Source organism: Arthrobacter sp. NPDC089319 (assembly GCF_040684925.1).
In the GTDB taxonomy this organism is placed as follows: Bacteria; Actinomycetota; Actinomycetes; order Actinomycetales; family Micrococcaceae; genus Crystallibacter.
Map to the genome: position 1 here is coordinate 396,976 of NZ_JBFBGZ010000002.1, position 56,753 is coordinate 453,728.

The window sequence follows — 56,753 nt, forward strand, 5'->3', positions numbered from 1 at the left end:
GATGGTTGCGCAGCAGTTCGTGCACCATCAGCCCCGACGCCGGGGCCATGTGCTGTTCGTGGTCGTTCCACGCGCCCTGGGAATGCAGCGTGGAATGGAAGCGGCCGCCGTCCAGGCGGACGTAGTACGCGTCCGGGACCGCACTTCCGTCGGCGCCCAGGTGCTCAACGGCGGCTGTGGCAGTGGAATCGACCATGCCACCACTCTAACTAAATCCGAACGGGCCCATGGGCGTGCGAACTCGGCGGGCGTAACGCTGTTCTTTAGCGCTGGTCTTTCGGGCGGGGATCGGCAGGGGTGGCCGGTGCGGTAGGTTCGGCCGGGGCCGCCCAGTTCAGGATGTTCGGCGGCTGGATCGCCGCGTCACAGTCCGCCTGCGCAGGCTTAGCGGGCGGCTCCGGCGGGTCCTCGTCCTCGTCTTCCGCTTCGTCCACGGCGTCCTGATAGTCCCGCTCCGCTTGGCGGTAGTCCTGCTCTGCTTCACGGTTGTCCGCTTGGCATTGGGCCAGGGCGTCGCGGTAATTGGCCTGGGCGTTGTCCCGGCGGGCGAAGAAGGTCGAGCGTTCTGCCAGTGCCTGCTGGTAGACGGCATAGTCCCTCCAGTAGTCGTCCCACTGTGCCGCGATCTTGTCCCAGGCCTTGTTCACCTTGGCCACGGCGGTGGCGTAGTCCTTGTACTCCTTCACCTCCGTTCGGTACTGGTCGTAGGCGGCCCAGTAGTCCAGCACGCTCTGCTGCCATTTTTCGACGCCGCCGGCCAGCTTCTCCTCCGCGGCACTGGTGCGTTCCCGGTTGGCTAGCGCAGCGTCTTCGGCGTCGAACGGCACCGGCGCCATCCCGGTGAAGCTCCAACCGCAACCCGGGCCGGCTGGGTCATCGGCCAGCACCCTGACCTTGGCCGAGGTAGCGGGTTCGTCCGCCGGACTCTTGGGCGGCTTGGGCGCCTTCCGGGCCTCCGGCATCAGCGGCCAGACGGGATAGCTCGGCTCAGCCGCCGGCTTGGCGGCCTTGACCTTCAGCGTGGGAGCCGGCATCGGCACCGCGCGCTCGCCGTCGCCGGCCGGTGTCTGCGGGGGTGAAACAGTGCGGATGGCCACCGTGCTGGTGCGGGTGAACGGCTTGTAGTCGTCCGTCGACCAGGGGGAGCGGGCGGCGTCGCCGGCGTTGGACTGCTGGTCGGCGCAGACGCCGTCCAGCGTGCCGGCCAGGTTCTTGTCGAGCTGCTTGGCCAACTTCCGCAGCTTAACGTCCGCCTTGCCCACCACGAACGTCAGCACGTCCCCGCGCCGGAAAGTCACCACCTGCATGCTGCGGCCGCTCTTGTTGGTGTAGTCCCGGTGCGCCTGGACACCGGGTGTGTCCAGATCCTCGCCGTCGACGTCGACCGAACTCCCGGCACAATCGGACGCGTTATCCAGCAGGTCATCCATTGCCTCGGCGCCAAGGCCGGCAGTGTAGGCAGCGCTGACCACCTGCACGCGCACCTTGCCCACCTTGAACGAACGCGCCAGCGCCACGGACGGGGCCGCCCCGACATCGCACGAGTACGGCACCGGCAGCGCCACTCCTTGCTGGATCGGTCCGTCCGGCTTCCACGTGGCGGGCGGTTCATCCAGCAGCGCGGTCAGCGACGTGGACGCCGGGCTGTCCGCGAGCACGGCGCTGATCGCCACCGGGGACGCGGCCTCGGCCACCGCCTGCGCCGGTTCGCGGGGGAGGACCATGGGCATGCCGGACAGCTGCAGCGCCGCCAGTCCGGAGGCGGTGATGGAAGCCAGGCAGAGCGCGCCGACGGCCAGTGCAACAGTCGGATGCTTCTCGAAGATGGACATCGGGACTCCTACGGCTGTCCGGGGACCGTGATGGCGGTGTTGCTGCCGGCACTGAGCGTGATCTTCACTTCCTGCCGGAAGGCCAGGCTGCTGCCCGGCGGGGCCGACTGTTTGGTCACCACGTTCTTGCCGATTCGCGGATCGGGCTTGGTGGTCTTCTGCGCGATCACCGGCACCAGGTTGTTGCGCAGCAGCACCGTAATGGCCTCGTTGACACCCAGTCCGCGGAGATCGGGCATCGACCGCGACGCGGCCACGCTGCTGCTCAGCGGATCCGCCTCCGGCATCGGCTCGGCCGGCAGGCCCTTGTGCAGGCCCTCCATGGTGTCCTTCCACACCGGGCCGGCCAATTCCGAGCCGGTGAGGTCGCGGAAGGTCTTCCCGTAGGCCTTCACCGTGGTCAACGGGTGCTGCGCGCCGCCGCGCGGATCACCCAGCCACACCGCCGTCGCATACTGCGGCGTGACGCCCACAATCCAGTTGGCGGCGAAGTCGTTGGTGGTACCGGTCTTGGCGCCGGCCTTGCGGCCCTTCGGCATGCCGAGCACGCCCAAGGTGCCGGCGGGGTTGAATGGTTCCTTGAGGGCGTCGGCTACGGTGGCCGCCACCGAGGGGTTGATGGCCTGGTGGCAGCCGGCCTCGGGAACCGGGATTTTCTCCCCGGTGTCGCTGCGGATGCCTTCGGTGATGGTGACCGGCCGGCAGAGCACCCCGCCACTGACGAACGTGGAGTAGGCGTTGGCCATTTGCAGCGGCGAAATCTCGTACGCGCCCAGAGCCAGCGAGGCCTCCTTGCCGTGCAGTTTCTTGGTGGGGATGGTGGTGATGCCCAGCTTCTCGGCGAGCTCGGCCACTTCCTTCACGCCGGTCCGCTCGATCAGCCGAATGAAGTAGACATTCACCGACGCGCGGACGGCCTGGTAGGCATCGATATTGCCGTAGTTCTTGTTGCCGTAGTTGTGGAAGCCGCCCGGCGGGTTGTCCAGGCGGGAGTAGTAGGGGCCGTTGGCCAGCAGCTTCGTCCGTGGCGAGATTCCCTGCGACAGCGCCGTGGCCAGCACGATCGGCTTCATTGCCGAACCCACTTGGAAGGGGCTGTCCGCGAAGACCACTTCGGTCTTGCCTTTGCCCTCGCCCCACGCACGGTTCTGCACCACTGCGGCAATATGCCCGGTGCCGGGTTCCACGACGGCGGTGCCCAGCGCCACGCGGTTCTTGTTGCCCATCGCTTTGCTCACCGCTTTTTGCGCCGCGGCCATCGCCTTGCGGTCCATCGCCGTGGTCAGGGTCATCCCGCCCCGGGAGAGCCGGTCGGCGCGTTCTTCCTGGGTCTTGCCGAAGGCCGGATCGGAAAGGATTTCGTCCCGGACCAGGTCGCAGTAGAACGGGTAGTCGGAGTCGGCGCAGCCGGACGGCATGGAGCCCGGGTCAAGGCCCAGCCCGCTCTGGCGTGCTGCTGCGGCTTCGTCTGGGGTGATTGACCCGCGGCCCTCCATCACGTTCAGCACGGTGTTGCGGCGGGCAAGCGCACGGTCCGGGTAGGTCATCGGATCGTAGTAGACCGGCCCCTTGAGCAGGCCCACCAGCAGGGCCGACTGCGGCAGGTTGAGTTTGTCCGCCGTCGTGTTGAAGTAGATCCGGGCCGCGGCCTGGACTCCGTACGCGCGGTGGCCGAAGTAGACGGCGTTGACGTACATGTTCAGGATCTGGTCCTTGTCCAGCCTGTTTTCCAGCTGGACGGCGTACTTGGCCTCGCGGATCTTGGCGTTGTAGGTCTCGCCCACCGCCACCGACTGCTCGGTTTCGTCCCGCGCGTTGTTGACCAGGATGTTCTGCACCAGTTGCTGGGTGATGGTGGAGCCGCCCTGGCGCTCGCCGCCCACGGAGTTGGTGACCATGGCCCGGGTGACCCCCATCGGGTCCACGCCGTGGTGTTCGTAGAACCGTGAATCCTCGGTGGACAGCAGGGTATCCCGGAACGTCTCCGAGACGTGGTCCAGGTCCACATCAATGCGGTTCTCGCTGTAGAAGCGGGCGAACTCCTTGCCGTCCCTGTCCAGCAGGACCGTGTGCTGCGGCAAGGCGGTGTCCAGCGGCAACTCGCCCGGCAGTTCCTCCCATAGATCCAGCACGGAGTCGGTGGCTGCCGAGAAGGCGATCGCCCCCGGCGCAACCAGGGAGCCGGCGCTGAGTGCCACCACGGCGACTGCCCCGGCCCAGGCGGCGAAACGCAACGCGGGGCCGTGCCGGCGGGCCGGTGGAACAGGCGCAAGCATCTCGTCCAGGCACACCGTGTCTTTCCGGCGGCGCCACCACGGTTTCCGAGTACTGCGCAACGGTGCGGGTTCCCGGTCAGGCGGCGCCGGTGCTTGCCCGGCAGCAGCCGTCCGTTCCTCCTGGTTGGCGTCGTCGTCCTCCGAAGCGGCAACTGTTTCGTCCACCTGCGGTCCTCCGTCCCCCTGAGCAGGCCCGGACGTCCCCCAACGTCACTTCCCAACCTGCCGACGAATTACCTCCAGGAAGCCGCTTGGTTCACGCCGCCGCAACCAGAGGTGGTCTTAGCGTACGGCTTATCCGCCGCGCCGCAACCCCTTTTCCGGGCGGTTTACGATCGCTGCCGAAATGTGACGCAAGCCGGTTTTTGTGACTGATGTGAGAGCGCCAAAATCCCCGAAAAGCATTGACAGGGCCGCTGCCCTCTACTAGACGCAGCGGCCCTGTCGGCGGGAGAAGCGGGCGCTAGCGGGGCTCCGCCGGGCGAAGCGACCTGGCCACGCGGTAGGCCTTGACCGTGGCCAGCTGGTCCCACACGGTCACCGCCCAGATGAGTACGACGGCGATGCCCTGGTACCAGCCCGGCTCACCTCCGGAGTCGGTGAAGAGGGCGGGGTCGAGCACCTCCTGGCTGAGGAAAGCCACGGTCAAGAAAACCGCGAAGGCAACGTCGGCCGCCATCATCGTGGCGAGCAGCGCCGTCGACCATCTGCCGGAGGTAAGCCGCCAGATCTCGATCAGCGCCAGCACCAGCAGGAAACCGAGGTAGGCCGGAATCCAGCCGTCCCACAGGGCCGGGTTCAGGAATCCGCCACCGTTGTTGAGGTGGCCTACGTAGAAGAAGGAGGTCGGCAGGAAGGGGAGCAACGCCATGACGGCAAGGACCACCAGCGAGGCGATCGGCTCCGGCCGGGCGATCTCCCGCACGGGCCGTTCCCGGACCAGGTCGGCAACGGTCCACTCGGACCGGGCCGCCGGTGCCGTCAGTTGGGCCTTGTCCTTCTCCGACAGCATGCGCTCGGCCAGTGCCAGCAGCACGGTGACCACGGCAATGCCAATCAGGACCGCCAGGATGCCGTTGCCGACCATCGCGCCGATCATGCCGCCGATCGCCGGCTCGGGAGTGGCCAGAAGGTAGACCAGGGCGTTCACGGCCAGGGCCGAGACCGCCACGATCGGCAGCAGCCACGCCATCAGCCGGGTGAAGACGGGGAAAAGTTCGGGCCCGATCACATAGCGCGGCGACTCGTTGTAGCGCAGGGCCAGACGCGAGGGGTCGCCGAGTTCTTCAAGGGCCGCCCGCTCGGCCGCTTCGGCGGAGGCCGGCGACGCGTAGCCATCCGCGGAAAGCCGGGCGTCGGCCATGTCGGACAGGGTGGCGGTGATCTCGCGGGCAATGTCCGCCCGGTTGCTTTCGGGCAGGCGGCGCACCACCTGGGCGACGTATTTTTCGGTCAGGGAGCTCATTCGGAATCGTCCTTCCACAGTGTGGTCAGGCTTCTGGTGAGGGCGGCCCATTCGTCGCGCAGTGAATCGGCCATCTGGCTGCCGAGGCCGGTCAGCGTGTAGTACTTGCGCGGCCGGGCCTCGTCGGTGTTCCACTCGGCCTTGAGCAGTCCTTGTTTCTCCAGGCGCCGCAGCAGCGGGTAGAGGGTGTTCGCCTCAATCTGGAAACCGGCGTCGGCGAGGGTGCTGAGCAATGCGTATCCGTACCGCGGCGTCCGGCAGGCCGCCAGACTCGCCAGGACGATGGTGCCGCGCCGCAGTTCCTGCTCATGCGTGGCCAGGGTGGCGGCATCATCAGTATCCATGCGCCACACCATAGTGTGTGACACACACTAATGCAATGGGTCTGCCCTGGGAGTCGTTCCCGATGGACAGAGCAGGTGCCACCCGGATCCGAGCAGTAAAAACCCCGCCGGCCGTGAGGGCTGGCGGGGTCTCTTGTTCGCTGCTGGTCGCTAGACCGCCCGCTGGTGAACGGATACGGACCCATCGGCCGGCACCTCGACGGGTTGACCCACTCCCTGCAGGTAAACCAGGAACCCCTTGCCGTCCTCGGTCCGGCGGAAAGCCGCCAGGGCACCTACGTACTCGTCCCCGTTGGCTTTAGTCACCGAAACGACGCGGCCGATAGTGGTCGGCTTCAAGGTCTTGCCTGGGTCGCCCACGTTCTTACCTCCTGTACCGCACGGACTGTGATGAACCAAGGCTACGCCCGCTGCGCGCGGTCTCCACCGATCATTCGTCGCGGAGTCACCCGATGGCCGGACAGGACGGGGCGTAGGGTGGAAGTCGGACGAAAGGAGCACTTCATGAAGAAAATCCTCATGGTTCTGACCAGCGTTTCCGAGATCGGCGATACCGGAGAGAAAACCGGGTACAACGTGGCCGAGGCAGCACGTCCCTGGAAAGTCTTCAAGGATTCCGGGCATTTCGTCGACTTCGCGTCCATCCAGGGAGGCCAGCCCCCGCAGGACGAGGTGGACTCGGATGATCCCATCCAAGTTGCCTTCACGAAGGACGAGGCCACGAGAGCCGGCCTCTACAACACTGCCCGCGTCGACGTCGTTAATCCCGACCAGTACGACGCCGTCTTCCTCGTCGGAGGCCACGGCACCATGTGGGACTTCCCGGACAGCGAGGGTCTGCAGAACCTGGTGGCCAGCATCTATGACGCCGGCGGCCTGGTGGGAGCGGTCTGCCACGGACCGGCCGGGCTTGTGAACGTAGAACTGGCCAACGGGCTCCGCCTCGTGGAGGGCCGAAAAGTGGCCGCCTTCACCAACGACGAGGAAGTCGCCGCAGGCAAGGACAAGGTCATCCCGTTCTTTTTGGCTGACCGACTAGAGGAACAGGGCGCTACCCACGTCTTTGCCGATGTCTTTGAGGAAAAGGTCGTGGTTGACGACCGCCTGGTGACCGGCCAGAACCCTGCCTCAGCTGCTGGCGTGGCCAAGGAGATGGAGAAGCTCTTCGCAAAGGTTATTCATCAGGAAAAGACCGAGGAACAACACGAGACGGAGGCCCTGCGCGCCGAGAAGAACGCCAAGAAGGCTGTTGCGGAAGGCACCGAGCACTAACACCCACCGTGCGCCAACTCGTGGACAGGTGTTTCTATGCGTAGAACTCGAAGCGCGGTTCGCCCTGGACGCCGGCTCGCTGGATAGCATCCTTTAGTTCCGGGAGTGTCGTGAAGGCGCGAGCCTGGTCGACTGAATCGAAGTAGTGGAGCACGAGTACGTTATTCGGGTCATCGACCATGCGGTGCACGGACTCCCTGGTTACTCCGGCGGATTTCTGCAGGTCTGCCACTGAATCGTAGACCTCTCGCCACGCGTCGTAGTTGGCAACGCGGTGCAGTATGAGTAAGAGTGCCATGGCGAACTCCAAAGATCAGATTGGATTGGTGCATGTGGTCCACGAGAGTGGACGTTGCTGGACAAGATCAAGCTACGCGCGTGCAGCCATTCCCGGAAGATGACTTCAGTTGCCTTCGGCAGAGACCGCGGTTTGGCCGTTGACAGCTGAACCACAGGTTGGACACAGCCTCTCGCAACGGAGCGACCCAATGATGGGTGCAGGCGCGCCGAGGGCCCTCGGCGGGTGACTTCGAGCCCACCGCAAAGGAATCAACCATGACTACAGACAAGCAGCCGGCGCCGGCCGCGTTCCGGCAACCCGAGCAGCGTCCGTGGTTCGTCCTGGCCACGGCCGTGGTAACCGTGGTGTAGGCCTCGCTGGTACTCCCGTGGGTGAAGCGGATAGCACCAAACGTCTTCCAGCGGCGGGGGCCGCTGTAACCATTCCGGCGCGGCTGCCGCGCAGGTACTATTCGAGACAGGCCGCAGGAGAACGACTGATTGTTTCGCAGCCGGGCCACGTCCTACCAGTTCACGACGACCTGTGAGAGAAACAGCCGATGCGGAATGTCAAGGTACCGCCCTTCCCGTCGACGGCTCCGCAGCTGCCCCCGACCGGGTCAGCCAAGATGGACTGGTCCTGGGCGGGAGCCAACACCGGCGGATCTGTGGCTGGATCCGGTGCAGCGCAGCGTAAGGGACGCGGCCCACACCGGGGCAGCCCGCTTAAGTCCTGGCCGCTGCGCGCCAAACTTCTGCTGGCCACGCTGACGCTGCTGGCCATCATGTCCGCGACGGTGGGTGTTGTCGGGTATGGGGTCATGAGCGTTTATCTGACAGGTCAGTTAAACCAGCAGCTCGAGGAAGCCTCGAACCGCGCCATCCGCTTCGGGATGCTATTTCGCGGAGCGCCCGAGGCGGACTCCCCAGACCTGCTGAACATTCCCGCACAGGGAGCCGGCACCCTTAACGCCCGTATCCGGGATGGTGAGGTCAGGCGCGCCGCGCTGCTCACGGCAGACGGCCGCAGGCAGAATCTGCCTGCGGGGGACGTTGCAGTCCTCACCACCTTGGCGATAAATGCGCCGCCGACTGACCACCTGCTCTCCGTGGGCAAATACCGTCTGGTTGCCGACAGGGACCCGGAAGACGGCAGCACCATCGTTACCGGACTGCCGCTGGCGGGCAAGGAGAACATCCTGGCTTCCCTGACGGCCACCACCATGATCGTGTCCGGCGCCGGGCTGATCGCCACGGGGCTGCTGGGCATGGTCATCATCCGGCGGACGCTGCGCCCCTTGGAGGACTTGTCCGCCGTCGCCACCCAAGTATCGGAGCTTCCTCTGGATAAGGGCGAAGTCGCCCTGGCCGTTCGAATTCCCCCGGACGCGGCCGTTCCGGAGACGGAGGTGGGCCGGGTGGGCAAGGCCTTCAACCTCATGCTTGACAATGTGGCCAGCGCCCTTGCGGCGCGTCAGCAGAGCGAAACCAATGTCCGGCAGTTTGTGGCTGACGCCAGCCACGAACTGAGGACGCCGCTGGCCTCGATCCGGGGGTATGCCGAGCTGCTCCGGCTCACGGAGACGCTCAGCCCGGACGGCCGGCTGTCCTTGGAGAGAGTCGAGTCCGAGTCCAGGCGGATGACGTCCCTGGTCGAGGACCTGCTGCTGCTGGCGCGACTGGATGAGGGCCATCGGCCGCAGGAAACCGAGGTCGATCTGACCCAGGTCGTGATCGAATCCGTCAGTGACGCCCAAGTCACCGCTCCCGCCCATTCCTGGCGGCTGGAACTGCCCGAAATGCCGGTGACCGTGCGCGGCGACGAGGGCCAGCTCCGGCAGGCGCTCATCAACCTGCTGACCAACGCGCACCGGCACACCGATCCGGGAACGTCGGTGGTCACCTCACTGTCCCAGGATCCGGGCGGCGGCGCCGTCGTCACCGTCGCCGACAATGGACGCGGCATCGAATCCGATTTCATCGACCGGATCTTTTCACGCTTTACCAGGCCGGATGCCGCCCGCTCGGGCGGCACGCACGGACTGGGTCTGTCGATCGCGGCGGCCATTGTCGCTGCGCACGGTGGTCGCCTTGGCGTGCGCAGCAGGCCGGGCGAAACCGAATTCACCATCCGCCTTCCCGGCCCCGAGCCGGGTCCCCGGCCCACAATCCTGACGGATACCCCCTGACCAGGCCGGCGCTCTTGGCTGGCATCCGGAACCACGACGGTGAAAGGCATGCACATGAACGAGAACCCCACACACTCCTTTGTGGACAGCCTCCCCCGGTTGCGGCACCCGGATGGAATGCCGATACGCGCACTCGTAGTGGATGATGAGGCAAGTCTCGCCGAGTTGGTCAGCCTGGGCCTGCGGATGATCGGCTGGGACGTGTCCGTGGCGGCCGACGGCGACGCGGCGATCCGCCTCGCCCGCGAACGCCGCCCCGATGTCCTAGTGCTCGACGTCATGATGCCCGGAATCGACGGAGTCGCGGCGCTTGGCCGGATCCGTGCCTTCGCGCCGGACGTGCCCGCGCTGTTCCTCACCGCAAGGGATGCAGTCCCTGACCGGATCGCAGGTCTGGCCGCCGGAGCTGACGACTACGTCACAAAGCCCTTCAGCCTGGAAGAGGTGATGCTCCGGCTGCACCGGCTCGTCCAGCGATCCGGCGCAGCCGCGGCGAATAGCTCGACGCTGGTGGTCGGAGATCTGACCCTGAATCTGGATACCCGGGAAGTCATCCGCGCCGGGGAAGATCTCCAGCTCACCGCCACCCAGTTCGAACTGCTCCGGTTCCTGATGGAGAATCCCCGCCGCGTGGTGAGCAAGGCGCAGATTCTGAACCGGGTCTGGGACTACGACTTCGGCGGCCAAGCCAACGTCGTGGAACTGTACATTTCCTACCTTCGCAAGAAGATCGACGTCGACCGTGAGCCGATGATTCACACCGTCCGCGGTGCCGGCTACGTCATCAAACCGGCAAACTGACTCCGGCATCGGCCCAGACAAATCAAGCCTCAGACCTTTCACAGCGGGTTCATAGTCAGCCTGCTTAAGGTCGGAATCAATAGGTCGCAAACACTCAGTGACTGACGTCGACTGATGGGGAGGGGTGTCAAAACGTGGCTAATGACGATCTTTTCGCGACAGCTACCGTCACCACATTGGTGATCCGTGTCTGGCATGAAGCGAACAACGACGGCTTTCGTGCCCGAATGATCACCACTTCACGTCGGGGCAAGAACTCGGTGATTGTAGCGACGTCAGAGCCTGGACGTGTATTGAGCGTGGCCGCTGAATGGCTCTCCGGCCTTCAGCCAGAGGCAACTGCAGCAGCCATTCCTGGACACAGCCTCACCTCGGACTCAGTTCGAAAATGACAACCTCTTAAGCAGGGCAAGCCTTCGATACGCAATCCGCGGTTCTAGGAGTGGATGTAGGGCAGGCAAGTCATTTAGTCCGCCTGCTTGCCAGCGCTGCCCAAGCTTGGAAACCGCCGATCAGGTCGGTCGCCCGGGTCAGCCCCAGCCGTTGCAGGGTGTGGGCAGCGAGGCTGGAACTGTAGCCCTCATTGCAGACGACCACGATCCGGCGAGCGGGGTCGTCAGCGATCGGGAGCCGGTGGGGGCTGGAAGGATCGAGCCGCCACTCGAGAACGTTTCGGTCAATGACGACCGCTCCCGGAAGGTCACCGTCGCGGTCTCGCTGATCGACCGGCCGTGTGTCAATAACGAGCGCGCCCGCTGCCATCTCCTGCTCAAGATCCGCAGCGTGAACACGCTCAAGCCCGCTGCGGCTCTCAAGTAGCAATTGGTCGATCGTCAGAGTCCTGGAGGAGCCGCTGGGGCCTGAACCGCGGGGGCAGGCCGCGGCGCCGTCGTCGGAGATATGACACTGCTCCACCGTTTTCCTCGCTTTGCCTGCTGAGCGGTCGGTCGATCCACTATGAAGCGAAATGATGGGCTACTTTGGGCGTCAATTTCAAGGGCATGGCGGGAGCCAGGTCAAAGGGAGACGCGATTGAGATTCCAGCAGGGAGACCCTCACCTATGAGCCTTCCCGCCGTCGTTGCCGGCCAGTTCCATAGCTTTTTCACAGTTTGGCCACAGTAGGGTCTTATGGCCCGGCCCGACAGTGGAGGTATTGCAAGCAACTTGTTAGGTCCCATCGTCCGCACCACGGTGGAACAACGGCTCCGCCCGCCGGTTCCGCTGCGGAGTCGACGGGGGCCGGGTCTGCCGGACAAGCGACCTGCGTCCAGGACGCAGGATTGGGGGAGTCGACATGCGACGTGCAGAATCCGTTCCGCGGCGTTTCCAGAATCATCCTGATCAACGCACCCGCCTACGGGCCGCTGCGCTGTGCGCGGCACTGATCGGCGGCGTTGCCGCCTGTGCGGACGAGCCGCGGACGCCGGTGCAGGTGGAGGCCCCGCCGGACCCTGCAGTCGTGCGCGAGGTGGTGGAGCCCAGCGGGTTGACGCGGCATCTGGAGGCGTTGCAGGCGGCGGCGGATGCGAACGGCGGGAACCGGGCCGATGCCACCGGGGGTTATGAGGCATCAGCGGCCTACGTCGAGGAGCAGTTGCGCGCGGCGGGGTACGAGCCTCGGCGGCAGGAGTTCAGCTATGGTCGGCGCAACCCCGTGGACGCATTCAACATCCTGGCCGATACAGGCAGCGGCTCGGGAGGCGTGTTGGTGCTCGGCGCGCACCTGGACTCGGTCGAGGAAGGACCCGGACTGAACGACAACGGCAGCGGGGTGGCCGCGGTGCTCGAGGTCGCGCTCAGGCTCGCGGAGCAGGGTGCTGTGTCGCGGGATCGGATCCGGTTCGCGTTCTGGGGCGGCGAAGAGGACGGAATGCACGGCTCGGAGCACTACGTCGAGGAGCTCTCGCGCGCGGAGTCCGCTGCGCACGTCGCGTACCTTAACGTGGACGTGGTCGGCTCACCGAACGCGGTGGCGTACGTCTACGACGGCGATGGCTCGGACACCGAGGAGGCCGGGCCCGAGGGATCGGGCGCCGTCGAACAAGTCTTAGTGGACATCCTGCGTGCCGATGGGGTCGAGGCGCTGCCGTTCGGGTTCATCGAGGACTCGGACTACGACGCTTTCGTGCAGGGCGGTATCCCGGCCGGGGGCCTGTTCACCGGCGACGCGGGGACCAAGAGCGAGGCAGAGGCGCTCACGTTCGGCGGGCAGGCCGGGGAACAGTACGACGAGTGCTACCACGAGGCCTGCGACACCATCGAGAACGTGGACATGACCGTGCTGGAACAGATGACCGAAACGCTCATGAGCGCGACGGTCTCGCTCGGCGGCATCGAGGACGGCCTCGCCCTGGGCACGGCAACCGAGGGCGCCGGCTGAGCCGCTTGCATGTGCGGGTCGGCGTGGCGAAGGATCCGTGAAACCTTCGCCCAAGAGACCAGCTGGACGGATCTCCGTTACAACTGTGCAGCTGCCATGGAGTTTGGAAGGCAAAGGCAAAGGCCCCGGTTCCCTTTGTTTACAAGGGAATCCGGGGCCTTCTTAGCTGGCGGTGACGGTGGGATTTGAACCCACGTTGGCTGTTACACCAAACAACATTTCGAGTGTTGCACCTTCGGCCGCTCGGACACGTCACCAACGCGTCAACTTTACCCGGTGTTGGGCCTGAGCCCCAAAACGGTGAGGCCGAGGGCCTTGTCAGAGGGGGAGATCGCCGCGGTGGCCCGCAAAGAAGGCCCGCAGCATGGCGGCGGACTCGTCGGCCCGGACCTCGGGGTAGACCTCCACCCAGTGGTTCAACCGCCGCTCCCGCAGGATGTCGAAGACGCTGCCGGCGGCGCCGGCCTTTTCGTCCCAGGCGCCGAAGACCACCGTAGGGATCCGGGCCAGCACAGTGGCACCGGCGCACATGGCGCATGGCTCCAGGGTGACCACCAGGGTGCAGCCGTCCAGCCGCCACGTTCCGAGCTTTCGGGCTGCTTCCCGAATGGCCACCATCTCGGCATGGCCGGTGGGGTCGTGGAGCGCCTCCCGTTCGTTGCGTCCGGAACCCAGCACCCCGCCGTCGGGCCCCACCACCACCGCGCCGATCGGGACATCGAAGGTTTCCAGCGCGAGGCGGGCCTGGTCCAGGGCAAGGCCCATCCAGTGGTGGTGCTGCGGATCAATCGGGCCCATGCCACCATTCTGGCAGGCCCGATGTTTGTCCCTGCTATCCGGCTGCCGGTAGTTTTATGTGATGCGCGTACTCGAAGTGGACCATCCTCTTGTTGCCCACAAACTCACCGTTCTCCGCGACAAGACCACTCCGTCGCCCGTCTTCCGCCAACTCACCGAAGAGTTGGTGACCCTGCTTGCCTACGAGGCAACCCGCGAGGTCCGCACCGAGCCGGTGGAGATCGAGACGCCGGTGACCCGGACCATCGGCACCGCGTTTACCAAGCCCACCCCGCTGGTGGTGCCGATCCTGCGCGCCGGCCTCGGCATGCTCGAGGGGATGACCAAGCTGGTGCCGACCGCCGAAGTCGGGTTCCTGGGCATGGCCCGCAACGAGGAAACCCTGGACGTGATCACCTACGCCGAGCGGCTGCCGGCCGACCTCACCGGACGCCAAGTGTTCGTGCTGGATCCGATGCTGGCCACCGGCGGTACGCTGCGCGAAGCCATCAAGTTCCTCTTTGCCCGGGGCGCCGCCGACGTGACCTGCATCTGCCTGCTCGCCGCTCCCGAAGGGCTGCAGGCGCTGCGCGACGAGCTGGAGGACACCAACGTCTCCATCGTGGTCGCCTCCATCGACGAGAGGCTGAATGAGAAGGCCTACATCGTGCCCGGACTCGGCGATGCCGGCGACCGGCTCTACGGCGTGGCCGGCTGACCACTGGCCGACTGGGCCGGGACTCTGGCCGGACGCCCCCGGCCGCCTGACCACCGGCCGCCTGGCTCTAGCCGGATGCCCCCTCCGGCCACCTGACCACCGGCTGACTGGCCTCTGGGCGGCTGCCCTGGACGAAAAGCGCGGGCCAGCGCTGCCGGTGCACATGCGGTTGCGGCCAGCGTCGCCGGTGCCCCAGCCTCCCACCTGCGCACTCGCGCACGATGTGTGTCCACATTTTGGACACCTTGCGAACGCAAGCGTTTTCGTCCTACTTCGCCCGCATTGCGCCCATTGGGCCTTACTCGTGAATATTTATGCGGCTAAAGCCTGAAGCATCCACTTTGGATTCATATTTATTCACCCCTCTTGCTGTGATCCCCCACACAAAACGGGCATTTCATCTCACTATGTGAGATAAGCAGGCTTATATTACTTGCACGTAAGCTTTGTTACGAGGAAACTCATGGTTGTGAACAACAACGCAACAGCATCTGCAGCCGCAGCCTTCAGTTACGGGGTGTCTCCCGGCGGACTGATGGACTGTTGCCGAATGCAGGCCTAACTCACCACCCCCAGAGTTATCCAGGCAATTCAACTGTCCAATGGCGGGCGCCAGAAACACATCCCGTGCGGGCATGCCATGCATTCGCGCCGCGATGACGGCCATTCACACATGAGGTTCTCAATGTCAGTTTCATCCGGATACGTCCACATCTCCGTCCGCAACGCACAGAACCGTGCGGCCGCCGCCCAGCGCCAGGCCTCCGGGGCGCACCAGCAGTTCGCCGGGCAGCCGCACCAAGGTGAGCAGCCCTACCGCGTGCTGCGTGCGGTTCCGGGCCAGTACGACGCCGGTGCCGCCAATCCGACCACGGCACCGACTCCCGTGGTCACCCCCAATGGAATTCCGGGCCCGCAGGCCGTCTCCAACGACACCGTTGCCCGCGGGTTTGTTCTCTACGTGGGCCTCGACGAGGAGGCCGCCGCTGCCCAGGGAACCACGCTGAGCAAGCTGGCCGCACAGGTCCGCGCTTATGTGCAGTCGCTTGCCGCAGATGCCCAGACCCACGGGGCGGTAGCCCTCGCCCCGGCCGACGCCCCGGGCGAGAACATCGACGTGGTCCGCCAAGCCCTCGGCGACCCCACCGTCAGCCGCCGTCCGCGCACCCCGGCCGTGGAGATCCAGCGCCAGCCGCAGCAGGCTTCGCATGCCAGCAGGCCCAGCGGCGTGCTGATCGATCTGTCCCGCCGCGAGGTGCACCTGGACGGCGAGACCCTGAACCTGACGTTCAAGGAATTCGAACTGCTCAACTACCTGGTGGAGAACGCCACCCGGACCGTGGGCCGCGAAGAGCTGCTCTCCGGACTGTGGAAGAACGCCGAGGAAGTTCCAAACGAGCGCACCATCGATGTGCACATCCGCCGGCTCCGGTCGAAGCTGGGGCGCTTGGCCAACACCGTCCGCACCGTACGCGGCCAGGGCTACCGGTTCTACGAGCACCCGGAAGTAGTCGTCTGGGCTGCGCCGGAGTACTCGATCTAGTTTTTCTCGCCTTTTGCACCCCGGCCCCCGAATTCCTCGGGAGCCGGGGTGCTTTGTTGTCTCTGCATCTCTACGCCGCTCCAGCAGTCGGGGCTACAGGCCGTATTTTTCGAGCAGGCGGAGCCAGACTTCGCTGATGGTGGGGTAGGAGGGGACGGCGTGCCAGAGTCGGTCCAGCGGGACTTGGCCGACCACGGCGATGGTGGCCGCGTGCAGCAGTTCGCCGACGCCGGGGCCCGCGAAGGTCATGCCCACGATCACCTTGCGCTCCTCGTCCACCACCATCTGCGCCCAGCCCTGGTAGCCGTCGGCGTAGAGCGAGGAGCCGGCGACGGCGATCGGCAGTTCGGTGGTCGAGATGTTCAGCCCGCGCTCCTTGGCTTGGGCTTCGGTCAGGCCGATGAAAGCGAGCTCCGGGTCGGTGAAAACCACTGAGGGCACCGCCGCGTCGTCGGCCGTGCTGGCATAGCGGCTCCACGGTTCCGGATCGCCGTCCAGCCCGCCGGCGGCGCGGGCCGAGATCGCCTCTCCGGTGGCGCGGGCCTGGTATTTGCCCTGGTGGGTCAGCTGCGCCTTGCCGGCCGCATCGCCCACCGCGTAGAGCCAGCCGCCGTCCACGCCGGCGACCCGGCCGCTGGCGTCCACGCCGAGGTGCTTCGGATCCAGACCCAGCCCCTCGAGGCCGAGCCCGGCCAGGGCCGGATGCCGTCCGCTGGAGACCAGCAGTTTGGCTCCGGTGACCGTGTCCGCCGTCCCTGTCTCCCCGTCCGAACCCGCCGCAGCCAGCGAAAGGGTGACTCCGCCGTCGTGCGCATCCGCACGGGAGGTGGCGGTGTGCAGGCAAACCCGCACCCCGTCGCGGCGCAAGCCGGCTTCCACCAGGCGCCGGGCCGGTTCGGGAAACTTCGCCAGCAAATCACCGCGGGCCACCAGCATGACGTCGGTGCCCAGCCGGGCGTAGGCCTGGGCCAACTCGCAGCCGGAGACGCCGCCGCCCAGCACCAGCAGGCTCTCCGGAACCTCCCGGGCGGAAGTGGCCTCGCGGGTTCCCCAGAACTCGATCCCATCCAAGCCCTCCACCCGCGGCACCGTGGGGACGGATCCGGTGGCCAGCACGACGGCGTGGCGCACGGCGATGCGGGTCTGCGTCCCGTCGTCGTCCGTCACTGTCACTTCCCGCGCACCGCTGAGTGTGGCGGTGCCGCGGATCAATTCGATGCCCGCCCCGTCCACCCACTTCACCTGGGAGGAGTCGTCCCAGTTGGAGGTGAACGAATCCCGGCGCGACAGCACCGCGGCTGCATCCAGGCCGCCGGTCACGGCCTGGGCGGCGCCCTGGACGCTGCGGGCGGCCTGCAGCAGCGTGCCGGGGCGAAGCAGCGCCTTGGAGGGCATGCAGGCCCAATAGGAGCATTCGCCGCCCACCAGTTCCGATTCCACCAGTATGGTTTTGAGTCCTCCATTGGCGGTGCGCTCCGCCGCGTTCTCGCCGACCGCGCCGGCACCAATCACCACAACGTCCGCTTCGAGTGTTTGCTCAGGCATGTGCCGAGCCTTGCACCGCGTCGTAGCGCTGGCAAGGGGGCTACTACACTCGTGGTGTGAACGACCACCACCTGAAGAAGCTGATGATCATGCGCCACGCCAAGGCCGCGTGGCCGCTGGGGGTGGAGGACCATGAGCGGCCGCTGGCCAAGCGCGGGCACGACGAGGCGCCGCTGATCGGGCGCTGGATGGTGGAGCACGGCTCCATTCCGGACTTCATCCTGTGCTCGTCGGCACTGCGGACCCGGCAGACCTGCACCTGGGTGTGCAATGAGCTGGGGGAGAAGGCGCCGACGCCCATGCTTTCCGACGAACTGTATGACTCGCCGGGGGCCCGCGTGCTGTCCGAGATCAACCAACTGCCGGACACGATCACCTCGCTGCTGGTAGTGGCGCACATGCCGGCGGTGCAGGATCTGGCGATGCGTCTGGCGTCGGTGGACTCGGACGAGGAGGCCGTGATGGATATGGCCACCCACTACCCGACGTCCGGGCTGACGGTGCTCCAGCATGCCAAGAGCTGGGCCGAACTGGACGGACGCGACGCAGCGGTCACCAACTTCGTGGTGTTGCGCTAACTCCGCTTCCGCCCGATCGACCGCTCAGAGGCGGGTTCATCCGCATCGGCTTGATGAGGGACTGCCACAGTCATTGAGGTGTGAACAGGTCTTCGATACTGCATTGGAAGACGGCCGCGATCCTGAACGCGACTGGTAACGATGGGTCGTACCGGCCCTTCTCGATGGAGATGATGGTCTGACGCGATACTCCAAGTTCATCGGCCAAACGCTGCTGCGACCAACCTAACTTTTGGCGGTGCTGTGGAAGCGTGTTCTGCATCAGGCAGCGGATTTCTTCAGCCACAGGTAGCGCGCTGCGAAGTCGAGCATGGCAAAAAGCACCACCGCGGAGAGAATCCAGCCGATTGGCGCTTCGAGTCCCGTGAAGGAGAACCCGGCGGCGCCCAGCCCGCCAACTACGAGGATGTCTCCGAACGCCCCGCTCGTAGCTTTCTGGTACCACGCGGATTCGATGGAATCGTCCGGCTTGTCGAGCGCTCCAGCAAGAGTTGAGCGGTCAACGAGGACTACCCATCCGAGTGTTGCCGAGACCGGCAGAGTACCGACTACTACGACGGCGAACGCAAGCGTCGGACGCCCTACATCACCCAGCAGCACGAAAAGCCCGCCTAAACCCGCGGAGATGAGTACACCGATCGCCAGCGATGCACTCAACAACGTCGCGGAACCGCCGCCAAAGCGTGCCTGTCCCCATCGACTCCGCGCAATTGTCCTGTCATTCAATGCAGGCTCCCTTTCTGTGGACTGAAGCGCTTTCCGTTGCAGCCCTTCATTGTCAAGGAAGCTTTACAGACAAGTCACCTTTACGTCAAGGTCGCTTTACTGTCGGGACCGCTCGGCTGAAAAGGGTGTTCTCTGGCGGCGGATCGTCCGTGGTTTGGGGCGGGTTGCTAGACGCGGATGTGGCGCAGCTTGTCTGGGTTCCGGACCAGGTAGATCTCCCGGACCAGCCCGCCGTCGATCCTGAAGCTCGCCACCGTATCCACTGCGCCGTCAGCATCGACGGCGACCAGGGCGGGCAGCCCGTTGACCTCGGCCACGTGCAGTTGGAACGGGGTGTCGGGCTTGCTGGTGACACCGAGCAGGAAGCGAAGCACCTTCTCCACCCCCAGAATGGGCCGCAGTGCGGCCGACTTCTGCCCGCCGCCGTCGCTGGTGAGGACGACGTCGGGCGCCAACAGTCCCAGCAGCGGCTCGACCACCCCGGTGCTGGCCGCGCGCAGGAACTGCTCGGTGATCCGCTTGTGCAGGGCCGGATCCACCTGGTTCCTGGCCTGCCGGCTGGCCACATGCGCGCGGGCACGGGACATCAGCTGCCGCACCGCGACCGGAGAGCGGTCCAGCGTGCTGGCGATCTCCGGCGCGGGATAACCGAAGACCTCGCCCAGGATGTAGGCGGCGCGCTCCAGCGGTGAAAGCTGTTCCAGGACCACCAGCATGGCCAGCGACACGTCGTCTGCCAGCACCGCGGCCTCGTCGGGGGCGGGGGCTGCCGAAGTATCCGGCAGGCTGCTGACCGGTTCGGGCAGCCACGGGCCCACGTAGTCTTCCCTGCGCCGCTGTTGCGTGCGGATCTGGTTCAGCGCCAGATTAGTCACCGTCCGCAGCAGGTAGGCACGAGGCTCCCGGACCTCCTCGAGGGGTACCTCGGCAAAGCGCAGCCAGGCCTCCTGGACTACGTCCTCGGCATCCGCCGCGCTGCCCAGCAGTCGGTAGGCCGCACCGAAGAGCAGCCCCCGGTACTGCTGGAACACATCAAGGTTCGACTCCGTCGTCACTTCAGCCTCCAATGCTGCACGTCTCCTTGAAGCCCTGGCTCGTCAGGCCCATGGCGGCATTCACCCTGGAGCGCTGGTTCTCCACGCCAATCAGGTACGTCAGTTCGGCCAGCTGCGCCGGGCCCAGGTTGCCCCAGCCTAACCACAAGTTCATCGGTAACGGACGGCGGCGTGGCCGTCATGGCCTCCGCATATTCCAGCACGTCGCGCTCCGCTTGGTTGTACACGGTGGCCGTGCGCCACTCGGGGACGGACCGAAGCTTGGCCGGATCAACGCCTTGGTGGTGGTACTCCCAGTAGCCAAAGTCCATGCACCAGCTGCACCCGACCGCCGCGGAGGCGCCCATCACCGCCAGTGCACTCAGCGTGGGGGGAACGGAGTGGAGCTTGCCGACGGCGGTTTCGTGGCGCAGCCAGGCGAACAGCACCCGGCGGTTGTGCATCATGGCCAGGCCGGGATCCAGCACCTTGCCGTACTTGCGCTTGCTGTAGCCGGTCATGATCCGCAAGAACAGGCTGGGTTCGTGGTTTAGGGGGATGCGTGCCATGTGGTCCTCCTTGTCGCTTCCCCGGAACCGGGGGGTTGCAAGGAAGACACCGCAGGGCGTCGCTGGTGTGACATGTCGCCAGAGGGCAGAAAAAATGCGGCCCGGTCGGTGACCGGGCCGCATCAGTTGGTGCGCCCAGAGGGATTCGAACCCCCGGCCTTCTGTTCCGTAGACAGACGCTCTATCCAGCTGAGCTATGGGCGCTTGGCCTCGCGGCCGGATACAACTGTAGCGTGTTTACCGGGCGGTCGCCAAATCGAGGGGCCTAGGCCCCGTTCCGGCCTGGAATTCCGCGCTTGTGGGCTGCTGGGGGCCGTCCCACTCGGCCACGACGCCATGTGAACTAGACCGGTCTATATGACCTTAATCACATATTTGACGGCGGTCACATCTAAAATCCCCGGAATCGCGGGGCTCATCCTACTCGACCCCGCCGAGACGGGTTGTCCGGCCCCCGACTGGTCTAGCCGGTGGCCCATAGCATCGATACACACCACTGGCCCAAGAAAGGGATGAGTCATGGGCGATACAACGCGTCAGCCGGTTCTTGAGGAAACACTTGGGGACGCCCCAACTACACATGCAAAGCTTTTGGCCTGGGTTGCCGAAGTTTCCGAGCTGACGCAGCCCGACTCTGTGTATTGGGTGGACGGCTCCGAAGCGGAATACGCACGTCTGACCGACCACCTGGTCGAGGCCGGAACGCTGCAGCGGTTGAACCCCGAGCTGTTCCCGAACTCCTTCGTCGGCTCCTCCGACCCTAAGGACGTCGCCCGCGTTGAAGAGCGGACCTTCATCTGCTCCGAGAAGGAAGCCGACGCCGGGTTCACCAATAACTGGATGGACCCCGCCGAGATGAAGGCGATCCTTACGGAACGCTTCGCCGGCAGCATGCGCGGACGCACCATGTATGTGATCCCGTTCGTCATGGGTCCGCTGGATGCTGAGCAGCCGCAGTTTGGCGTGGAGATCACAGACTCCGCCTACGTGGTCGCCTCCATGCGGATCATGGCCCGGATTGGCACCGATGTGCTGCGCAAGATGGAAGCCGAGGATGCGTTCTTCGTCCCCGCGCTGCATTCCGTCGGCGCCCCGCTGGAGCCCGGCGAGGCGGACGTCGCCTGGCCGTGCAACGAGGAGAAGTGGATTGTGCACTTCCCGGAAGAGCGGTCCATCTGGTCCTACGGCTCCGGCTACGGCGGCAACGCCCTGCTGGGCAAGAAGTGCTACGCCCTGCGCATCGCCTCGGTGATTGCCCGTGACGAAGGCTGGCTGGCCGAGCACATGCTCATCCTCAAGCTCACCAGTCCGGAAGGCAAGGCCTACAACGTCGCCGCCGCTTTCCCCTCTGCTTGCGGCAAGACCAACCTGGCGCTGCTGGATCCCACCGTCGAAGGCTGGAAGGCCGAGACCCTCGGCGATGACATCAACTGGATGCGCATCGGCAAGGAGGGCGAGCTGCGCGGCGTGAACCCGGAGTACGGCCTGTTCGGCGTAGCGCCGGGAACGGGCTGGGGCACCAACCCGAACGCCATGCGCGCCATCGCCAAGGGCAACTCCATCTTCACCAACGTGGCATTGACCGACGACGGCGGTGTCTGGTGGGAGGGCATGACCGAGGAAGTGCCGGCTCACCTCACCGACTGGGAGGGCAACGACTGGACGCCGGATTCCGGCCGTCCCGCCGCGCACCCGAACTCGCGCTTCTGCACGCCGATCTCGCAGATCGACATGCTGGCCCAGGAGTACTACAGCCCGGACGGCGTGGAGATCCACGCGATCCTCTTCGGCGGCCGCCGCAAGACCACCATCCCCCTGGTCACGCAGGCCCGCTCCTGGACCAATGGCATCTTCATGGGCTCCACGCTGTCGTCGGAGACCACCGCGGCTGCATCCGGCGCCGTCGGCGTGGTCCGCCGCGACCCGATGGCCATGCTTCCCTTCATCGGCTACAACGCCGGCGACTACCTCAAGCACTGGGGCACCATCGAGGCCAAGGCCAACCCGGAGCGACTGCCCAAGGTCTTCCTGGTCAACTGGTTCCGCCGCACGGCCGACGGCGGCTTCGCCTGGCCGGGCTTCGGCGAGAACTCCCGCGTGCTCAAGTGGGCCATCGAGCGCATCGAGGGCACCGCGGACGCCAAGGAGACCCCGATTGGGTACATCCCGACCGGCGAGTCGATCGACCTGACCGGACTGGACATGACTCCGGAGCAGGTGGAAGAAGCCGTCAAGGTGGATCCGGCCGAGTGGAAGGAAGAGCTCAAGGGCATCGAGGAGTGGTACGCCCGCTTCGGCGACGCGCTGCCCGACGAACTGGCCGCCGAACTGAAGCAGCTTCAGGCCCGCTTCGCCTGAGCGACTAAACAGCAGCCTCCCCGGAGGCTCAAGGGATGAGACCCCGCGCCAATGCGCCGGGGTCTCATCCCTTTTAACTCCTGTGCCCATCACCCGACCGGACCATGGCGGCGCCCCGGAGGCCCGTTGCCCCGGACCTTCGCGCGGCCCAAAGCTCCGCGGTCTAGACCACCGGGGCCAGATAGTACCCGGAGCGACATATGGCGGCCACAGCTCCCGGCCGCTTCCGGACACGAAAATGCCGGCGGCCGGTGACTTCCGCCGGGCCGCCGGCATGGTGCGGCATCTCAGCCGCTGCACCCCGGGAGGAAGGGGGACAGGGGACTCCTGGGATGCGCTGGAGGTGGCCGCCGGTTTGATCCGGCGGCAGTTGCCCTAGTTGGCCGACGCCAGCCACAGGTCCGGGCCGAAGACCTCGTAATGGACCTTGGTGGCAGGGATGCCGGCGTCGATCGCTTGGCTGCGGATCGACTTCATGAACGGCAGCGGGCCGCAGACGTAGACCGAGGCATCGGCCGGCAGTACCACATCCTGCAGGGTCATGAAGCCCGCATTGAAGCCCTCCGTCGGCTCTTCCAACCACAGCTGCAGGTTGGCGCCGTCCAGCTTTTCCACGTCCTCGGTCATCTGCTCGCGCAGGGCCCAGGCGTCCAGGCTCTTCTCCGCGTGCAGCACGATCACTTCGCGGTCCGAACCCTGCGCGGCCAGCAACCGCAGCGCGGAGGCCGACGGCGTGCAGCCGATGCCGGCGGTGGCGAAGACCAGCGGCCCGTCGCCGTCGTCCAAGGTGACGTCGCCGTAGGGGTTGGACAGCTCCAGCACGTCGCCCACTTGCACGTCGTTATGCAGCACCGGGGAGACCTCTCCGCCGTCGTCGCGCTTGGTGGTGAAGACCCGGCGGGTGGTGGATTCGACGTCCGAGCTGAGCGAGTACTGCCGGACCTGGCGCAGCCCGTCTGCGAGCGTGACCTTGACCGAGACGAACTGACCCGGGACGGCGACGGTGGCGGGGGTGTGGTCGGCCGGTTCCAGCACGAAGGTCATGCAGCCGGTGCCGGCCGGGTTCTTCTCCACCACCTTCCACGGGGTCCACATCTTGTCATTGGCCTGCCGCGCGTAAAGGCCCTTCTCCAGCTTGATCAGGGCGTCCGCCATCAGCCAGTAGACCTCGGTCCAGGCTTCGGCGATTTCTGCCGTGATCACGTCGGCCAACTCTTCGGCAATCGCTTCGAAGAGGTACTTGTAGACGATCTGGTACTGGTCCTCGGTGATGCCCAGCGAGGTGTGCTTGTTGGCGATCCGGCTGAGCATTTGCTCCGGCACCAGGTCGGGGTTGGCGACCAACGCGGAGGCGAAGGCGGCAATCGATCCGGCCAGAGCCTTCTGCTGCTCACCGTTGCGCTGGTTCGCGCGGCTGAACAGTCCGTCCAGCAGTTCCGGATGGGCTGCGAACATTCGCGAGTAGAAGTTGGGGGTGATGCTCCCGAGCCGCTCGCCGACGAGGGGCAGGGTGGCTTCGATGATGGGGCGGGATTTCTCCGAGAGCATTGCGACTCCTTGCTGGAAATGATCGTTACGGAATCAAAGTAGCACCGCAAATGCTGGTTTAAATCCAAACTTCTACGCCTCGTAGAAAAGATTGGCGGAACGGTGCGGATCAGGCCGGACGGCGGGTGAGCAAGGTCACAAACACGGGTTCCATTTGTGACTGATGCGGCAATGTGGAGACCACTACGGAGTCGAGTTCGCGGTAAAAAGCCTCGCGCGCCCGGCGCAATGCGCCGCGCAACCCGCAGTTGTTGTTCATGGGGCAATCGCCGTGGGCGGACTCGCAATCCACCAGGTCCTCGCGCGCATCCAGGGTGCGCAGCACGCCGCCCACCGTGGCAGCCCGTCCGGCAGGGCTGATCCGCACGCCGCCGGACCGGCCGCGAACCGCCTCGATGAGTCCCAGCCCGCGGAGCTTTAGCACCGCCTTGCTGACGTGGTTGTACGGCGTTCCGACGCCGTCGGCAATGGCCTGCGTGGTCATCAATTCCCCGTCCGGGGCCGCGGAGAGCAGCATCAGTGCCCGAAGGCACACATCGGAGAAGGCATTGATACGCATGCTTGCAATATTAGCGGTCAGCTCTTGACAAAAGCTGCCGCTGTGCCGCCAGTCACGGTGCGGGCGCGTTGGTACGGTGGCGCCAGCCGTTGGTTATGCCGACGACGGCGGGGCGCGGCAGCCTGCTCAGCCCTCCGCCGGGCCTGCTTCTTCGGCAGGTTCCTGATCGGGCCAGACGAGGCGTTCCTGCGGGTCCACGAAGGGGTCCGGGTAGCTCCACTTGCCGTCGTCGTCGTGATGGTAGGGCTGGATGGCGGAGACGGCGACGCCGGCAGAGTGCTCCACGGCTATCTGGATCGCGTCAGCGTCCTCTTCGGGCAGGAAGATGTCGCTGATCACCGCGACGGCGCGGAAGTCTCCGCGTTCCTGCCGCAGCGTGGCATAGAGATCCTCGATCATGCCGTCCACGTTGACCTCGGCCGCCTCGGTGGCCTCCGCGTCGAGGTCATCGGGCGAGACCACCACCAGGCGCAGTCCGCCGTCGAGTGTGGTGACCAGCGCCGCGGGCAGGAACGCTCCGTGGTCGGCCAACTGCTCCTGGGCCACGCCCAACCCGGTGCCGAACAGCGTATCGATGTCGGCAAGAACCTCGGACGGAATGCCGTCGCGCCAGGACGCACTCATGCGGCTTCCCGGACGCGGGCCAAGACGTGTTCGCGGAGGGTGTGGAGCAGTGCCGGGTTGGTGGCTTCGGCGTTCAGGCGCAGGAACGGTTCAGTGTTGGAGGGTCGCAGGTTGAACCACCAGGATCCGTCGTCGGCCACCACGGTGGTGCCGTCGAGGCGGTCCACGCTCACCCCGGTTCCCGCGTAGGCGGTGGGGCAGGTGGCGGCGGTGGCGGCGGTTCCGCCCGCGGCCGGATCAGCTGCCAGCGCAGGGGCGAAGTCGGCCAGCACCCGCGCGACGGCGGCGGCCTTGTCCTCCACCTGCGAGTTCAGTTCACCGGTGGCGTGGTAGGGATCGTATTCGGCGGCCAGCTCGGACAGCGGAGCCTGCTGTTCGCCGAGCGCGGCCAGCACATGCATGGCGGCGAGCATGCCGGTGTCGGCGTTGTAGAAGTCGCGGAAGTAATAGTGCGCGGAATGTTCGCCGCCGAACACGGCCTTTTCCTCCGCCATGTGCGCCTTGATGAACGAGTGGCCCACCCGCGTGCGCACGGCCCGGCCGCCGGCAGCGGAAATCGCTTCGGGCACGGCGCGCGAGGTGATCAGGTTGTGGATCACGGCCGGGTGCTCCTCGCCGGCGGCCTGGGCGCGGGCGATCTCCCGGCGGGCGACCAGCGCGGTGATAGCCGAGGGGGAGACCACGGCCCCGGTGTCGTCGATGACAAAGCAGCGGTCAGCGTCGCCGTCGAAGGCCAAGCCGATGTCCGCCCCGTGTTCGCGGACGGCGGCCTGCAGGTCCACCAGATTTTCGGGTTCCAGCGGGTTGGCCGGATGGTTGGGGAAGGTGCCGTCCAGCTCAAAGTACAGCGGCACAATCTCCAGTGGCAGCGGCGGCAGGAGGCCGTCGCCGAGCACGGCGGGAGTGGTCATGCCTGCCATGCCGTTGCCCGCGTCAACCACCACTTTCAGCGGGCGGATGCCGGTCAGGTCAACCAGGGAGCGCAGGTACCCGGCATAGCCGGAGAGCACGTTGGTCTCGGTGATGGCCCCCGTTTCGGTGCCGTCGGGAATGCCGGTCTCCAGGTATTTCTGCGCGCGGTCGCGGATCTCGAACATGCCGGTGTCGGAGGAAACCGGAACGGCGCCGGGCTTGGCCATCTTCATGCCGTTGTACTGGGCCGGGTTGTGGCTGGCGGTGAACACTACGCCGGCTGCGTCGAGGGAGCCGCAGGCATAGTAGAGCTCGTCGGTGGAGATCAGTCCCAGCATCAGGATGTTTGCGCCCCTGCCGGCTGCGCCGTGGGCGAACGCGGCAGCGAACTCCGGTGAGGACGGGCGCATGTCCCCGCCCACCAGCACCGTCTGCCCGGCCAGGGACAGCACGTCCACAAAGGCCGCCCCGGTCGCCTCGACGGTTGCGGCGGTAATGCTCTCGCCAACGATCCCACGGACGTCGTAGGCCTTGAATGACAGGCCAAGATCTATGCTGCTCACCCCAACAGCTTATAAGGGGCTCCTGTGGAAAAGGGACAGGTTGTCAGCTGCGGCTGGAATACTGGGCAGCATGGCTGAGCGGATCGACGGGACAACGGACATGGCGGCGGCGGACATCGCCACACTGGAAACGGCGGCGGCCGGGCCGGATGGCGGTGCGCTGCGCCAGGAGGCCACGGCGCTGTTGCGGGCCCTGGTGGGTCATGACGCGGCGGAGTTCCACGACGGCCAGTTCGAGGCGGTGGAGGCGCTCGTCTCCGGCGGACGCCGGGCCCTGGTGGTCCAGCGCACCGGCTGGGGCAAGTCGGCGGTCTACTTCGTGGCCAGCCTGCTGCTGCGCCGCCGGGGTGCCGGTCCCACGTTGATTGTCTCGCCGCTGCTGGCGCTGATGCGCGACCAGGTGGCCGCTGCAGAACGCGCCGGCGTGCGGGCCGCCGCCATCAACTCCGCCAATCAGCTGGAATGGGGTCAGATCCAGGAGCAGTTGGCCGCAAACACGGTGGACGTGCTGCTGGTCTCGCCCGAGCGGCTGAACAATCCGCGCTTCCGGGACGAGCAGATGCCGCAGTTGGTGGGCAGCTCCGGCCTGCTGGTGATCGACGAGGCGCACTGCATTTCCGACTGGGGCCATGACTTCCGTCCCGACTACCGGCGTATCCGGGACCTGATCGGCCAGCTCCCGGACCGGGTGCCGGTGCTGGCCACCACGGCCACCGCCAATTCGCGCGTGGTCCATGACATCGAGGAGCAGCTCGGCGTGCGTTCCGCGGGGGAGCACGACGGCGGGGTACTCACCATCCGGGGGCCGCTCGCCCGTGCCTCGCTGCGGCTGGGGGTGCTCCGGCTGGCCAGTCCGCGTGCCCGGCTCGGCTGGCTGCTCACCCATCTCAATGACCTGCCCGGCAGCGGGATCATCTACGCGCTCACGGTCTCCGCCGCCGAGGACACGGCCCGGCTGCTGCGCGAGGCCGGCCATGAGGTGGCCGCCTACACCGGCCGCACCGATCCCGCCGAGCGGGAACAGGCGGAGGCTGCGCTGAAGGAGAACCGGGTCAAGGCGCTGGTGGCCACCAGTGCGCTCGGTATGGGCTTCGACAAGCCGGACCTGGGCTTCGTGGTCCACCTGGGTGCACCGAGCTCCCCGGTGGCTTACTACCAGCAGGTGGGACGTGCCGGCCGCGGCACCCCCAACGCGGACGTATTGCTGCTGCCGGGCACCGAGGACCGGGACATTTGGGAGTACTTCGCCACCGCGTCGATGCCCAACGAGGGGACCGCCACCGCGGTGCTGCGCGAGCTCGCCGCGCCGGGCACGGCGCTGTCCACCGCGGCGCTGGAGACGCTGGTGAACCTGAAGCGGTCGCCGCTGGAACTGCTGCTCAAGGTCCTGTCCGTGGACGGCGCGGTGCGCAAGGTCAGCGGCGGCTGGGAGGGGACCGGCCAGCCCTGGGCTTATGACGCGGAGCGCTACGGGCGCATTGCGCAGGCCCGGGTGGCGGAACAGAACGCCATGCTGGACTACGAGAACACCTCCGGCTGCCGGATGGAATTCCTGGCCAGCGCGTTGGACGACCCGGCGGCCGCTCCGTGCGGCCGCTGCGACAACTGCGCCGGGCCGTGGTACTCGGACAGTGTCGCGGCCGAAGCCACCGAGAGCGCCGGAGCCGCCCTGCAGCGGGCCGGCGTCGAACTGGAGCCGCGGGCCATGTGGCCCAGCGGAATGGACAAACTGGGTGTACCGGTCAAGGGCAAGATCCCGCCGGCCGAGGCCAACGGCAGCGGCCGGGCGCTGGCCCGCCTGACGGATCTGGGCTGGGGCGGCCAGTTGCGGGAGGTCTTTGGCACCGATGCCCCGGACCGGGAGGTGCCCGCCGGCATGCTCAATGCCTGCGTGCAGGTGCTGGCCCAGTGGGGGTGGGCCCAGCGGCCGGTGGCCGTCGTGAATCTGCCGTCGCGGAGCCGTCCGCTGCTGGTGCAGTCGCTGGCCCGCGGGCTCTCGGACATTGGCCAGTTGCCGTACCTCGGCGAACTCGCTGTCCCGCACGGCGGCCCACGCAGCGGCCCCGGCGGCAACAGCGCCTTCCGGCTGGCCGATGTCTGGGACCAGTTCCAGGTCCCCGACGGCGGCGAAGAGTGGCTGGCGCAGAACCGAGGCCCGGTGCTGCTGGTCGATGACCTCGCCGACAGCCGCTGGACCCTCACGGTGGCGGGCCGCGTGCTCCTCCTGGCCGGGGCGGAATCGGTGCTGCCCTTCGTACTCGCGCTCAAGGGCTGATCCTTGTCTGGGCGTCCGCTGACGATGCCGCCACAACCCAAAGATCCAGCAAAGGCGGCGGCTCGTTGACGATTGGCCCCGCCGGGGCCACAATCGCAGTGTCAATGCGGACGAGATGCTGCAGGGCTGGGCGAAGGTGACCAGAGCCGGGCCAGGCGGCTCCCGAACGTTTCGGGGCCACTAGTGCTGGTCTGATGGTGGCGGTTCCTAGGATCAGGGGAGGTCGCCGAGCATGGCCGAGAAGAAGGTCGAGCATCCGAGCGTCGAGGAGCGTGCAGCCCAGGGCAAGGAATGCCGCCAAAAGACACCCGTCGCCAGCCACACGGGCTGGGTTCCCGCCGCCGACCGACCCGACCCGATAGCACTCCTGGAGAAACAGAACCAGACCAGGGAAAAGGACCTGGTTCCGGTGCGTCATGGCCGGATGCTGGTCTCACCGTTTGCGTTCTACCGGGGTGCGGCCAAGATCATGGCCGCCGATCTGAAGGACACACCGCGAGCCGGTCTCGACTCCCAGCTGTGCGGGGACGCCCACCTGTCCAACTTTGGCGTGTTCGCCTCGCCCGAGCGGAACCTGCTGTTCGACCTTAATGACTTCGACGAGACACTTCCGGGACCGTTCGAGTACGACGTCAAACGCATGTCAGCGAGCTTCACCATCGCGGCGCGGAACAACGCGTTCAGCAAGGACGACACATACGACGTGACCCTCACTGCGGTTCGCGCCTACCGCGAAGCGATGGCCCAGTTCGCGCAAATGCGCACGCTGGACATTTGGTACGCCCGCCTCTCCGAAGAGCAGTTGATGGAAGCCATCGACCTGGCCGTGGCAACGCAAAAGGGCAAGGCCCTCAAGAAGGCAGCCAAGCGCATGGGAAAAACGGCGCGGCAGGGCCTCGAAAAGGCCCACGCCCGGGACAGCCTGCACGCGCTCTCCAAGCTTGCCGAGCGCGTGGACGGGAGCTACCAAATTGTCAGCCAGCCGCCCATCATCATCCCCGCACGGGACCTGGCAGATGCGTATGGCATGTCTGGCGATGAGGTTGGCCACCTGATTCGGGAACAGCTCCGGTCGTACCGGGCCACGTTGCCGGAAGACCGGCGTTACCTGCTGGAACAATTCGAAGTCATCGACGTCGCCCGCAAGGTCGTGGGCGTCGGCAGCGTGGGAACGCGGGCGTTCATCGCCTTGCTCCAGGGGCGCGATCAACAGGATCCGCTGTTCCTCCAGGTCAAGGAGGCCACGCGGTCGGTGCTCGAGGACCACCTGCCGAAGAGCAAGTTCCGGCAGCCAGGCGAGCGCGTGGTGCAGGGTCAGCGGATGATGCAGGCCGCCAGCGACATCTTCCTGGGCTGGACCAAGGGCGCGCAGGACAACCGGTATCTGTACTGGCGCCAGCTACGGGACATGAAGGGTTCAGCCGTGGTGGAAGTGATGAAGCCGCGCGGCCTCACGTTCTATGCCAACGCCTGCGGCTGGACACTGGCACGCGCACACGCCCGATCGGGTGACCCGATCGCGATCGCCGCCTACCTGGGCAAGAGCGCCAAATTCGACGTCTCGATCACCGATTTCGCCGAGCGCTACGCGGACCAGAACGAGAAGGATTACCAGGCTTTTACCGAGGCGGTTCGGGCCGGCCGGCTCGAAGCAGTCGAAGGCGTCTAAGCGGCTCCGCCGACGGCGCGCCGCTGCTGGTCTCCGCACGTCGTCCCCGCCACTTCCAAGGTATCGCGCGGAAGGGGGCTTGCGGCAAGGCCCCCGTCGTGCCGCAAACTGGCCCGGATGTGCCCGGGAAGCGGCGCACGGAAAAGCGTTGAGAGGCGGTGCTTGCGATGGCCGATGTGATCGTTGCCGGAGGCGGCCCAACCGGAATGATGCTGGCCGCAGAGCTGACCCTGGCGGGCGTGGATGCGGTGATTGTGGAGCGCCGGGCCATCCCGGAGCTGGTGGGCTCGCGTGCGGGCGGTTTCCACTCCCGGACCATCGAAATCCTCGATCAGCGCGGGATCGCCGACCGGTTCCTCGCCGAGGGGCAGCGCGTCCAGGCAGCGATCTTCGGGACCACAAAGCTGGACGTGAGCGACTTTCCAACCAGGCACCCTTACACGCTGGGCCTGTGGCAGAACCATATTGAGCGGATCCTGGCCGGCTGGATCGAGGAACTGGGCGTGCAGGTCCGTCGAGGGCACGAGGTGGCGGGTTTCGATCAGGACCTCAGCGGGGTGGACGTGCGGTTCACCGACGGCGGGCGGGCGCACGCAAAATATCTGATCGGCGCCGACGGCGGACGCAGCGCGGTCCGGAAGGCAGCCGGCATCGAGTTCCTCGGCTGGGCCGCGACGAGGAGCAGCCTGATCGCGGAAGTGGAAGCCACAGAGGAAACACCGGCGGGCGCGCGCATTGACGAGGTGGGGATCCACGGACTGCAGCTGATGGAGGACGGGCGGACCACGCGGGTGATCGTGACCGAGAAGGAACTCGGACCGGCAACCGAGCCCACCCTGGCCGACCTGGCCAAGGCGCTGACCGAGATCTATGACACCGACTTCGGGGTCCACCATCCCAGATGGATTTCCCGGTTCACCGACGCCACACGGCAGGCCGCCGCCTACCGCAGCGACCGGGTGCTGTTGGCTGGCGACGCCGCGCACATCCACGCCCCATCGGGCGGGCAGGGGATCGGGCTGGGCATCCAGGATGCCGTGAACCTCGGCTGGAAGCTCGCCCAAGTCGTCAAGGGCGCGGCGCCGGACAGCCTGCTGGACACCTACCATGCGGAGCGGCACCCGGCCGGGGCCCGCGCACTAAAGCACACGATGGCACAGTCGCTCATGCAGCGGGCCGACCCACGCATCGGTGCGCTGGCCGACACGGTGGCCGGCCTGTTGACCATCGACGAGGCAAGGAAACAGGTGGCGGGGCTCATTTCCGGCCTGGACGTTCACTACGATCTCGGCGAGGGACACCCGCTGCTCGGGCGGCGGATGCCCGATCTCGACGTCGTCACCGGCAACGGCAGGCTGCGGGTGTTCACTCTCCTGCACCAAGCCCGTGCGGTGCTGCTCAACCTCGGCGCGCCGGGCAGCATCCACTTGGGGCCGTGGGCGGAGCCGGTGCAATTGGTGGATGCCACGTATGACGGCGAGTGGGAGCTTCCGGTGATCGGTCCGGTCAGTGCCCCCGCGGCAGTGCTGATCCGGCCCGACGGTTATGTGGCGTGGACCGGAGACGGGTCCCAGTCCGGGCTGCGGGAGGCGCTGGCCATGTGGTTCGGGCCCGCGCGGTGCTAACCGCTCCTCAAGACGCAAAAACTCCCCCGGTTTCCCGGGGGAGTTGACGCGGAGACGGGGGGATTTGAACCCCCGGTCGAGTTTAACCCCGACCCTTCATTAGCAGTGAAGTCCATTCGGCCGCTCTGGCACGTCTCCATACGCTATTGCTAGCCACACAAGACTACCCAGAACCAAGGGTCAAGAGCAAAACCGCCGAACGGCTTAGCCTGTCAGCGCCCGCCACAGGAACGTGTGCGAGAGCGACTGCAGCCGGGCGGTCTGCTTGTTGTCGCTGGCGCCGGCGTGTCCGCCCTCCAAGGCCTCGTGGAACCAGACGTTCTCAACGCCCTGCTCAAGCATCCGTGCGGCCATTTTCCGCGCCTGCACCGGGCCCACCCGGTCGTCCGAGGTGGCGGTCCAGATCAGCGCGTCGGGGTACTCGGTGCCCGGCTGGAGCAGGTGGTAGGGCGAGAAGGTGCGGATGAACTCCCACTGTGCCGGATCCTCCGGGTCCCCGTACTCGGCTATCCAGGAGTAGCCGGCGGAGAGTTTGGTGTAGCGGGCCATGTCCAGCAGCGGCACTCCGCAGGACACTGCGCCGAACAGGTGCGGGTAGCTGGTCAGCATGTTGCCCACCAGCAGGCCACCGTTCGATCCGCCCGCACAGCCGAGCCGCTCCCGCCGGGTGACACCGCGGTCCGTCAGGTCCTGGGCCACCGCGGCGAAGTCCTCATACGCCCGGTGCCGGTTGGCCTGCAGCGCCGCCCGGTGCCATCCCGGACCGTACTCGCCGCCGCCGCGGATATTGGCCACCACGTAGACCCCGCCGCGGCCGTCTGCGGTGCGCTGTTCCAGCCACGCCCGGCCCACGGTGCCGCTGTAGCCAGGTGTCCTGGCGATCTCGAACCCGCCGTAACCCGAGAGCAGCACGGGATTGCCGCCGTCGTGCTTGAGGTCTTTGGGCGACACCTGGAAGTAGGGCACCTGGGTGCCGTCCTTGGACGTGGCGAAGTGCTGCTGGACCTCGTTTTCCGCCGCATCAAAGTACGACGGCGACGCCTTGACTTCCGCCGCCGGCCCGCCGATGGTGCCGCGCGAGAGGGTGGAGGGGGTGAGGTAGCCGGTGGACACCAGCCAGTAGTCGTCGGACTCTTCGTCATCCACCGCCGAGGCATCCACGGCGTGCAGCGGCGGGCAATCCCGCAGCTCCGAGGCGGACCAGCCCGCCGCCGGATCCAGCACCCGCACCTGGGAAGACACATCGTGCAGCAGGTTCAGCAGCAGGTAGTTCTTCGTCCAGCTCCAGGACTGCAGCGAGGTTGCCGTATCCGGGGCGAACAACACCTGTACGGCGGTCTCGCCGGATAGAAAGGCCTCCAGGTCAGCGGCCAGCAGCGAGCCGGCGGGGTGGACGGTGCCGCCGATTTCCCAGTCGCCCTGCGGCCTCATCAGCAGCCACTGGCGGTGGAGGTCCACGTTCACGTCGGTGGGTACGTCGATGGGCAGCCAACCGCCGTCGCGCCGGAGGTAGGTGCGGTAGTTGAAGAAGTCGATCACGTCCACCGCGACGTCGCGTTCAAAGCCGGGGGTGGAGTCGTGGCCCACCTGGGCCAGCATGTGGTCCTCGGGGACGTCGAAGTACTCTTCCGCCGCAGCCGGATCCTGGCCGCGCTGCAGGATGCGGCTGGTCCGCGGGTAGGAGGACGTGGTCAGCGAGCCGGGGCCGAAGTCGGTGCCCAGCAGGATCCGGTCCTGGTCCAGCCAGGAAACGTAGCTCTTGGCCACCGGGATGTCGAAGCCGCCGGTGACGAAGGCCCGGTCCTCGACGTCGAACTCGCGCAGCCTTACGGCATCGCCGCCGTCGGGCGACAGCCGCAGCACGGTCCGCCGGTAGCTGACGCCGTCGGCCGGCCGCAGGAAGGCGGAACCGGCGTAGACCCACTCGATGCCCTCGGCCGCTGCCAGCGCGTCCACATCCAGCAGGATCTCCCACTCGGGGGAGGCGGTCAGGTAGCTTTCCCAGCTGGTGCGCCGGAGCAGGCCTCGGGGGTTCGCCTTGTCCCGCCAGAAGTTGTAGTAGTAGGCGCCGCGCTTGGTGACGCCGGGAATCCGGTCCTCGGCGTCGAGGACCTCCAGGATGCCGGTCTCAAGGGCAGTGAACTGCTCGTCCACCAGTTTGTCCTCGGTGCGCCGGTTCTGTCCCTTCACCCACTCCAGCGGCTCCTCGCCGTAGATATCCTCCAGCCAGATGAACTCGTCCTGGGGCAAATGCGTGCTGTCCTGCGCGGGGTCCTGGGCCATGCCTCCATCCTAGGCATGCCGCCCGCGGGCGCCCGGAGCGCTCGCGGTTGCCAGCAGGGTCATGACCTGCGGCCGGCGCCCGTTGCCTCCGGCCGGGGCCACGTTGTCTTTCGGGGCGGGGCGCTCACGGGGTGTTTGCCCGCGGGGCTCGTGACCGCTCCGCGGACGGTATGCGCCACATTGCCCTCCACTGGTAAGCAAAGCTGGCGCTGCTCCGCCCCCGTGGTCCGGGGCGCGGGGGTCCTCCAGGCGAGCAGGAGGAATGCTGGCCCTTCCCCGGCGAATGTGGCGTCCACTGTACAGGCGGGGAGTTTTGGCAGGCCGGGGGAAGTGGGACCGTCCGATAGCCAGTCCGCGGAAGGCCCGCGGCCGCTCGGCGCGCCCGCCCATGGCCCCGCCCGGCGCGCTCGCCGTTTGGCCCCGCCCGTCCAAGCGCCGCTCGGCAGGCCGTAGGCTAGAAAGCGTGGATCATCCGGGCTTTTTTCGTGTAGCGATCGTGGGCGCCGGCCCGCGGGGCACCTCCGTGCTGGAACGATTGCTGTCCAACCAGCACGCACGCGGTGGAGCCCGGCTGCGGATCCATCTGGTGGATCCGTTCCCGCCCGGGCCCGGCCATGTCTGGCAGCCCGGCCAGTCCCGCTTGTTCCTGATGAACACGCCCTGCCTGTTCCCCACGGTGGTGCCGGCACCCGGGACCGAGCACGTGGGACCCGAGCCTTTGGCCGGGATGACTTTCGAGGCCTGGCGCTCCGCGGTAGCCGCCGGCAGCATCCCGGACGTGCCGCCGGACGATGCCGAGGAGGCGGCGGCGCTGGGGCCGGCCGACTTCCCCAGCCGTGCGCTGTACGGACGCTACCTGGCCTGGACCTTCGCGCATCTGGCCGCGCGCACCGGAGCCGATGCCTCGCTGACCGTCCATGCGGCCGAAGCCACCGGCCTGGCCCGGCACGACAGCGGGTGGCAGCTTGAGCTGAATGACGGCACCAACCTGCCCGCTGACGCCGTGGTACTGGCGCTGGGGCATGTGCCTGCGGCGCTGAACCCGGAGCAGCAGCAGCTCCAGGACGCGGCGGCGCGGCACGGCCTGCACTACCTGGCGCCCAATCTGCCGGCAGACGTGGACTGGGGCAGACTTCCGCCCGGTCGCACGGTGCTGGTACGCGGAATGGGCCTGAACTTCTTCGACCTGATGATCCAGGTGACCGAGGGCCGCGGCGGCCGTTTTGTGCCAGCGACGGACAGCGAGCCGTTGACCTACCTGCCGTCGGGCAAGGAGCCGCGGCTGGTGGCGGGTTCCCGGCGTGGCACCCCCTACCGTGCGAAGGCCAGGATCAAGAGCTACATCCCGGCCGGTGTGGAGCTGCGGCACTTCACCACGCACGCGGCCCGCCTGTTCGCCGAGGCCGGCGTGCAGCCGGGCTTCGACCACGATTTGTGGCCCATGCTGCACCGCGACGTCTATTGGACCTATTACTCCACTCTGGCGCGGGTGGAACCGGACTGCCTGAAGGTGGCGCCGCAGGAGCTGCTGGCAGGGCTGGACCAATTACTGGCGGAGAAATGGGAGCCAGGGAACCGCACGTTGCTGACCCGGGTCCGGGCGTACCTGGCCGAGCGGGTCAGCGAGGACAGGCTGCTGGACGTGGAAGGCCTGGCCAAGCCCTTCAGCGGCCATAAATTCGCGTCCGCGGCGGAGCATCAGCAGGCGGTGCTGGACTATCTGGACGCCGACGCGGAGGGTTCAGCGCGCGGCACCGATGATCCGCTCAAGATGGCCGTCGGGACCCTGAACGCCGGCCGCTCGCTGTTGAAGAAGATTGTGGCCGACGGCGGGATCACCGAGGAATCCTGGCTGGCCGAGCTGCGCGGCTGGTTCGAACCGCTGGTCGAGGGGCTGGCCAGCGGCCCGCCGGCCCAGCGCATCGAGCAGTTGGCCGCCCTGGCGCGGGCCGGCATCGTCGAGTTTGCGGGCCCCGAACCGGTCTACCAAGTGGATCCGGACACCGGCCGCTTCCGGGTCACCTCGCCGTGGGTCGACGGCGCCGAACACAGCGCCGCCTACTTGGTGGAGGCCATGATGCCGGCCAACCGGGTGGCGCACAACCGGTCCTCGCTGCTGCGCCGGATGCTGGAAGACGGCCTGGCCCGGCCCAAGCTGATGATTGGACCCAACGGGGCGCCGGCGACAGGTTCCGGCCTGGACGTCACGCAGCCGCCGTACCGGCCGCTGGACCGGAACGGGCAGCCGGTGCAGAACCTGTACGTGATCGGACTGCAGCTGTCCTCGGTGCAGTGGGGCACGTCGATTGCCGCCGAGGCCGGGGCATCCGGGGAGACCGGCGGCCGGACGTTGCAGGACGCCGACCGGATAGCCGGCGCCATCCTGGACGCAGCCGAGACCAGAAGCCTGGCTGACGCCGCGCAGGCGGGCATCGCCGTCGTTGGCAGCGGAGGCAAGGGCCGCTGACGCCGCCCCTGCCCGGAAACACAACAGGCCCTCCCGGGTGGGAGGGCCGGTCGGTCGAGCTGGGTGTTAGCGCTTGTTCCCGCCGTTGCCGCGGTCCTTCTCCATGTCCAGGCCCACGATGATTGGATCGTGGTCGCTGGCCCGGAAGGGATCCGGGGCGTAGAAGTTGGTGGCGTTGTAGTTGTACCGGCTGTATTCCAGCGCGATCGATTCCACCGAGTTGATGTTCCAGATGTCGGCGCCCTTGACCTTCGCGTCCGCTGCGGGCGAGGCGAAGATGTAGTCCAGCGAGCCGACCATGCCGCCGAAGCTGTAGCTGTGCTCGCCGGTCTTGCCGCCCTGGTCCACGTAGCCTGCCTCGGTGAGGACCTTGATCGGGTCCTCCTTCGCGTAGGAATTGAAGTCGCCGGTCAGCAGAACCTTGCCGGTCCGGAACTTCTCCTGCATCTGCTCCGCGAAGTCCACCAGCGAATGTGCCTGCGCGGTGCGGGCTGCATTCCAGGCGCCCTGGCCGTGGTCGGCGTTCTCACCCGAGTTCGGGCCGGAGCCCTTGGACTTGAAGTGGTTGGCGATCACCACGAAGGTATCCGAGGGGCCGTTCTTGGCCTTGAACGCCTGGGCCAGCGGCTTGCGCGCGTTGGCGAAGGCCTCGGTGTCGTTGTGGATCACCGACTCCTGGACCGTCTTCACCTCGTCCTTCTTGTAGATGAAGGCCGTGCGGATGAAGTCCTCATCTGCCAGCGCCGGCAGCTCCTCCGGCGACCGGACGTAGTCCCAGCCGCCGTGCTGGGGTCCCTTGCCCGAGTGCTTTCCGTTGTGGCGGGTGTCGCCCAGATCAGCATTCAGTGCCTTGGTCAGCGCGGCCAGGGCGGAATCGCGGTCCTTGCCGAACTGGGCGGAGTTCTCGATCTCTTCCAGCGCCACAATGTCCGCGTCCAGCGCGTTGATGGCTGCCACGATCTTGGCCTGCTGGCGTTCCAGGTTCTCCGCGTCCCAGGCACCCCGGGCATCGCAGTTGCGGGCCGTGACCGGGTTTCCGTCGCGGTCCGTGAAGGAACCGCAGCCCGCCACCTGGTCACCGGTGGTGCTGAAGTAGTTCAGCACGTTGAACGAGGCCAGCTTCACGCCGCCGACCTGCTCCGGAGCATCGGTGCGGGTGTTCTGGAACGACGCCGGCTGGACGCTTTCCGCGTTCTCCACCGTCAGGTGGTTCAGCGGCTGGAAACGCCAGAGATCGAACCGGTAATCCAGCACCACGTTGGTGGCGAAGCTGGCCGGGGAACCCACCCGGACCGGATCCTCTGCGGACAGGTAGGGCAGCGGGATGTCCTTATTGGCGTCCGCGCCCAGGTAGTTGACGCTCGAGCCGTCGTCCAGCGTGACGGCCAGGGCGGCGTTCTTCTCCGTCTCAGCCCAGAACTCGTCCGAACCGTAGGCTCCGACGGCGGTGGGCTGTACCAGCGCGGAGTCGCCGGCGGCAAGGCCGATCTCGCCGTACTGATTCAGGGAGAAGTTGTCGGTGACGGTGAAGCCGCCCTGGGGCGCCAGCAGCATCCCCTCGAACTTCTCGCGCTCCGCCTCCGTGGCCGGCCAGCCGATGGCCGCTGCCTTCGGCGCCTCCGCGGCCTCCTTCAGGACGGTCAGTCCCTCGGCGGCGACGGTGACCTCGGTCAGGCCGTTGAACTCGCTGACCTTGCCGGTGACCTCCACGAAGTCGCCGGCCTGCACGTCGCCGACCGTTTCGGGGGAGTAGACGAACACCGCGTCCGACGCGGTCCGGTCGGTGGTGTTGGTGTCGCCGCCGGTCCCTTCGGTCTGCAGATAGTAGCCGTCGAAACCGCCGGTGGCGTAGGCGGCGGTCACCACGCCGCGGGTGCTCACCGACTTGCCGGCCAGCGGGGACTGCGTGCCGGTGCCCTGGATTTCGGCGATGCTGGCTGCCTCCGGTTCCGGATCGCCGCCGCCGTTGCCCCCGCCGGATCCCTGCGGGGAGATATCTTCGCTGAGGCTGAAGTCGGCCGCGTTGTTGTTGGTATCGGCACCGTCCGCGCGGTTCATCGACCGAACGTCCGTGTTGCTCTTCGGCGACTGGGCCGCTTCGGTCTCGAAGGTGTTCGAGGTGCCGTAGCCCAGCAGGTCCACCACAGTGCCGCGGTCCACCACCGAACCGGTGCCCAGGTCGGCCACCGCGCCGGTCTGGTTGGCCAGCAGCAGGGTGCCGTTGGTCCCGGACGGGGCCAGGCCGGTCACCAGATCCGGCTCCGGCAGCTCCTCGCCGTTGTTACCGTTGGAGTTTGCCTGCACCAGGTAGTAGCCGCCGGCCTCAATGCTGCCGGACAGGGCTGCCACTCCGGTGGGGTTTCCGGTTCCGCCGGCCGAGCGGTACTGCAGCGACCAGCCGTCCAGGCTGACCTCGGCGTCGGTGGGGTTGTACAACTCGATGAACTTGTTGACGTAGGCCGCGCCGGCGCTGCCGCCGGACAGGTAGGCCTCGTTGATCACCACATGGTCACCGCCGCTGCTGCCGCCGGCCTCGATGGCGGACGGCAGCCGGACGGTGGTTCCCGAGGCGGCCGCGCTCAGTTCGAAGTAGCCGCCGTCCAGCGCGGACGGAGCGGTGAACTCGATGGAGGCACCGCCGTCGGCCACCGGGAAGGTCCCCAGATCGGAACGGGTGCCGGCCGCGTCGACATACGCCAGCGACACCTCGGTGTTAACCGGAGCACCGAGCGACGTCAAGTCCAGCTTGGCGAGCTGCACGCTGACCTGCTGGCCGGGTCCGATGGATTCCGGTGCCCCGGTAACCTGCACGGTGCGGCGGGCGAAGTCCGGGGAGAGCGGGCTGTTGTCCTGGATGTAGTCGATCCAGGCGTCGCGGTCCACCAGACCGGAGTCGCGGGTGTCGGCACCCTCGTTGAAGACGTGGAAGTTGTCGCCGCCTTGGGCTAGGAAGCTGAACGTGCCCACCCGGTAGCCCCGCTCCGGATCCAGCGGTTCGCCGTTGACCCAGACGCCGGTGATGCGCCCGCCTTCGGGCAGCGCCGCGTCGTAGGTGTAGTTGACGTTCTTGCTCAGGCCCAGCTGCAGGTAGGCGCGGCTGGGCACCTCGCCGGCTGCGGTGCGCTGCCACTGCTGCTCCAGCAGGGTCTTGACCTGCGCGCCGGTCAGCGTGGTGGTCCACAGGTTGTTCAGGAAGGGCAGCACCCCGTTGGCCTCGGCGTAGGTGACCGTGCCGTCGGGCGCGTAGTAGAGCTCGTTGCGCAGCCCGCCGGGATTTACCACACCGATTTCCGCACCGCCTCGTTCGGCGGAGGCGAGCGATGCCAGCAGCGAATCGGCCACCAGGTTGCCCAGCGTCGATTCGGAACCGCGGTCGTCCCGGTCCGGCTCCGTATCCGCGTCCGGACCGTCGGGAAGGAAGGCGGTGGTGATGTCACCGGTGACCGAGCCAACCGGCTGGGCGCCGACTTCCTCGGCGTTGTCCAGCGCGGCTTGGACAATCGAAGAAACTTCGGCCACCCGCGGGTAGGCGGACACCAGTTCGGCATCGGCGGTGCCGGTCCGCGGCACGACGGCGGCGGTGTGCGCCAGCACCTCGTCGGTTTCGGCGTCATAGCTCAGCTGGACCTGGCCGATATTCGCGCCATAGGAACCGGTCTGCACCACCGGCCGGGTCTTGCCGTCCGCGCCCGGAACCGGGGCATCGAAGCTGTAGGCCTGATGGGTGTGGCCGTTGAAAATGACGTCTACGTCCGCGCTGGTCTCGTTGACAATCCGGTTGAACACGGCGCTCGCCGCCACGGCGCTGGCTAGGTCCGTGTTCGTGTTGGCGCCCTCGTGATAGGACGCCATGATGACGTCGGCTTCGTCGCCGGCGCCGTCGGTCAGCTGGGCAGCCACCCGGTTGACGGCGTCCACCGGGTCGCCGAACTCCAGGTCAGCGATCCCGCCCGGGGACACCAGCGAGGCGGTCTCCTCGGTGACCACGCCGACCACGCCGACGGTCACGCCGTTGACCGGGACCAGCTCATATTCGGGCAGCGCCGGGTCGGTAGTGCCGGCCCGGTACACGTTGGCGCCCAGCTGCGGGTACTTGGACGCGGGGGTTACACGGTCGGTCAGGTCCGCGAAGCCGCGGTCGAACTCGTGGTTGCCCACCGCCGTCGTCGCCAATTCCAAGGCGTTGAGCACATCGATGGTCGGCTGGTCCTGCTGCGTGGAAGACGCGAAGACCGAGGCACCGATGTTGTCGCCGGCGGAAGTGAACAGCGTCCCCTCGGGGTTCTGCGCCCGGAGCTGTTCCACGGTGCCCGCGAACTTGACCGTGTTCGCGTCGATCCGCCCGTGGAAATCGTTGATGCTCAGGAGGTTGAGGTCGACCGGATCGGCCGCATGCGCGGGCAACGCCGCGAACGGCGCCGCCACCAGGCCTGCGGTCAGGACCGCGGCCAGCGCGGTCTTCGGTGATGAAGTAGCCATTTGGCCCTATCTCTCAAGGTGTAAGTGATGATCCGCGCACCCAGGGAACGGCTGCGGCACGGCTGCACGGTGCAAGCACCGCTCCCCAGTTCAACTGGAAGGGATGAACGGGAGGTTACCCGAGGGCCAGAAGCAGCGGAACACTTCTATGAAAGAAGAGCTTCAAAGAGGGTGAAACGTTCGCCAAGCCTTGACAGAAGGGCCGAGGCCGTTGCGCTAGCGGCGGCTGTCCTTGAGCGTGCCGGTGGTCGGCTCGTCCTTGGCGCCCACCAGGCAGAGCAGTTCACGGTCCTGCTCGCCGCTCCAGCTTTCCTCGGTGGGGTTCAGATGGATCAGCTCCAGCGCGGAGTCGTCGTAGGGGATGCCGGCGAAGGCCTTGAACTCGGCCAGACAGAACTCTTCGGCCTTGGCCGCCACTTCTGCGTCGCCGGGATAGTCGCCGTCGGGCAAATTGCTGGCCGCAAACGCTTCCAGCTCGTGGGGCTGATCGCACGGCACAAACTCCACCTCGGTGAGGCGTTCGGCGTGCGGGTTGTTCAGGCAGTCGCCCACCTTGATGGCGTACGCGCCGGCGGAAGCGGCCTCGGTCACGGCACCGGATTCATCCCGCGGCGGTTCCTGGGCGTCGCCCAATCCGCAACCGCTCAGCGCTGCCAAGAGAACGACGACGGCGGCCGCCTTGAGTGGGTGGCGGCGGACTGGCGCGGACTGGCTGGGCACGGGGTCTCCTCGGGCTTTTGGTGCAACGGCTCCTAGCCGAGGTTATACCGGGGGTGCGGGGGAGGCAGAATGCGCGCCCGTCTTCTCCGGCGGGTCGCCGCGTCTTCATGTGGTGGAAAAGCAGCAGGTGCCCGGGCCTCACGGCCAGGACACCTGCTGTTGAAGCGGAAGGTATGGGATTTGAACCCATGAGACGGGGTTACCGCCTACTGGTTTTCAAGACCAGCTCCTTCGGCCGCTCGGACAACCTTCCTCACCTTGTAGTCTGACACGGAGGAGCGTACCCGGGCAAAGCGCGCACCCTCAAGGTTTTTGCGTCCCGGACTAGGTGAGCGAGGCAGGCATGAGAGCGGTTTTTTACGAGGGAGCAGGCGGGCCCGAGGTCCTGAGGCTGCGGGAGACGGAAGCCCCGCAGCCGGCGGCGGGCGAGGTAGTGATCGATGTGGCTGCCGCCGGGGTCAACCGCGCGGATGTCCAGCAGCGCAACGGCGTGTACCCGCCGCCGCCGGGCGCGTCCGAGATTCCGGGTCTGGAAGTGTCCGGTCGGGTGTCCACGGTGGGGGCCGGCGTCACCGCGCCGCGGGTCGGCGACGAGGTCTGTGCGCTCCTGGCCGGCGGCGGCTATGCCGAACAGGTGGCGGTCTCTGCGGGCCAAGTGCTGCCGGTACCTCGGGGTGTGGACCTGGTGACCGCCGCGGCGCTGCCGGAAGTGGCGGCCACGGTCTTCTCCAACCTGTTCATGACCGCCGGCGTGCAGGCCGGCGAAACCGTACTGATTCACGGCGGGGCCGGCGGCATCGGCACCATGGCCATCCAGTTGGTCGATGCTTTCGGAGCTGTCCCGGCGGTCACGGCCGGCAGCCAGGCAAAGCTCGACGTCGCGCGTGAACTGGGTGCCGAGGTGCTGATCAACTACCGCGAGGAAGACTTCGTGGAGCGCATCAAGGAGGCTACCGGGGGCCGCGGCGCGGACGTCATCCTGGACGTAGTGGGTGCCAAGTATCTGCAGCGGAACGTGGATGCCTTGGCCATCTCGGGCCGGCTGGTGGTGATCGGCCTGCAGGGCGGGGCCAAAGCGGAACTGAACCTGGGCCAGCTGATGGCCAAACGCGGAGCGGTCATCGGCACCACGCTGCGGGCCCGCCCGGCGGCGGAAAAGGCCGCCATCATGCACGCGGTTGCCGAGCATGTCTGGCCGCTGGTGGTGTCCGGGAACGTCAAACCGCAGGTGCACCGCACCTTTGCGTTGGCGGATGCTGCGGCGGCCCACGAGTACTTCGATTCGGGCGCTCACACCGGCAAGATCCTGCTCACTACCCCCTGAAAAGGGCGGCTCCGTTCCCTGTAGACGGCGGCGCTGCTACGGTGCATCGTTAATAGCAACGGCGTTCCACGAAGGGGAGCATCATGAGTGAGAAACCCACCGGCGCCCTGCCCGGGCAAGCCGGAAATGACCCGGATTCCGACCTGCTGGTCCAGAACCCGAACCTGCCGCCGGTAGCGCTTGATCCGGCGGCCGAAGCCGAGCAATACAAGTGGACGCCCACCAAGATCGTTGTTTGGGTGGCGATCGCGCTGCTGGGCGCTGTGAGCTGGAGCTTTCTCGCCTTTTCTCGCGGTGAAACGATCAACGCGATCTGGTTCGTCTTCGCCGCCGTCTGCACGTATTTCATCGCCTACCGCTTCTATTCCAAGTACATCGAGAACAAGCTGACCCGCCCCAATGATCGGCGTGCAACGCCGGCCGAGTACAACGCGGACGGCAAGGATTATGTAGTCACGGACCGGCGCGTGCTCTACGGCCACCACTTCGCCGCCATCGCCGGCGCCGGTCCGCTGGTCGGCCCCATCCTGGCCGCGCAGATGGGCTACCTGCCCGGCACCTTGTGGATCATCGTCGGCGTCGTCCTGGCCGGCGCCGTGCAGGACTACCTGGTGCTGTTCTTCTCGATGCGCCGCGGCGGCCGGTCGGTGGGCCAGATGGCCCGTGAGGAACTCGGCGTCGTCGGCGGCATCGCGGCCCTGATTGCCACGCTGGCCATCATGGTCATCATCGTGGCGATCCTCGCCCTGGTCGTCGTCAACGCCTTGGGCGAGTCGCCCTGGGGCGTCTTCTCGGTTTCGATGACCATCCCGATCGCCCTCTTCATGGGCATCTACCTGCGCTTCCTCCGGCCGGGCAAGGTCAGCGAAGTCTCCATCATCGGTTTCGCGCTGCTCATTGCCGCCATCATCGGCGGCGGGGCGATCGCTGAAACCGGGTGGGGCGCGGCAATCTTCACGCTGGACCGAACCACCATCGCCTGGGGCATCATCATCTACGGCTTCATCGCGGCTGTGCTGCCGGTCTGGCTGTTGCTCGCCCCGCGCGATTACCTCTCCACCTTCATGAAGATCGGCACCATCCTGATGCTGGCGCTCGCCATTGTGCTGGTCCGGCCCGAGATCAACGTCCCGGCCTTCAGCGAGTTCGCCGGCCGGTCCGACGGGCCAGTGGTCCCCGGTTCGCTGTTCCCGTTCCTCTTCGTCACCATCGCCTGCGGCGCGATCTCCGGGTTCCACGCGCTGATTTCATCCGGCACCACGCCGAAGATGCTGCATAAGGAGAAGCAGAGCCGCTTCATTGGCTACGGCGGAATGTTGATGGAGTCGTTTGTGGCCATTATGGCGCTGGTCGCGGCCCTCTCGATCGACCGCGGCATCTACTTCGCGATGAACTCTGCGGCGGGGGCGACCGGAGGCACGGTGGAAGGCGCGGTGGCCTTCGTCAACGGCCTGGGGTTGACCAACGTGAACCTGACGCCGGACATGCTGACCGAACTGGCCCGCAACGTCGGCGAGGAATCTGTGGTCTCGCGGACCGGCGGTGCGCCCACCCTCGCCGTCGGCCTCTCGCAGATCATGCATGGGCTCATCGGCGGCGTGGCGATGATGGGCTTCTGGTACCACTTCGCCATCATGTTCGAGGCGCTGTTCATCCTCACCGCGGTCGATGCCGGAACCCGTGTGGCGCGCTTCATGCTGCAGGACACCATTGGCAATGTCCTGCCGAAGTTCAAGAACATGTCTTGGCGGCCCGGTGTCTGGATCTGCACGGCCATCATGGTGGCCGGCTGGGGGTACATCCTCATCCTGGGCGTTACCGATCCCTTGGGCGGCATCAATACGTTCTTCCCGCTCTTCGGCATTGCCAACCAATTGCTGGCTGCCATCGCGCTCGCAGTCTGCCTGGCGATCGCGGCCAAGCGCGGGGCGTTCAAGTACCTGTGGATCATCGCGCTGCCGCTGGCCTTCGTAACTGTGATCACCGTCTGGGCCTCGATCCTGAAGATCTTCAGCCCCGATGTGAAGGTGGGCTACTGGGCCAACAACATCGCCAACCGCAATGCCCTGGCTGCCGGAGAGACCAGTCTGGGGAACGCGAATTCGGTGGCTGACATGGAGGCGGTGGTCCGCAACACCGCGGTGCAGGGAACACTGTCCATCATCTTCGTGGTCCTGACCATCATCGTCATCACCACCGCCCTGATGGCCACCTACAAGTCCTGGCGGCTGGGCGGGGAACCCTCGCACGAGGACCCGGCGGTCGTCTCCTCCACGTACGGGCCGGCGAGCCTCTTTGCCACCCGGCCGGAGAAGGAACTGGAGAAGCAATGGAACGCGCTGCCCGCCGCGAGCAGCCGGCAAGGACGTGGACATGATGTCGAGCATTAACTGGCCGCAGGCGCGGCGCGGCTGGCGGAGCTTCGCGTGGTACTTCAAAGGAGTGATGGGCGAGCACGCCTATCAGGACTATCTGGAACACCACCGGCTGGCCCACCCGGGCACGGAACCGATGAGCGAGCGCGAGTTCTGGCGGGACAAGACGGACCGGCAGGAGAACAACCCGCAGGGCCGCTGCTGCTGACTCGAGAATAACGACGGTGGTGCCCGCACCGGAGCGTGGGCCAAAACGTTCCGGTGCGGGCACCGTTGCGCCCGGAACACGACGCCATCTGCTCTGCGCCGGATGGCTCTCTCTGGCAAGATAAAAACATGAGCGAAGAGCAGACGCCGCAGCCCGAAGAACCGGTCATCGTCGGCGCACTGTCCGGCCGGCGCCGGGAAGCAGACGAGCAGGAGCCCGAGGCTGTCGGCACCGACGCTCCGCGGTCTGGCCGCGGCGGATCCAAACTCGCCGACCTAGTGGACGAACCGGCCAAGGTGATGCGGATCGGCACCATGGTTCGCCAGCTGTTGGAAGAGGTGCGCAGCGCCCCGCTCGATGACGCCGCACGCAACCGGTTGGCCGAGATCCACGAGCGGTCCGTCAAGGAACTCGAGGACGGGCTGGCACCGGAGCTGGTCGAGGAACTGCACCGCATCAACCTGCCCTTCACCGACGATTCCACGCCCTCGGACGCCGAGTTGCGGATTGCCCAGGCACAGCTCGTCGGCTGGCTGGAAGGCCTGTTCCACGGAATCCAGACCGCCATAGCGGCCCAGCAGGCGATGAATCAGCAAATGGCGGCGCGGATGCAAATGCGGCAGCTGCCACCGGGCACCATGATTGCGCCGGGCGTCGTGATTGGCGACGACGGTGAACCGCGCCGCGCTCCCGGCGCCGAGGGGGAGAACGCCGGCCAGGACGGCGAACGCCACGTCGGTCCCGGGCAGTACCTCTAGGACCGTGGCGCTCTTCGGCGCTGCCCGGCAGGCCCGCCGGGACGACAAGGACCTCGGCAAGGGCATCTGGCGCCGCGCGCACGACCGCTTCCGGCGCGCCCTGGAGCGCTACCATCAGGTCCTTGAGGGCGTGCAGGACGACGGGCTCTACGGCGAGCTGCTGCCGATCGCCAATCAGGTGGCCGGGCTCCTTCCCCGGGTGCGCAGCTGCTGTGTGGCAGCGCAAGCCCTGCACCCCACCGACGGCTTGGACATCCCGGGCGGTCCCTTGGCCGAGGTGCACCGAAGCCTCTCCAAGGCCGGCAATTCGCTGGCGGCCACCGCACAGGCAGCGGCCATGGCCAGGCTCGGCGGCACCCGGGGCTATCAAACCGGGGTCGAGAACGTGCGGCGCCACGCCGCCGTCGTCGTTTCAGATCTCGCTGAGGCGGAGCGCCTGCTGGCCGGCCTGGAGCGTGGCGGCTCAGGGCAGCGTTAGCGGACGCCAGCCTTCCGCCACCATGGCCTCTTGGGATCGCGCGTGCCATGATGTTGGCAATCAGGTGCCAGGGTAGACGGCCCGGTTCCGGGCGGAATGGACGCACGCTCATGACCTACATCAGCCATTTCGACGATGTGGGGGAAGCGGATCTCGGCGCGCTCGGGGGCAAGGGCGTCGGTCTGGGCGGCCTCCTTCGGACCGGGGTGCCGGTGCCGGCCGGATTCGTGTTGAACACTGCGGCCTACACGGCCTTTGTCGATGCCAATGACCTGGCGGCGGACATCCAGGAGTTGGCGGCGCTGGGACCGCAGGCGGCAAGGCAGGACTACCAGCAGGCCTCCGAGCGGATCCGCACTCTGTTCGCCGGCGGCACCATGCCGGATGAGGTCGTCGCCGAACTCGGCGCCGCCTACCAGAGTCTCGGTCACGGACAGACGCCGGTGGCGGTGCGCTCTTCCGCCACCGCGGAGGACCTCGCCTCGGCCAGCTTCGCCGGACAGCAGGACAGCTACCTCAATGTGCGCGGGGCGGAGGGCCTGGCCGCGGCCGTGACCGGCTGCTGGGCATCGCTGTGGACGGCCCGCGCCATGGCCTACCGTGCGCGTGAAGGCATCGGACCCGCGTCCGTGCGCCTGGCGGTGGTGGTCCAGCGGATGGTGGGCGCGGACGCGGCCGGGGTCATGTTTACCGCTAATCCGGCCAACGGGCGCCGCGACCAGGTGGTGATCAGCGCCGCCTGGGGGCTGGGCGAATCCGTGGTCAGCGGAACGGTCACCCCCGACAACATCGTCGTCGATGCGGCGACGGGTCGAGTGCTCACCCGACGGACAGCGGACAAGGACGTGATGACCGTCTACGCGGAGCACGGCACCCGGGAGCAGCCGGTGCCGCAGGAGCGCCGCCGCCAGCAGGTACTGGATGATCCGTCGGCGGCGGAACTGGCCCGCTTTGGAGCACGGATCGCGGAACACTTCGAGGCGCCGCAGGACATCGAGTGGTCACGAACCCGCGACGGCTTCTTCTTCCTGCAGTCCCGGGCCATTACGGCGCTGCCCGAACCGGCGGCCGACCCGCCGGACAACTGGCCCGTGCCCTACCGGAACGGGCTCTACTTCCGCGCGAGCATCGTGGAACAGTTGCCCGACCCGCTCTCGCCGCTGTTCGCCGACCTGATTGACGGCTCCGTATCGCGGTCGCTCAGAGTCCTGATGCACGAAGCGTTGGGCAAGAACGTCATTCACGAGGACGATGTGGGGCTGCCCACCGTCAACGGCTACGCCTACTACTACTACCGCAATCGGGCGATGCTGCGGATGCTGGGCCGGACACCGGCCGCGATGGCGGCACTGGTTCGCGGCAAAGCACACATGGGGGTGGCCGGGTGGCGGGACTTCTCCCACCCCCGCTATGAGCGGATCGTTGCGGACTGGTCGGCGAAGCCGGTTGGGGAACTGTCGGGAGAGGAACTGCTGGAGGGCGTGCAGTCCCTGGTGGATGCTTGCGCGGTCTACTACACGGCGGTGCAGTCCATCATTCCCATCGCCGCGACCAGCGAAATCTCCTTCCGGGCGTATTACAACAAGGCCGTCCGCCGCAAGGAAGATCCTCCCGCCGTGGCCTTCCTGCTGGGCTATGACAGCGAACCCATCCGGGCGGAAAAGTCCCTCTACGACCTCTCAGCCTGGGCCCGTGGAGTACCGGGGCTGGCCGCGGCGCTCCTCGCTACGCCGGCAAAAGAACTCGCCGACTCGCAGCGCACGGATTCCCCTCCAGCCGGGGTGGACCCTGCGCTGTGGCGGCAGTGGCAGCCGCGGCTGCAGGCCCACCTCGACCGGTTCGGCCACACGGTCTACAACCTCGACTTCATCCATCCGGTGCCGGCCGACGATCCTTCGCCGCTGCTGGAAACGGTGAAGTTCTACCTGCGCGGCCAGGGCCAAGACCCGCATGAACGGCAACGGATGGCGGCCGCCCGCAGGGAGGACCACACCCACCGCATCGGTACCCGGCTCGGACGGACCCGCAGGGCCGCCGCGTTCTTCCGGTTGCTGCGGTGGGCACAGAATGCCGCCCCCATCCGCGAGGACGCCCTGGCCGACGTCGGCCTGGCCTGGCCGCTGGTCCGCCGGATGTTGCTGGAGCTCGGACAGCGGCTGGTCAATGCTGCAGTGATTGCAGAGCCCGCCGACGTGTTCTGGCTGCGTCATCGGGAACTGGCCAGCGCCGTCGACTTCGGCCTGGCCGCGCCACGGACCCGGGTAGCCCCGGGAAACCAGGGAATCATTCCGGACCAGCACGGCACACCGGCGGTGGCCATTACCGGAGCAGACCATCCTGTGCGGGCGGACGCAGTCGAGGAGCGCAAGATGCTGTGGCGGGGCCAGTTGAAAGCCGCCGCCCCGCAGATGCTGCCAGAGAGCAGGCTGATGGAGCGGGCCTTCGGGTCAATGATGCCCGCGCGGTCCCGGCAGGCCGACGGAATCATCAAGGGGATCGGGGCCAGTCCCGGCCGGGTCAGCGCTCCCGCCCGGGTCCTGAACGGGCCGGAGGACTTCGGCCGGATGGAACCTGGCGACGTCCTCATCGCCCGCATCACCACTCCCGCCTGGACGCCGTTGTTCGCGATGGCCTCGGCGGTGGTCACCGACGTCGGCGGCCCGCTGAGCCACAGCTCCATCGTGGCCCGGGAATACGGCATCCCCGCCGTGCTCGGCACCGGAGTGGCCACGCAACGCCTCACCAGCGGCCAGCGGATCCACGTCGACGGCGACGCCGGCACCGTCAGGACGGAGCAGCCGCCGGCCGGCTAGAGCAGGTGCTCTAGCGGCTAATTTCCAGCGGCTGCTGCAGGTGTTGGAAGGTCTCCACGATCAGTTCGACGCTCAGCGCTTCGGGAACGTCCGGGTCGCCGGCTTCGAACTCGGCCAGTTCCACCCCGCGGATGGACTCGGTGGGCAGCGCCGAGAAGATCGCCGCGACCTGACGGGGCAGCAGCCCGGAAGGAATTTTGTAAGCGGCGGGGATATAGCCGGGCTCGAGCACGTCCCAGTCCACATGGATCCAGACGGGGCGGCCGGCAACGAGCTCCAGCACCGCCTCGGGCGTGGCATCTTCCGGTGACAGGATGGTGACTCCGGCGTGCTGAAGCAGGTCCATCTCGGCGGAGTCGATGTCTCGTGCTCCGACCAGGATCACCTGCCGCGGGTTTACGGTGCCGCCGTGGCCGCTGTCCCACAGTCCGCAGGCGCCGGCCAACGCCATGCCGCCCAGATAACCGGATTCGGTGGTGTCCGGGGTGTTGAAGTCCCCGTGGGCATCGATCCACAGGAACACTGCGCCAGGGTGCCTTTCCGCTGCCACCGGCAGGGTGGCCAGGCTGGCCGCGCAGGTGTTGGTGACCAACAGCGGTATGTCGCCGGCGTCTAGGGAGGAGCCGACGGCCTCGGCGAGCCCGCGCAGAGTGTCAGCTGCCTGCTCAAGGGCCGGCCGCCAGTCATCCTGGACCGCCGGCGACGGCTGTCCCACAATGGTCGCCTCGACCGACAGATGGTCGGCCAGTGCACGTCCGGCCTTCCGTGCCCCGACCAGGGCACCTTCGGTGCGATCGGCGACCCTCCCCTGGTTGATGATCAGGCGGTAATCCACGGTTGTCCTTCTTTCCATACACACGGCATCGGGCCGGGCATGCAGCGGCGGCCTGTCCCATTCTTCCCGAAGCTGCGGCGGCCCCCGAAACACACGGACCTCCGGCCGGACATCACCCGTCGGCGGCCGGGGTGTGCGTTCGGCGCATTTCCTGGGCGAGGGACGGGTTGCCCTCCTCCAGATGGGCGATCACGTTCTCTACGATGTGGGGTTTTTTGTTCTGGCTGAGCTTGGCTCTCGCATCAAAGCGTTCCACCAGCATCCGCAGCCCGACGGTGCCCTTGGCAATGCGGCGGGTTCCCTGCTCGTCTTCGCCGAGCTGCCGGCCGCCGGGCTGATGCTGCTCGAAGTGCTCGGTGAGACGGGTGAGCATCCCATAGTTCTCGTCCTCGGTGAGGATCTCCGGAGTTCCGTAAAGATGCGCGGTGACGTGGTTCCAAGTGGGTACCAGGTCGCCGGGTGCGTACCAACTGGGCGAAACGTAGTCATGCGGACCTTGGATAATGACCAGAATTTCGTGGCTGCCAAGCTCGTGCAACGTCTCGTCGGGGCGGCCGAAGTGGCTGACGATGGTGATCTCGTCACGGTCTTCCTCGAGCAACACGGGGTAGTGGGAGGCAACCAGGCCGTTGCTTGTCGCGGACACGAAGGTGGCCCAAGGGTTGTTCCTGATCAGCCGCTTCACCTCGTCGGGGTCCGTCATCAGGTAGGCGGGGGTGTGCCGCATCAGGGAGTTCCTTTCGTGGATGCACCAAGGCAGGCCATGGGCCTACCGGGCTAGCATGCCACCTTGCTCCGGGGTGGTGCCACGCCTGAGGCATAGAGAAACCCCGCCACATCGCTGATGTGACGGGGTTTTCGCTGGAGCCCCCTGCCAGAATCGAACTGGCGACCTTTTCATTACGAGTGAAACGCTCTACCGACTGAGCTAAGGAGGCGGGAAGCTGCACCGTTGCCGGGCTGAATCCACGAAGAACAACTATATGGGAGCCGTGGCGGGCCGGTCAAAACGGGACGGCCCGCCACGGCCTAGGAACAGACGGTGCCTTCGGCAGGCATGCTCCCGTCGGCGAAGTAGTTGTCGACGGCCTCGCGGATGCACGTGTTTCCGCGCCCGTAGGCCGTGTGTCCCTCGCCTTGGTAGGTCAGCAGTGTGGCAGAGTCCAGTTGCGCGGCCATCGACTCGGCCCACTCATAGGGGGTGGCGGGATCCCCGGTGGTGCCGACTACCAGGATGGGGGCGGCACCTTCGGCGTGGATCGGGGCGCGTTCACCCGTGGGTTTGTACGGCCAGTCCCGGCAGTTCGCCCCGCCGAAGGCCAGATAGCGGCCGATGGTGGGGGAGGCCTGCTCCAGTTCCTTGGCGTCCTGGCGCATGCCGGCCAGGTCGGTCACCATCGGGTAGTCCAGGCAGTTGATCGCCATGAAGGCGTCCGTGGTGTTGTTGGTGTAGTGGCCATCCTGGTCGCGTCCGGCCCCGGCGTCGGCCAGCAACAGCATGCTGCTCGGATCGCCCCGGAACGCAGTGGTCAGGGCCTGGGTCAGGACCGGCCAACTGGCGTCGTCGTACAGGGGCACCAGCAGGCCGGACACGAAGGTCCCCACGGGCACCAGGCGGCCGTCGGGCGCGGTGAGCGGACTCTCCTCGACCGAGCGGATCAGATCCCGCAATTGGCCGACGGCGGTGTCCACGCTGCCACTCATCGGGCAGCCGGCATTGTCCAGGCAGTACGCCGTGTAGGCGTGGATGGCATCTTCGAAAGCCGCCGCCTGGCCCAGCGTGACCTGCTCGTTGCTCAGCGCGGGATCGAGTGCGCCGTCGAGCACCATCCGTCCCGTCCGTTCCGGGAAGAGCCCGGCATACGTGGCACCCAGGAACGTGCCGTAGGAGAAGCCCAGATAATTCAGCTTTTCATCGCCGACCACGGCACGGATGATGTCCATGTCCTTGGCCGCGCTGACCGTGTCCACCTGGCCCAGTACCGGACCGGTCTTCTCGTCGCACTTGGCGGCGAGTTTGGCGGCGTCCTCGATCGCCCGCTCAATATCCGCATCCGAGTCGCGGTCGTAGTCCGTCTCCCGGGCCTGATCGCGCTCGGCATCGGTCTGGCAGCTCACCGGAGCGGAGCGCTGGACCCCGCGCGGGTCGAAGCCCACCAGGTCGTAGTCGGTGCGGAGCTGCTCGGAGAACATCGTCTGCAGGCCGTCGCGCAGCAGGTCGTAGCCGGAGGCTCCGGGACCGCCCGGGTTCACCAGGATGGACCCTTGCGCGGAATCGCCGGCGTCGCTGCGGATGGCGGCGATCTTGATTTTCTCGCCGCCGGCGTCCGCGTAGTCCAGCGGCACCTCGATGTCGGCGCACTCCAGACCGTTCTCGCAGGACTTCCAGTCAACGGCCTGCGTGTAGAACGGCATCAACTCTTCGGCCACGCCGTCGGTCACCTGCGCTGGGTCCGCGGGCTCGCGCGCCTGTTCCGGCGCGATCACCGAACAGCCGCTACCCAGCAGAAGAACGACGGCGGCCAGTACCGCCGCAGCGGAATGGCGCAGCTTTGAGGCGGGGTGCCTGTGGCTGGTGCTGGGCATTGCGGGCGGCTCCTGGGTAGTTGCTGCGGGCGAGATCCGGGTGGGACTTTAGAGCAGGCTGACGGCCATGGCTTCCATGGCCAAGACGGGGGCAACGTTGGTGCCCAGGCGTTGCCGGGCCTGGGCGATGGCGTCCATCCTGCCCAACGTCTGTTCGGGGGTGGATCGTTCCGCGTAGCTGGTGAGGTCCTGGCGCAGGTATTCGTTGACCAGTTCGGTCCCCGTCCCCAGTTGCAGCGTGAGCACGTCGCGGAAGAAGGTGCTCAGGTCGATCAGCACGCGGTCCAGCGAGTCGCTGAGGCTGCGCTTGGCACGGCGTTTCTGGTCTTCTTCCAACCGCTTGAGCTGGCTGCGGATGGCCGGCGGCATGGCGCCCTTTTCCGGCGCCCCCAACGCGATCAGCAACGCTTCGCGTTCGGATTCGTTGCGTTGTTCGGAGGCAGCCGCGGCGTCGGCATTTGAAATGTCCACCAGCTCACCGGCGGCGGTGACGGCATCGGCCACGCCGCGCAGCCGCAGCGGCAGCCGGACAATTGTGTCGCGTCGATGGCGCGCGTCGGCGTCGGCGGCCAGTCGGCGGGCCACCCCGATGTGGCTTTGGGAGACCTTGGCGGCGAAGCCGGCCAATTCGGGGTCGGCGCCGTCCCGGCGGACCAACAGCGCCGCGACGTCGTCCGCCGGCGGAATGCGCAGGCTGACCGGGCGGCAGCGGGAGCGGATGGTGACCAGCACGTCCGCCGGGCTGGGAGTGCACAGCATCCAGATGGTCCGCGGCGGCGGTTCCTCGATGGCCTTGAGCAGCACGTTGGTGGTGCGTTCGGTCATCCGGTCCGCGTCCTCGATGATGATCACGCGCCAGCGGCCCGAGGACGGCTTGTCCTGCGCCTTGCCGACCAGATCGCGCATCTCCTGAATGGAGAAGGTCACGTTCTCCGTGGCCACCAGGGTGGCGTCGGCGTTGGAGCCGGCCAGCACCGTGCGGCAGGCGTGGCAGGTGCCGCAGCCGCGCTCGGCCGGATCCTGCTGGTCGCACAGCAGTGCGGCGGCGAAGGCTTTGGCGGCGTTGCTGCGGCCGGAGCCGGGCGGGCCGGTAAACAGCCAGGCGTGCGCGGGGCGTTCGGCGGCCGCCGCGCGGCTGAGCTGTTCGATCACCGCGCTCTGGCCGGGCAGATCGGACCAGACGCTCACGCGATCAGCTCCTGGACCCGGTCCATGATGGCCGCGGTGAGTTCTTCCCGTCCGGCGCTCGCGTCCAGGACCAAGTACTTCTCCGGGGCAGCGCCGGCCAACTCCAGGAATGCCGCGCGGATCCGCGAGTGGAAGTCATCCGGTTCGGATTCCAGCCGGTCTTCGGCGGCGTCGCCGGCTGTGCGGCGGTCGCGGCCCTGCTGCGGGGCGACGTCCAAGAGGACGGTCAGGTCCGGCAGCAGTCGCTCCGTCGCCCACAGATTGAGGTCCCGGACTTCGGCCAGGCCGAGCCCGCGGCCGGCGCCTTGGTACGCCACCGAGGAGTCGATGAACCGGTCGCACAGCACCACCTCGCCGCGTTCGAGCGCAGGCCGGATGACCTGTTCGACGTGGGCGGCGCGGGAAGCGGAAAAGATCAACGCTTCGGTGCGGGCATCAATCTCGCCGTGGCCATGTTCCAGCACCAAGGCACGCAGCTTTTCCCCAACGGGCGTGCCGCCCGGCTCCCGGGTCCGGAGCACCGTGCGGCCCATCGCCCGCAGGTGGTGTTCGACGGCGGTGGCTTGGGTTGATTTTCCAGCCCCGTCCCCGCCCTCGAAAGCGATGAAGAGGCCGCTGGCGTTGGCGGGCTGGCGGTCGGAACTCACCTGATTAGCCTAGCCGGAATCGCCGGTGCACGCGGGACGGTCACAGTTAACGTGTGGATGGCGGCCGGTACTAATCTGCTGTCATGACCGATGCCTCCTCCCGCGACCTTCAGCATGCCGCGCATCTTGCTCCGGACACCGTGGTGGTGTCTGCCGGACGGCCGCCCCGCGACCACGACGCCCCGGTCAATCCGCCGGTGGTGCTGTCCTCCACGTTCTTCGGCCGCGGCGAAGTGGTCCAGGGCGACCGCGCGTACGGGCGGTACTCCAACCCCACTTGGGACCCGTTCGAAGAGACCCTGGCCGAGCTGGAAGGCGCCGCGCTGCCCGGCCTGGTTTTCGCGTCGGGCTTGGCCGCCGTTTCGGCCGCGCTCTCGCTGATTCCCCCCGGCGGCGTCTTGGTCATGCCCAGGCATAGCTACCAGGGCAGCCTGGCCATGGCCGAGCAAATGGCCGAGCGGGGCGACCTGCAGTTGCGCACGGTGGACATCGCTGACACCGCTGCCGTGACGGAGCAGCTGGGCGGCGCCGACATGCTGTGGCTGGAAAGCCCCACGAACCCAATGCTCGAGATTGCCGAAGTGGAGGCGCTGGCCACCGCCGCGCACCAGGCCGGCGCTCTCGTGGTCGCGGACAATACCTTCTCCACCCCGTTGGGCCAGCGTCCGCTGGCGGCGGGGGTCGACGTCGTTGTGCATTCGGTGACCAAATATCTGGCCGGCCATTCGGATGTGGTGCTGGGCGCCGTGGTGACGTCCAACGAGGAACTGCGCTCCAAGCTGCTGGTGCACCGGTCGCTGCACGGGGCCATCGCCGGACCGTTCGAGACCTGGCTGGCGCTGCGCGGCGTGCGGACCCTGGCCCTGCGGATCGAGCGTTCCCAGGCCACCGCGGGTGAGCTGGCGCGCAAGTTGCAGCAGCACCCGGCGGTGGAGGCCGTGCGGTACCCCGGCCTGCCCGAAGATCCGGGGCACGCCCGGGCCGCCGCCCAGATGGACGGCTTCGGCTCCATCATTGCCATCCAGGTCAAGGGCGGTGCCGCCGCCGCGGACAAGGTCATCGACGCGCTGCAGTTGTGGCTGCCGGCAACGTCGCTGGGCGGGGTCGAATCGCTGATCGAGCGGCGCCG

The 56,753-nt window shown here is 67.1% G+C and carries 46 protein-coding genes and 5 tRNA genes (2 of these 51 only partly in view); 20 read left to right on the forward strand and 31 right to left on the reverse strand.

Features of this window, described 5'->3' with window-relative positions; translation table 11 throughout:
• The 6 genes from AB0N75_RS04640 to AB0N75_RS04665 all read right to left on the reverse strand — a co-directional run.
• Positions 1-196: the beginning of a thioesterase family protein gene (locus tag AB0N75_RS04640; protein WP_364645787.1), read on the reverse strand. The gene continues 647 nt to the left of window position 1, outside the view; 196 of the gene's 843 nt are visible here — the first part of the coding sequence; its start codon is at positions 194-196; its stop codon lies beyond the left edge, outside the window.
• 67 nt (positions 197-263) lie between these two features.
• Positions 264-1,832, reverse strand: coding sequence for a hypothetical protein (locus AB0N75_RS04645; protein WP_364645790.1), 1,569 nt, complete (start codon positions 1,830-1,832; stop codon positions 264-266).
• A gap of 8 nt (positions 1,833-1,840) precedes the next feature.
• A complete protein-coding gene (locus tag AB0N75_RS04650) occupies positions 1,841-4,273 on the reverse strand; it encodes a transglycosylase domain-containing protein (RefSeq protein ID WP_364645793.1) in 2,433 nt (810 codons plus the stop codon).
• A gap of 298 nt (positions 4,274-4,571) precedes the next feature.
• The gene (locus AB0N75_RS04655; RefSeq protein WP_364645796.1) at positions 4,572-5,573 is read right to left on the reverse strand and encodes a hypothetical protein; all 1,002 of its coding nucleotides are present in this window, start codon (positions 5,571-5,573) and stop codon (positions 4,572-4,574) included.
• Positions 5,570-5,917: a PadR family transcriptional regulator gene (locus tag AB0N75_RS04660; RefSeq protein ID WP_364645799.1), complete on the reverse strand. Its 348-nt coding sequence runs from the start codon at positions 5,915-5,917 to the stop codon at positions 5,570-5,572. The genes AB0N75_RS04655 and AB0N75_RS04660 overlap by 4 nt, the downstream gene beginning before the upstream one ends.
• A gap of 150 nt (positions 5,918-6,067) precedes the next feature.
• Positions 6,068-6,277 carry a hypothetical protein gene (locus AB0N75_RS04665; protein WP_364645802.1) on the reverse strand — a complete coding sequence of 70 codons (210 nt, stop codon included), beginning with the start codon at positions 6,275-6,277 and terminating at the stop codon, positions 6,068-6,070.
• A gap of 144 nt (positions 6,278-6,421) precedes the next feature.
• Between AB0N75_RS04665 and AB0N75_RS04670 the strand changes: the two genes are divergently transcribed.
• A complete protein-coding gene (locus AB0N75_RS04670) occupies positions 6,422-7,189 on the forward strand; it encodes a type 1 glutamine amidotransferase domain-containing protein (protein WP_364645805.1) in 768 nt (255 codons plus the stop codon).
• A gap of 34 nt (positions 7,190-7,223) precedes the next feature.
• Here AB0N75_RS04670 and AB0N75_RS04675 read toward each other — a convergent pair whose 3' ends face one another.
• Positions 7,224-7,487: a hypothetical protein gene (locus AB0N75_RS04675; protein WP_364645808.1), complete on the reverse strand. Its 264-nt coding sequence runs from the start codon at positions 7,485-7,487 to the stop codon at positions 7,224-7,226.
• Between the two features lie 541 nt (positions 7,488-8,028).
• On the opposite strand from AB0N75_RS04675, the gene AB0N75_RS04680 reads away from it, so the two are divergent.
• The 3 genes from AB0N75_RS04680 to AB0N75_RS04690 all read left to right on the forward strand — a co-directional run bounded on the left by AB0N75_RS04680 (position 8,029) and on the right by AB0N75_RS04690 (position 10,850).
• The gene (locus AB0N75_RS04680) at positions 8,029-9,657 is read left to right on the forward strand and encodes a HAMP domain-containing sensor histidine kinase (protein WP_364645811.1); all 1,629 of its coding nucleotides are present in this window, start codon (positions 8,029-8,031) and stop codon (positions 9,655-9,657) included.
• Positions 9,658-9,711: 54 nt separating this feature from the next.
• Positions 9,712-10,458 (forward strand): response regulator transcription factor, encoded by a 747-nt coding sequence (locus AB0N75_RS04685; RefSeq protein WP_364645814.1) that lies wholly within the window; start codon positions 9,712-9,714, stop codon positions 10,456-10,458.
• A 134-nt stretch (positions 10,459-10,592) separates the two neighbouring features.
• Complete coding sequence (locus tag AB0N75_RS04690; protein ID WP_364645817.1) at positions 10,593-10,850, forward strand: hypothetical protein; 258 nt, start codon at positions 10,593-10,595, stop codon at positions 10,848-10,850.
• 70 nt (positions 10,851-10,920) lie between these two features.
• Here AB0N75_RS04690 and AB0N75_RS04695 read toward each other — a convergent pair whose 3' ends face one another.
• Positions 10,921-11,220 carry a rhodanese-like domain-containing protein gene (locus AB0N75_RS04695; RefSeq protein WP_364645997.1) on the reverse strand — a complete coding sequence of 100 codons (300 nt, stop codon included), beginning with the start codon at positions 11,218-11,220 and terminating at the stop codon, positions 10,921-10,923.
• Positions 11,221-11,754: 534 nt separating this feature from the next.
• Between AB0N75_RS04695 and AB0N75_RS04700 the strand changes: the two genes are divergently transcribed.
• Positions 11,755-12,840 (forward strand): M20/M25/M40 family metallo-hydrolase, encoded by a 1,086-nt coding sequence (locus tag AB0N75_RS04700; protein WP_364645820.1) that lies wholly within the window; start codon positions 11,755-11,757, stop codon positions 12,838-12,840.
• A 167-nt stretch (positions 12,841-13,007) separates the two neighbouring features.
• Here AB0N75_RS04700 and AB0N75_RS04705 read toward each other — a convergent pair.
• A tRNA-Ser gene (locus tag AB0N75_RS04705) sits at positions 13,008-13,097 on the reverse strand.
• Between the two features lie 61 nt (positions 13,098-13,158).
• Positions 13,159-13,638, reverse strand: a complete 480-nt coding sequence (locus AB0N75_RS04710; protein WP_364645823.1) for a nucleoside deaminase — start codon at positions 13,636-13,638, stop codon at positions 13,159-13,161.
• Between the two features lie 61 nt (positions 13,639-13,699).
• On the opposite strand from AB0N75_RS04710, the gene upp reads away from it, so the two are divergent.
• Both upp and AB0N75_RS04720 read left to right on the forward strand, forming a co-directional pair.
• Positions 13,700-14,335 (forward strand): uracil phosphoribosyltransferase, encoded by a 636-nt coding sequence (gene upp, locus AB0N75_RS04715; protein ID WP_127513313.1) that lies wholly within the window; start codon positions 13,700-13,702, stop codon positions 14,333-14,335.
• 685 nt (positions 14,336-15,020) lie between these two features.
• Entirely contained in the window at positions 15,021-15,878 is an 858-nt protein-coding gene (locus AB0N75_RS04720) for a winged helix-turn-helix domain-containing protein (protein ID WP_364645826.1), read from the forward strand.
• Between the two features lie 93 nt (positions 15,879-15,971).
• Here the strand turns inward: AB0N75_RS04720 and AB0N75_RS04725 are convergent, their stop codons facing one another.
• Complete coding sequence (locus tag AB0N75_RS04725; RefSeq protein ID WP_364645829.1) at positions 15,972-17,423, reverse strand: NAD(P)/FAD-dependent oxidoreductase; 1,452 nt, start codon at positions 17,421-17,423, stop codon at positions 15,972-15,974.
• 56 nt (positions 17,424-17,479) lie between these two features.
• On the opposite strand from AB0N75_RS04725, the gene AB0N75_RS04730 reads away from it, so the two are divergent.
• Complete coding sequence (locus AB0N75_RS04730; protein ID WP_364645832.1) at positions 17,480-18,001, forward strand: histidine phosphatase family protein; 522 nt, start codon at positions 17,480-17,482, stop codon at positions 17,999-18,001.
• A 70-nt stretch (positions 18,002-18,071) separates the two neighbouring features.
• Here the strand turns inward: AB0N75_RS04730 and AB0N75_RS04735 are convergent, their stop codons facing one another.
• The 5 genes from AB0N75_RS04735 to AB0N75_RS04755 form a co-directional block, all read right to left on the reverse strand.
• The gene (locus tag AB0N75_RS04735) at positions 18,072-18,263 is read right to left on the reverse strand and encodes a helix-turn-helix transcriptional regulator (protein ID WP_364645999.1); all 192 of its coding nucleotides are present in this window, start codon (positions 18,261-18,263) and stop codon (positions 18,072-18,074) included.
• The gene (locus AB0N75_RS04740) at positions 18,263-18,727 is read right to left on the reverse strand and encodes a hypothetical protein (protein ID WP_364645835.1); all 465 of its coding nucleotides are present in this window, start codon (positions 18,725-18,727) and stop codon (positions 18,263-18,265) included. Before AB0N75_RS04740 ends, AB0N75_RS04735 begins: the two co-directional genes overlap by 1 nt.
• A gap of 167 nt (positions 18,728-18,894) precedes the next feature.
• Positions 18,895-19,782, reverse strand: a complete 888-nt coding sequence (locus AB0N75_RS04745) for an RNA polymerase sigma-70 factor (protein WP_364645838.1) — start codon at positions 19,780-19,782, stop codon at positions 18,895-18,897.
• Positions 19,779-20,330, reverse strand: coding sequence for a carboxymuconolactone decarboxylase family protein (locus AB0N75_RS04750; protein WP_364645841.1), 552 nt, complete (start codon positions 20,328-20,330; stop codon positions 19,779-19,781). The genes AB0N75_RS04745 and AB0N75_RS04750 overlap by 4 nt, the downstream gene beginning before the upstream one ends.
• A 127-nt stretch (positions 20,331-20,457) precedes the next feature.
• Positions 20,458-20,534, reverse strand: a tRNA-Arg gene (locus AB0N75_RS04755).
• Positions 20,535-20,849: 315 nt separating this feature from the next.
• Here AB0N75_RS04755 and AB0N75_RS04760 point away from each other — a divergent pair.
• Positions 20,850-22,688 (forward strand): phosphoenolpyruvate carboxykinase (GTP), encoded by a 1,839-nt coding sequence (locus AB0N75_RS04760; protein WP_364645844.1) that lies wholly within the window; start codon positions 20,850-20,852, stop codon positions 22,686-22,688.
• A 375-nt stretch (positions 22,689-23,063) separates the two neighbouring features.
• Here the strand turns inward: AB0N75_RS04760 and AB0N75_RS04765 are convergent, their stop codons facing one another.
• The 4 genes from AB0N75_RS04765 to manB all read right to left on the reverse strand — a co-directional run bounded on the left by AB0N75_RS04765 (position 23,064) and on the right by manB (position 26,894).
• Entirely contained in the window at positions 23,064-24,236 is a 1,173-nt protein-coding gene (locus tag AB0N75_RS04765) for a globin domain-containing protein (RefSeq protein ID WP_364645847.1), read from the reverse strand.
• A gap of 109 nt (positions 24,237-24,345) precedes the next feature.
• Positions 24,346-24,795, reverse strand: coding sequence for an Rrf2 family transcriptional regulator (locus AB0N75_RS04770; protein ID WP_364645850.1), 450 nt, complete (start codon positions 24,793-24,795; stop codon positions 24,346-24,348).
• Between the two features lie 126 nt (positions 24,796-24,921).
• Positions 24,922-25,419 (reverse strand): hypothetical protein, encoded by a 498-nt coding sequence (locus AB0N75_RS04775; RefSeq protein WP_364645852.1) that lies wholly within the window; start codon positions 25,417-25,419, stop codon positions 24,922-24,924.
• Positions 25,416-26,894, reverse strand: coding sequence for a phosphomannomutase/phosphoglucomutase (gene manB, locus AB0N75_RS04780; protein ID WP_364645855.1), 1,479 nt, complete (start codon positions 26,892-26,894; stop codon positions 25,416-25,418). The genes AB0N75_RS04775 and manB overlap by 4 nt, the downstream gene beginning before the upstream one ends.
• Positions 26,895-26,994: 100 nt before the next feature.
• Between manB and AB0N75_RS04785 the strand changes: the two genes are divergently transcribed.
• The 3 genes from AB0N75_RS04785 (at position 26,995) to AB0N75_RS04795 (ending at position 32,463) form a co-directional block, all read left to right on the forward strand.
• Positions 26,995-29,169, forward strand: coding sequence for a DEAD/DEAH box helicase (locus tag AB0N75_RS04785; RefSeq protein ID WP_364646002.1), 2,175 nt, complete (start codon positions 26,995-26,997; stop codon positions 29,167-29,169).
• A 232-nt stretch (positions 29,170-29,401) separates the two neighbouring features.
• Positions 29,402-30,838, forward strand: coding sequence for a DUF2252 domain-containing protein (locus tag AB0N75_RS04790; RefSeq protein WP_364645858.1), 1,437 nt, complete (start codon positions 29,402-29,404; stop codon positions 30,836-30,838).
• A gap of 167 nt (positions 30,839-31,005) precedes the next feature.
• Entirely contained in the window at positions 31,006-32,463 is a 1,458-nt protein-coding gene (locus tag AB0N75_RS04795; RefSeq protein ID WP_364645861.1) for an FAD-dependent monooxygenase, read from the forward strand.
• A 49-nt stretch (positions 32,464-32,512) separates the two neighbouring features.
• On the opposite strand, the gene AB0N75_RS04800 is transcribed toward AB0N75_RS04795, so the two are convergent.
• Both AB0N75_RS04800 and AB0N75_RS04805 read right to left on the reverse strand, forming a co-directional pair.
• A tRNA-Ser gene (locus AB0N75_RS04800) sits at positions 32,513-32,601 on the reverse strand.
• Positions 32,602-32,667: 66 nt separating this feature from the next.
• The gene (locus AB0N75_RS04805) at positions 32,668-34,746 is read right to left on the reverse strand and encodes a prolyl oligopeptidase family serine peptidase (RefSeq protein WP_364645863.1); all 2,079 of its coding nucleotides are present in this window, start codon (positions 34,744-34,746) and stop codon (positions 32,668-32,670) included.
• A gap of 463 nt (positions 34,747-35,209) precedes the next feature.
• On the opposite strand from AB0N75_RS04805, the gene AB0N75_RS04810 reads away from it, so the two are divergent.
• Positions 35,210-37,213: an FAD/NAD(P)-binding protein gene (locus AB0N75_RS04810; protein WP_364645866.1), complete on the forward strand. Its 2,004-nt coding sequence runs from the start codon at positions 35,210-35,212 to the stop codon at positions 37,211-37,213.
• Between the two features lie 66 nt (positions 37,214-37,279).
• Here the strand turns inward: AB0N75_RS04810 and AB0N75_RS04815 are convergent, their stop codons facing one another.
• The 3 genes from AB0N75_RS04815 to AB0N75_RS04825 all read right to left on the reverse strand — a co-directional run bounded on the left by AB0N75_RS04815 (position 37,280) and on the right by AB0N75_RS04825 (position 42,665).
• The gene (locus AB0N75_RS04815; protein WP_364645869.1) at positions 37,280-41,692 is read right to left on the reverse strand and encodes an ExeM/NucH family extracellular endonuclease; all 4,413 of its coding nucleotides are present in this window, start codon (positions 41,690-41,692) and stop codon (positions 37,280-37,282) included.
• Positions 41,693-41,908: 216 nt separating this feature from the next.
• Positions 41,909-42,412 (reverse strand): septum formation family protein, encoded by a 504-nt coding sequence (locus tag AB0N75_RS04820; RefSeq protein ID WP_364645872.1) that lies wholly within the window; start codon positions 42,410-42,412, stop codon positions 41,909-41,911.
• Positions 42,413-42,577: 165 nt separating this feature from the next.
• A tRNA-Ser gene (locus AB0N75_RS04825) sits at positions 42,578-42,665 on the reverse strand.
• 90 nt (positions 42,666-42,755) lie between these two features.
• On the opposite strand from AB0N75_RS04825, the gene AB0N75_RS04830 reads away from it, so the two are divergent.
• The 6 genes from AB0N75_RS04830 to AB0N75_RS04855 all read left to right on the forward strand — a co-directional run bounded on the left by AB0N75_RS04830 (position 42,756) and on the right by AB0N75_RS04855 (position 50,368).
• Positions 42,756-43,736: an NAD(P)H-quinone oxidoreductase gene (locus AB0N75_RS04830; RefSeq protein WP_364645875.1), complete on the forward strand. Its 981-nt coding sequence runs from the start codon at positions 42,756-42,758 to the stop codon at positions 43,734-43,736.
• An 83-nt stretch (positions 43,737-43,819) separates the two neighbouring features.
• On the forward strand, positions 43,820-46,126 hold the full coding sequence (locus AB0N75_RS04835) for a carbon starvation CstA family protein (RefSeq protein WP_364645878.1): 2,307 nt from the start codon (positions 43,820-43,822) through the stop codon (positions 46,124-46,126).
• Positions 46,110-46,319, forward strand: coding sequence for a YbdD/YjiX family protein (locus tag AB0N75_RS04840; RefSeq protein WP_364645881.1), 210 nt, complete (start codon positions 46,110-46,112; stop codon positions 46,317-46,319). The genes AB0N75_RS04835 and AB0N75_RS04840 overlap by 17 nt, the downstream gene beginning before the upstream one ends.
• A gap of 128 nt (positions 46,320-46,447) precedes the next feature.
• The gene (locus AB0N75_RS04845) at positions 46,448-47,077 is read left to right on the forward strand and encodes a bacterial proteasome activator family protein (protein WP_364645884.1); all 630 of its coding nucleotides are present in this window, start codon (positions 46,448-46,450) and stop codon (positions 47,075-47,077) included.
• A gap of 4 nt (positions 47,078-47,081) precedes the next feature.
• Positions 47,082-47,555 carry a hypothetical protein gene (locus AB0N75_RS04850; RefSeq protein WP_364645886.1) on the forward strand — a complete coding sequence of 158 codons (474 nt, stop codon included), beginning with the start codon at positions 47,082-47,084 and terminating at the stop codon, positions 47,553-47,555.
• A 110-nt stretch (positions 47,556-47,665) separates the two neighbouring features.
• The gene (locus AB0N75_RS04855) at positions 47,666-50,368 is read left to right on the forward strand and encodes a PEP/pyruvate-binding domain-containing protein (RefSeq protein WP_364645889.1); all 2,703 of its coding nucleotides are present in this window, start codon (positions 47,666-47,668) and stop codon (positions 50,366-50,368) included.
• A gap of 10 nt (positions 50,369-50,378) precedes the next feature.
• On the opposite strand, the gene AB0N75_RS04860 is transcribed toward AB0N75_RS04855, so the two are convergent.
• The 6 genes from AB0N75_RS04860 to tmk all read right to left on the reverse strand — a co-directional run bounded on the left by AB0N75_RS04860 (position 50,379) and on the right by tmk (position 55,624).
• Positions 50,379-51,203, reverse strand: a complete 825-nt coding sequence (locus tag AB0N75_RS04860; protein ID WP_364645892.1) for an arginase family protein — start codon at positions 51,201-51,203, stop codon at positions 50,379-50,381.
• Between the two features lie 112 nt (positions 51,204-51,315).
• The gene (locus AB0N75_RS04865; protein WP_364645895.1) at positions 51,316-51,930 is read right to left on the reverse strand and encodes an FMN-binding negative transcriptional regulator; all 615 of its coding nucleotides are present in this window, start codon (positions 51,928-51,930) and stop codon (positions 51,316-51,318) included.
• Between the two features lie 135 nt (positions 51,931-52,065).
• A tRNA-Thr gene (locus tag AB0N75_RS04870) sits at positions 52,066-52,141 on the reverse strand.
• Positions 52,142-52,232: 91 nt separating this feature from the next.
• Positions 52,233-53,789, reverse strand: coding sequence for an alpha/beta hydrolase (locus AB0N75_RS04875; RefSeq protein ID WP_364645898.1), 1,557 nt, complete (start codon positions 53,787-53,789; stop codon positions 52,233-52,235).
• Positions 53,790-53,837: 48 nt separating this feature from the next.
• Entirely contained in the window at positions 53,838-54,977 is a 1,140-nt protein-coding gene (locus tag AB0N75_RS04880; protein ID WP_364645901.1) for a DNA polymerase III subunit delta', read from the reverse strand.
• Positions 54,974-55,624 carry a dTMP kinase gene (tmk, locus tag AB0N75_RS04885; protein ID WP_364645904.1) on the reverse strand — a complete coding sequence of 217 codons (651 nt, stop codon included), beginning with the start codon at positions 55,622-55,624 and terminating at the stop codon, positions 54,974-54,976. Before tmk ends, AB0N75_RS04880 begins: the two co-directional genes overlap by 4 nt.
• Positions 55,625-55,707: 83 nt before the next feature.
• Between tmk and AB0N75_RS04890 the strand changes: the two genes are divergently transcribed.
• Positions 55,708-56,753, forward strand: partial view of a PLP-dependent aspartate aminotransferase family protein gene (locus AB0N75_RS04890; RefSeq protein ID WP_364645907.1) — the 5' portion only. It continues 121 nt past the right edge of the window; only the first 1,046 of its 1,167 coding nucleotides appear in the window; it begins with the start codon at positions 55,708-55,710; its stop codon lies off the right edge, out of view.

What these genes read in the sequence shown, in the direction of transcription:
- AB0N75_RS04710 (WP_364645823.1), bottom strand. Translation starts at nt 13,638, where the DNA reads ATGGGCCCGATTGATCCGCAGCACCACCACTGGATGGGCCTTGCCCTG.
- AB0N75_RS04805 (WP_364645863.1), bottom strand. Translation starts at nt 34,746, where the DNA reads ATGGCCCAGGACCCCGCGCAGGACAGCACGCATTTGCCCCAGGACGAG.
- AB0N75_RS04795 (WP_364645861.1), top strand. Translation starts at nt 31,006, where the DNA reads ATGGCCGATGTGATCGTTGCCGGAGGCGGCCCAACCGGAATGATGCTG.
- AB0N75_RS04770 (WP_364645850.1), bottom strand. Translation starts at nt 24,795, where the DNA reads ATGCGTATCAATGCCTTCTCCGATGTGTGCCTTCGGGCACTGATGCTG.
- AB0N75_RS04855 (WP_364645889.1), top strand. Translation starts at nt 47,666, where the DNA reads ATGACCTACATCAGCCATTTCGACGATGTGGGGGAAGCGGATCTCGGC.
- AB0N75_RS04750 (WP_364645841.1), bottom strand. Translation starts at nt 20,330, where the DNA reads ATGGCACGCATCCCCCTAAACCACGAACCCAGCCTGTTCTTGCGGATC.
- AB0N75_RS04875 (WP_364645898.1), bottom strand. Translation starts at nt 53,789, where the DNA reads ATGCCCAGCACCAGCCACAGGCACCCCGCCTCAAAGCTGCGCCATTCC.
- AB0N75_RS04695 (WP_364645997.1), bottom strand. Translation starts at nt 11,220, where the DNA reads ATGGCAGCGGGCGCGCTCGTTATTGACACACGGCCGGTCGATCAGCGA.
- AB0N75_RS04680 (WP_364645811.1), top strand. Translation starts at nt 8,029, where the DNA reads ATGCGGAATGTCAAGGTACCGCCCTTCCCGTCGACGGCTCCGCAGCTG.
- AB0N75_RS04845 (WP_364645884.1), top strand. Translation starts at nt 46,448, where the DNA reads ATGAGCGAAGAGCAGACGCCGCAGCCCGAAGAACCGGTCATCGTCGGC.
- AB0N75_RS04645 (WP_364645790.1), bottom strand. Translation starts at nt 1,832, where the DNA reads ATGTCCATCTTCGAGAAGCATCCGACTGTTGCACTGGCCGTCGGCGCG.
- AB0N75_RS04830 (WP_364645875.1), top strand. Translation starts at nt 42,756, where the DNA reads ATGAGAGCGGTTTTTTACGAGGGAGCAGGCGGGCCCGAGGTCCTGAGG.
- AB0N75_RS04725 (WP_364645829.1), bottom strand. Translation starts at nt 17,423, where the DNA reads ATGCCTGAGCAAACACTCGAAGCGGACGTTGTGGTGATTGGTGCCGGC.
- AB0N75_RS04670 (WP_364645805.1), top strand. Translation starts at nt 6,422, where the DNA reads ATGAAGAAAATCCTCATGGTTCTGACCAGCGTTTCCGAGATCGGCGAT.
- AB0N75_RS04865 (WP_364645895.1), bottom strand. Translation starts at nt 51,930, where the DNA reads ATGCGGCACACCCCCGCCTACCTGATGACGGACCCCGACGAGGTGAAG.
- AB0N75_RS04720 (WP_364645826.1), top strand. Translation starts at nt 15,021, where the DNA reads ATGTCAGTTTCATCCGGATACGTCCACATCTCCGTCCGCAACGCACAG.
- AB0N75_RS04735 (WP_364645999.1), bottom strand. Translation starts at nt 18,263, where the DNA reads ATGCAGAACACGCTTCCACAGCACCGCCAAAAGTTAGGTTGGTCGCAG.
- AB0N75_RS04660 (WP_364645799.1), bottom strand. Translation starts at nt 5,917, where the DNA reads ATGGATACTGATGATGCCGCCACCCTGGCCACGCATGAGCAGGAACTG.
- AB0N75_RS04675 (WP_364645808.1), bottom strand. Translation starts at nt 7,487, where the DNA reads ATGGCACTCTTACTCATACTGCACCGCGTTGCCAACTACGACGCGTGG.
- AB0N75_RS04790 (WP_364645858.1), top strand. Translation starts at nt 29,402, where the DNA reads ATGGCCGAGAAGAAGGTCGAGCATCCGAGCGTCGAGGAGCGTGCAGCC.
- AB0N75_RS04685 (WP_364645814.1), top strand. Translation starts at nt 9,712, where the DNA reads ATGAACGAGAACCCCACACACTCCTTTGTGGACAGCCTCCCCCGGTTG.
- AB0N75_RS04760 (WP_364645844.1), top strand. Translation starts at nt 20,850, where the DNA reads ATGGGCGATACAACGCGTCAGCCGGTTCTTGAGGAAACACTTGGGGAC.
- AB0N75_RS04835 (WP_364645878.1), top strand. Translation starts at nt 43,820, where the DNA reads ATGAGTGAGAAACCCACCGGCGCCCTGCCCGGGCAAGCCGGAAATGAC.
- AB0N75_RS04785 (WP_364646002.1), top strand. Translation starts at nt 26,995, where the DNA reads ATGGCGGCGGCGGACATCGCCACACTGGAAACGGCGGCGGCCGGGCCG.
- AB0N75_RS04840 (WP_364645881.1), top strand. Translation starts at nt 46,110, where the DNA reads ATGATGTCGAGCATTAACTGGCCGCAGGCGCGGCGCGGCTGGCGGAGC.
- AB0N75_RS04775 (WP_364645852.1), bottom strand. Translation starts at nt 25,419, where the DNA reads ATGAGTGCGTCCTGGCGCGACGGCATTCCGTCCGAGGTTCTTGCCGAC.
- upp (WP_127513313.1), top strand. Translation starts at nt 13,700, where the DNA reads ATGCGCGTACTCGAAGTGGACCATCCTCTTGTTGCCCACAAACTCACC.
- AB0N75_RS04700 (WP_364645820.1), top strand. Translation starts at nt 11,755, where the DNA reads ATGCGACGTGCAGAATCCGTTCCGCGGCGTTTCCAGAATCATCCTGAT.
- AB0N75_RS04655 (WP_364645796.1), bottom strand. Translation starts at nt 5,573, where the DNA reads ATGAGCTCCCTGACCGAAAAATACGTCGCCCAGGTGGTGCGCCGCCTG.
- AB0N75_RS04815 (WP_364645869.1), bottom strand. Translation starts at nt 41,692, where the DNA reads ATGGCTACTTCATCACCGAAGACCGCGCTGGCCGCGGTCCTGACCGCA.
- AB0N75_RS04765 (WP_364645847.1), bottom strand. Translation starts at nt 24,236, where the DNA reads ATGCTCTCGGAGAAATCCCGCCCCATCATCGAAGCCACCCTGCCCCTC.